Origin of the sequence: Microbacterium zouquanmingi (genome assembly GCF_052266695.1) — a bacterium.
In the GTDB taxonomy this organism is placed as follows: domain Bacteria; phylum Actinomycetota; class Actinomycetes; order Actinomycetales; family Microbacteriaceae; genus Microbacterium.
Genome location: NZ_JBQPQZ010000005.1, coordinates 228,132 through 284,487, shown reverse-complemented (window position 1 = coordinate 284,487; position 56,356 = coordinate 228,132). Strand labels below are relative to the sequence as shown.

Annotated in this window: 52 protein-coding genes (1 of these 52 running past the window's edge); 32 read left to right on the top strand and 20 right to left on the bottom strand. The window is 65.2% G+C overall.

Annotated features, from left to right (window positions below; genetic code table 11):
- The coding region (locus tag ACTU6U_RS12835; protein WP_443469495.1) for a hypothetical protein at positions 1–575 on the top strand (575 nt) is incomplete at its 5' end.
- Positions 576–816: 241 nt separating this feature from the next.
- Here ACTU6U_RS12835 and ACTU6U_RS12830 read toward each other — a convergent pair.
- Entirely contained in the window at positions 817–1,482 is a 666-nt protein-coding gene (locus tag ACTU6U_RS12830; RefSeq protein ID WP_443469494.1) for a TetR/AcrR family transcriptional regulator, read from the bottom strand.
- 187 nt (positions 1,483–1,669) lie between these two features.
- On the opposite strand from ACTU6U_RS12830, the gene ACTU6U_RS12825 reads away from it, so the two are divergent.
- Complete coding sequence (locus tag ACTU6U_RS12825) at positions 1,670–2,911, top strand: M23 family metallopeptidase (RefSeq protein WP_443469493.1); 1,242 nt, start codon at positions 1,670–1,672, stop codon at positions 2,909–2,911.
- Between the two features lie 20 nt (positions 2,912–2,931).
- On the opposite strand, the gene ACTU6U_RS12820 is transcribed toward ACTU6U_RS12825, so the two are convergent.
- The gene (locus tag ACTU6U_RS12820; protein ID WP_443469492.1) at positions 2,932–3,879 is read right to left on the bottom strand and encodes a hypothetical protein; all 948 of its coding nucleotides are present in this window, start codon (positions 3,877–3,879) and stop codon (positions 2,932–2,934) included.
- A gap of 142 nt (positions 3,880–4,021) precedes the next feature.
- Between ACTU6U_RS12820 and ACTU6U_RS12815 the strand changes: the two genes are divergently transcribed.
- Positions 4,022–5,701 carry a serine hydrolase gene (locus ACTU6U_RS12815; protein WP_443469491.1) on the top strand — a complete coding sequence of 560 codons (1,680 nt, stop codon included), beginning with the start codon at positions 4,022–4,024 and terminating at the stop codon, positions 5,699–5,701.
- Positions 5,702–5,991: 290 nt separating this feature from the next.
- Here the strand turns inward: ACTU6U_RS12815 and ACTU6U_RS12810 are convergent, their stop codons facing one another.
- Positions 5,992–6,690 carry an NADPH-dependent F420 reductase gene (locus tag ACTU6U_RS12810; protein ID WP_443469490.1) on the bottom strand — a complete coding sequence of 233 codons (699 nt, stop codon included), beginning with the start codon at positions 6,688–6,690 and terminating at the stop codon, positions 5,992–5,994.
- 192 nt (positions 6,691–6,882) lie between these two features.
- On the opposite strand from ACTU6U_RS12810, the gene ACTU6U_RS12805 reads away from it, so the two are divergent.
- Positions 6,883–7,965 (top strand): linear amide C-N hydrolase, encoded by a 1,083-nt coding sequence (locus ACTU6U_RS12805; RefSeq protein WP_443469489.1) that lies wholly within the window; start codon positions 6,883–6,885, stop codon positions 7,963–7,965.
- 151 nt (positions 7,966–8,116) lie between these two features.
- Here the strand turns inward: ACTU6U_RS12805 and ACTU6U_RS12800 are convergent, their stop codons facing one another.
- Together ACTU6U_RS12800 and ACTU6U_RS12795 are read right to left on the bottom strand one after the other, a co-directional pair.
- Positions 8,117–8,521: a VOC family protein gene (locus ACTU6U_RS12800; RefSeq protein ID WP_443469488.1), complete on the bottom strand. Its 405-nt coding sequence runs from the start codon at positions 8,519–8,521 to the stop codon at positions 8,117–8,119.
- 10 nt (positions 8,522–8,531) lie between these two features.
- On the bottom strand, positions 8,532–8,963 hold the full coding sequence (locus ACTU6U_RS12795) for a helix-turn-helix transcriptional regulator (RefSeq protein ID WP_443469487.1): 432 nt from the start codon (positions 8,961–8,963) through the stop codon (positions 8,532–8,534).
- A gap of 133 nt (positions 8,964–9,096) precedes the next feature.
- On the opposite strand from ACTU6U_RS12795, the gene ACTU6U_RS12790 reads away from it, so the two are divergent.
- Positions 9,097–9,543 (top strand): DUF1801 domain-containing protein, encoded by a 447-nt coding sequence (locus ACTU6U_RS12790; protein WP_443469486.1) that lies wholly within the window; start codon positions 9,097–9,099, stop codon positions 9,541–9,543.
- Positions 9,544–9,552: 9 nt separating this feature from the next.
- Here ACTU6U_RS12790 and ACTU6U_RS12785 read toward each other — a convergent pair whose 3' ends face one another.
- Positions 9,553–10,209 (bottom strand): DedA family protein, encoded by a 657-nt coding sequence (locus tag ACTU6U_RS12785; protein ID WP_443469485.1) that lies wholly within the window; start codon positions 10,207–10,209, stop codon positions 9,553–9,555.
- A 105-nt stretch (positions 10,210–10,314) separates the two neighbouring features.
- Between ACTU6U_RS12785 and ACTU6U_RS12780 the strand changes: the two genes are divergently transcribed.
- Complete coding sequence (locus ACTU6U_RS12780) at positions 10,315–10,692, top strand: hypothetical protein (protein WP_443469484.1); 378 nt, start codon at positions 10,315–10,317, stop codon at positions 10,690–10,692.
- Between the two features lie 24 nt (positions 10,693–10,716).
- Here the strand turns inward: ACTU6U_RS12780 and ACTU6U_RS12775 are convergent, their stop codons facing one another.
- Genes ACTU6U_RS12775 through imuA' form a run of 4 tightly spaced genes read right to left on the bottom strand, consistent with a single transcriptional unit; the run spans position 10,717 to position 17,207 of the window.
- Positions 10,717–11,508 carry an alpha/beta fold hydrolase gene (locus ACTU6U_RS12775; protein ID WP_443469483.1) on the bottom strand — a complete coding sequence of 264 codons (792 nt, stop codon included), beginning with the start codon at positions 11,506–11,508 and terminating at the stop codon, positions 10,717–10,719.
- A 34-nt stretch (positions 11,509–11,542) separates the two neighbouring features.
- Positions 11,543–14,947 (bottom strand): error-prone DNA polymerase, encoded by a 3,405-nt coding sequence (locus ACTU6U_RS12770; RefSeq protein WP_443469482.1) that lies wholly within the window; start codon positions 14,945–14,947, stop codon positions 11,543–11,545.
- Positions 14,947–16,473 carry a DNA polymerase Y family protein gene (locus tag ACTU6U_RS12765; RefSeq protein ID WP_443469481.1) on the bottom strand — a complete coding sequence of 509 codons (1,527 nt, stop codon included), beginning with the start codon at positions 16,471–16,473 and terminating at the stop codon, positions 14,947–14,949. Before ACTU6U_RS12765 ends, ACTU6U_RS12770 begins: the two co-directional genes overlap by 1 nt.
- Positions 16,470–17,207, bottom strand: coding sequence for a DnaE2-dependent mutagenesis accessory factor ImuA' (imuA', locus tag ACTU6U_RS12760; protein ID WP_443469480.1), 738 nt, complete (start codon positions 17,205–17,207; stop codon positions 16,470–16,472). The genes ACTU6U_RS12765 and imuA' overlap by 4 nt, the downstream gene beginning before the upstream one ends.
- A 125-nt stretch (positions 17,208–17,332) precedes the next feature.
- Between imuA' and ACTU6U_RS12755 the strand changes: the two genes are divergently transcribed.
- The 7 genes from ACTU6U_RS12755 (at position 17,333) to ACTU6U_RS12725 (ending at position 23,988) form a co-directional block, all read left to right on the top strand.
- On the top strand, positions 17,333–17,812 hold the full coding sequence (locus ACTU6U_RS12755; protein ID WP_443469479.1) for a prepilin peptidase: 480 nt from the start codon (positions 17,333–17,335) through the stop codon (positions 17,810–17,812).
- 16 nt (positions 17,813–17,828) lie between these two features.
- Complete coding sequence (locus ACTU6U_RS12750) at positions 17,829–18,041, top strand: response regulator (RefSeq protein WP_443469478.1); 213 nt, start codon at positions 17,829–17,831, stop codon at positions 18,039–18,041.
- Positions 18,031–18,669, top strand: coding sequence for a CYTH domain-containing protein (locus tag ACTU6U_RS12745; RefSeq protein ID WP_443469477.1), 639 nt, complete (start codon positions 18,031–18,033; stop codon positions 18,667–18,669). The genes ACTU6U_RS12750 and ACTU6U_RS12745 overlap by 11 nt, the downstream gene beginning before the upstream one ends.
- 62 nt (positions 18,670–18,731) lie before the next feature.
- Complete coding sequence (locus ACTU6U_RS12740) at positions 18,732–19,886, top strand: type III polyketide synthase (RefSeq protein WP_443469476.1); 1,155 nt, start codon at positions 18,732–18,734, stop codon at positions 19,884–19,886.
- Positions 19,886–20,599, top strand: a complete 714-nt coding sequence (locus ACTU6U_RS12735) for a methyltransferase domain-containing protein (protein ID WP_443469475.1) — start codon at positions 19,886–19,888, stop codon at positions 20,597–20,599. The genes ACTU6U_RS12740 and ACTU6U_RS12735 overlap by 1 nt, the downstream gene beginning before the upstream one ends.
- The gene (locus ACTU6U_RS12730; protein ID WP_443469474.1) at positions 20,586–21,695 is read left to right on the top strand and encodes an FAD-dependent oxidoreductase; all 1,110 of its coding nucleotides are present in this window, start codon (positions 20,586–20,588) and stop codon (positions 21,693–21,695) included. The genes ACTU6U_RS12735 and ACTU6U_RS12730 overlap by 14 nt, the downstream gene beginning before the upstream one ends.
- A 22-nt stretch (positions 21,696–21,717) precedes the next feature.
- Positions 21,718–23,988, top strand: a complete 2,271-nt coding sequence (locus ACTU6U_RS12725) for a TIM-barrel domain-containing protein (RefSeq protein ID WP_443469473.1) — start codon at positions 21,718–21,720, stop codon at positions 23,986–23,988.
- 13 nt (positions 23,989–24,001) lie between these two features.
- On the opposite strand, the gene ACTU6U_RS12720 is transcribed toward ACTU6U_RS12725, so the two are convergent.
- From ACTU6U_RS12720 to ACTU6U_RS12710, 3 genes are read right to left on the bottom strand one after another with little or no spacing between them, the layout of a single operon-like run.
- Positions 24,002–24,511, bottom strand: a complete 510-nt coding sequence (locus ACTU6U_RS12720) for a DUF6578 domain-containing protein (protein WP_443469472.1) — start codon at positions 24,509–24,511, stop codon at positions 24,002–24,004.
- Positions 24,512–24,559: 48 nt separating this feature from the next.
- Positions 24,560–25,459, bottom strand: a complete 900-nt coding sequence (locus tag ACTU6U_RS12715) for a diacylglycerol/lipid kinase family protein (RefSeq protein ID WP_443469471.1) — start codon at positions 25,457–25,459, stop codon at positions 24,560–24,562.
- A 1-nt stretch (position 25,460) separates the two neighbouring features.
- Complete coding sequence (locus ACTU6U_RS12710; RefSeq protein ID WP_443469470.1) at positions 25,461–27,080, bottom strand: FAD-binding oxidoreductase; 1,620 nt, start codon at positions 27,078–27,080, stop codon at positions 25,461–25,463.
- Positions 27,081–27,100: 20 nt separating this feature from the next.
- On the opposite strand from ACTU6U_RS12710, the gene ACTU6U_RS12705 reads away from it, so the two are divergent.
- Positions 27,101–27,712 (top strand): TetR/AcrR family transcriptional regulator, encoded by a 612-nt coding sequence (locus ACTU6U_RS12705; RefSeq protein WP_443469469.1) that lies wholly within the window; start codon positions 27,101–27,103, stop codon positions 27,710–27,712.
- Positions 27,709–29,283: a glycerol-3-phosphate dehydrogenase/oxidase gene (locus tag ACTU6U_RS12700; RefSeq protein WP_443469468.1), complete on the top strand. Its 1,575-nt coding sequence runs from the start codon at positions 27,709–27,711 to the stop codon at positions 29,281–29,283. Before ACTU6U_RS12705 ends, ACTU6U_RS12700 begins: the two co-directional genes overlap by 4 nt.
- A 71-nt stretch (positions 29,284–29,354) precedes the next feature.
- Here ACTU6U_RS12700 and lpdA read toward each other — a convergent pair whose 3' ends face one another.
- Both lpdA and ACTU6U_RS12690 read right to left on the bottom strand, forming a co-directional pair.
- The gene (gene lpdA / locus ACTU6U_RS12695) at positions 29,355–30,752 is read right to left on the bottom strand and encodes a dihydrolipoyl dehydrogenase (protein WP_443469467.1); all 1,398 of its coding nucleotides are present in this window, start codon (positions 30,750–30,752) and stop codon (positions 29,355–29,357) included.
- Positions 30,753–30,761: 9 nt separating this feature from the next.
- On the bottom strand, positions 30,762–31,406 hold the full coding sequence (locus ACTU6U_RS12690) for a copper resistance CopC family protein (protein WP_443469466.1): 645 nt from the start codon (positions 31,404–31,406) through the stop codon (positions 30,762–30,764).
- A 99-nt stretch (positions 31,407–31,505) separates the two neighbouring features.
- Between ACTU6U_RS12690 and ACTU6U_RS12685 the strand changes: the two genes are divergently transcribed.
- The 3 genes from ACTU6U_RS12685 to ACTU6U_RS12675 all read left to right on the top strand — a co-directional run bounded on the left by ACTU6U_RS12685 (position 31,506) and on the right by ACTU6U_RS12675 (position 33,326).
- On the top strand, positions 31,506–31,994 hold the full coding sequence (locus ACTU6U_RS12685) for an FHA domain-containing protein (RefSeq protein ID WP_443469465.1): 489 nt from the start codon (positions 31,506–31,508) through the stop codon (positions 31,992–31,994).
- A complete protein-coding gene (ftsR, locus tag ACTU6U_RS12680; RefSeq protein ID WP_443469464.1) occupies positions 31,994–32,683 on the top strand; it encodes a transcriptional regulator FtsR in 690 nt (229 codons plus the stop codon). The genes ACTU6U_RS12685 and ftsR overlap by 1 nt, the downstream gene beginning before the upstream one ends.
- A gap of 97 nt (positions 32,684–32,780) precedes the next feature.
- Positions 32,781–33,326: a MerR family transcriptional regulator gene (locus ACTU6U_RS12675; RefSeq protein WP_443469463.1), complete on the top strand. Its 546-nt coding sequence runs from the start codon at positions 32,781–32,783 to the stop codon at positions 33,324–33,326.
- A 69-nt stretch (positions 33,327–33,395) separates the two neighbouring features.
- Here ACTU6U_RS12675 and ACTU6U_RS12670 read toward each other — a convergent pair whose 3' ends face one another.
- Positions 33,396–34,208, bottom strand: a complete 813-nt coding sequence (locus ACTU6U_RS12670; protein WP_443469504.1) for a ParA family protein — start codon at positions 34,206–34,208, stop codon at positions 33,396–33,398.
- Positions 34,209–34,302: 94 nt separating this feature from the next.
- Here ACTU6U_RS12670 and ACTU6U_RS12665 point away from each other — a divergent pair, with 94 nt between their 5' ends.
- Genes ACTU6U_RS12665 through ACTU6U_RS12655 form a run of 3 tightly spaced genes read left to right on the top strand, consistent with a single transcriptional unit; the run spans position 34,303 to position 39,611 of the window.
- Positions 34,303–37,710 (top strand): pyruvate carboxylase, encoded by a 3,408-nt coding sequence (locus tag ACTU6U_RS12665; protein ID WP_443469462.1) that lies wholly within the window; start codon positions 34,303–34,305, stop codon positions 37,708–37,710.
- Positions 37,711–37,752: 42 nt separating this feature from the next.
- The gene (locus tag ACTU6U_RS12660) at positions 37,753–39,120 is read left to right on the top strand and encodes a MinD/ParA family ATP-binding protein (protein ID WP_443469461.1); all 1,368 of its coding nucleotides are present in this window, start codon (positions 37,753–37,755) and stop codon (positions 39,118–39,120) included.
- Complete coding sequence (locus ACTU6U_RS12655; protein WP_443469460.1) at positions 39,120–39,611, top strand: peptide deformylase; 492 nt, start codon at positions 39,120–39,122, stop codon at positions 39,609–39,611. Before ACTU6U_RS12660 ends, ACTU6U_RS12655 begins: the two co-directional genes overlap by 1 nt.
- Here the strand turns inward: ACTU6U_RS12655 and ACTU6U_RS12650 are convergent.
- Positions 39,608–41,437, bottom strand: a complete 1,830-nt coding sequence (locus ACTU6U_RS12650; protein ID WP_443469459.1) for an AMP-dependent synthetase/ligase — start codon at positions 41,435–41,437, stop codon at positions 39,608–39,610. The two genes, ACTU6U_RS12655 and ACTU6U_RS12650, sit on opposite strands and share 4 nt — an antisense overlap.
- A 180-nt stretch (positions 41,438–41,617) precedes the next feature.
- On the opposite strand from ACTU6U_RS12650, the gene ACTU6U_RS12645 reads away from it, so the two are divergent.
- Both ACTU6U_RS12645 and ACTU6U_RS12640 read left to right on the top strand, forming a co-directional pair.
- Positions 41,618–42,304, top strand: a complete 687-nt coding sequence (locus tag ACTU6U_RS12645; RefSeq protein ID WP_443469458.1) for a lysophospholipid acyltransferase family protein — start codon at positions 41,618–41,620, stop codon at positions 42,302–42,304.
- Positions 42,305–42,342: 38 nt separating this feature from the next.
- On the top strand, positions 42,343–43,683 hold the full coding sequence (locus tag ACTU6U_RS12640) for a class II 3-deoxy-7-phosphoheptulonate synthase (protein WP_443469457.1): 1,341 nt from the start codon (positions 42,343–42,345) through the stop codon (positions 43,681–43,683).
- 713 nt (positions 43,684–44,396) lie between these two features.
- Here the strand turns inward: ACTU6U_RS12640 and pknB are convergent.
- Positions 44,397–46,343 carry a Stk1 family PASTA domain-containing Ser/Thr kinase gene (pknB, locus tag ACTU6U_RS12635; RefSeq protein ID WP_443469456.1) on the bottom strand — a complete coding sequence of 649 codons (1,947 nt, stop codon included), beginning with the start codon at positions 46,341–46,343 and terminating at the stop codon, positions 44,397–44,399.
- Between the two features lie 71 nt (positions 46,344–46,414).
- Positions 46,415–47,389 carry a LysM peptidoglycan-binding domain-containing protein gene (locus ACTU6U_RS12630; protein ID WP_443469503.1) on the bottom strand — a complete coding sequence of 325 codons (975 nt, stop codon included), beginning with the start codon at positions 47,387–47,389 and terminating at the stop codon, positions 46,415–46,417.
- 153 nt (positions 47,390–47,542) lie between these two features.
- Between ACTU6U_RS12630 and ACTU6U_RS12625 the strand changes: the two genes are divergently transcribed.
- Complete coding sequence (locus ACTU6U_RS12625) at positions 47,543–47,893, top strand: Rv2175c family DNA-binding protein (RefSeq protein WP_443469455.1); 351 nt, start codon at positions 47,543–47,545, stop codon at positions 47,891–47,893.
- Positions 47,894–47,905: 12 nt separating this feature from the next.
- Here ACTU6U_RS12625 and ACTU6U_RS12620 read toward each other — a convergent pair whose 3' ends face one another.
- Entirely contained in the window at positions 47,906–48,994 is a 1,089-nt protein-coding gene (locus tag ACTU6U_RS12620; RefSeq protein ID WP_443469454.1) for a polyprenyl synthetase family protein, read from the bottom strand.
- A gap of 88 nt (positions 48,995–49,082) precedes the next feature.
- Here ACTU6U_RS12620 and ACTU6U_RS12615 point away from each other — a divergent pair, with 88 nt between their 5' ends.
- From ACTU6U_RS12615 to murD, 8 genes are all read left to right on the top strand, one after another.
- Positions 49,083–49,475 carry an SCO2097 family morphological protein gene (locus ACTU6U_RS12615; protein WP_443469453.1) on the top strand — a complete coding sequence of 131 codons (393 nt, stop codon included), beginning with the start codon at positions 49,083–49,085 and terminating at the stop codon, positions 49,473–49,475.
- A 222-nt stretch (positions 49,476–49,697) separates the two neighbouring features.
- Positions 49,698–50,129, top strand: coding sequence for a division/cell wall cluster transcriptional repressor MraZ (gene mraZ / locus ACTU6U_RS12610; RefSeq protein ID WP_230103047.1), 432 nt, complete (start codon positions 49,698–49,700; stop codon positions 50,127–50,129).
- Between the two features lie 99 nt (positions 50,130–50,228).
- On the top strand, positions 50,229–51,167 hold the full coding sequence (gene rsmH, locus ACTU6U_RS12605; RefSeq protein WP_443469452.1) for a 16S rRNA (cytosine(1402)-N(4))-methyltransferase RsmH: 939 nt from the start codon (positions 50,229–50,231) through the stop codon (positions 51,165–51,167).
- Positions 51,164–51,751, top strand: a complete 588-nt coding sequence (gene ftsL, locus ACTU6U_RS12600; protein ID WP_443469451.1) for a cell division protein FtsL — start codon at positions 51,164–51,166, stop codon at positions 51,749–51,751. Before rsmH ends, ftsL begins: the two co-directional genes overlap by 4 nt.
- Positions 51,752–51,772: 21 nt before the next feature.
- Positions 51,773–53,551 carry a peptidoglycan D,D-transpeptidase FtsI family protein gene (locus ACTU6U_RS12595; RefSeq protein WP_443469450.1) on the top strand — a complete coding sequence of 593 codons (1,779 nt, stop codon included), beginning with the start codon at positions 51,773–51,775 and terminating at the stop codon, positions 53,549–53,551.
- A 28-nt stretch (positions 53,552–53,579) separates the two neighbouring features.
- Positions 53,580–54,992 (top strand): UDP-N-acetylmuramoyl-tripeptide--D-alanyl-D-alanine ligase, encoded by a 1,413-nt coding sequence (locus ACTU6U_RS12590; protein ID WP_443469449.1) that lies wholly within the window; start codon positions 53,580–53,582, stop codon positions 54,990–54,992.
- Positions 54,989–56,098: a phospho-N-acetylmuramoyl-pentapeptide-transferase gene (gene mraY, locus ACTU6U_RS12585; protein ID WP_443469448.1), complete on the top strand. Its 1,110-nt coding sequence runs from the start codon at positions 54,989–54,991 to the stop codon at positions 56,096–56,098. The genes ACTU6U_RS12590 and mraY overlap by 4 nt, the downstream gene beginning before the upstream one ends.
- 13 nt (positions 56,099–56,111) lie before the next feature.
- Positions 56,112–56,356, top strand: the 5' end (the start) of a protein-coding gene (gene murD, locus ACTU6U_RS12580; RefSeq protein ID WP_443469447.1) for a UDP-N-acetylmuramoyl-L-alanine--D-glutamate ligase. Its footprint extends 1,288 nt past the window's final position; the window shows 245 of its 1,533 coding nt (coding positions 1–245); it begins with the start codon at positions 56,112–56,114; its stop codon lies off the right edge, out of view.

The following is a 56,356-nucleotide window of genomic DNA, read 5'->3' as shown; positions in this document are numbered from 1 at the left end:
CGAAATCCTCACAGCGTTGGAGTCAACTAAACCGTCAGCAGTCCCCAATTGACGCGAGCACCTTTGAGTCCGATGGAGTCCGCACGATCACATACACCGACCCCGAAAGTCAGCAGGTTCTGCGCACCGAGACACTTCGCTCCGACAAACAACTGCGCACCCTCGAATGGTCTTGCCTGATTCCTAACGAGAACACTGACCTGCGAGCCATTGCCCACGGCGGACGTATCTCGCTCTCCGGCACGCTCAATGGCAGAGCCGTGTCGCGAGGGTATGCAACTGGACGCACGCCTTGGATGCAAGGACTGATGCTTGACGCGTCAACATTCATCACATCTCAAATGGAGTCACTGGTGATCACCTCGATAGGTTCGTCCGGACGAGGCGCACTGATGGCAGCGGCATTCGAACTCACGAAAGATCGTCGCCAGACCCAACTGGGCAAGACCCAGGCGACCCTCGTGATTCCACAATGGCGCGCATTCTGGAATGCGAAAATGACCTACGGTGCAGAGACAGGATCACTTATCAGGTACAAGCCCATGGGCAAGGGCGAGATGCGCAAGGTGCCCTAACCCACAAGGCATCAGCATGACAGTGTTCCGCTGAGTGGTGGCGCTTGCTGTCTTCCTTACGAGTGCGCAACGAGAACAGCAGGTGCCAGTTCTCGCCCACCAAGTACTCAACGGGACCGGCCCGCAGACGCTGCAAGACCGGCGCAGGTTCAAATCCTGTCAGTCCGACCAAATCCCCGATCAGATCTCAAATCTGGTCGGGGCATCGTCGTCTCGGGGAGCGGTTGGCGCTCTCGGTCCCTTAGTGGTCGGCATCCGCCGCCGACGATCGGCCATGGATGGCGCTGTGGAACGCATCGGCTTCGACGGCCGCACTGTCGGTCAGGGGCGTTGCGGCCGGCGCGCGGAGACCATCGAGCAGGATGTGGTGAACGCGGTCGAGGAGCACGGTGCCGATCGGCTGTGGAAACGCGGCGAGGGATGCAACAGCGAGGGGCGCGAGAACAAGATCGAAACCCGTGACGTCGCTTCGGACAGAGCCTTCGGCCTGCGCTCGCGCGGTAAGTCGTTCGATGGGGGCGACCCAGCGTTCTCCGGGCCGGTAGCTCGGATCGATCGCGGCCATGCGCACCATGATGGGCACGAGTATCGGACTGTCTCGCACGATCGCGATCGTCCCGGCGATGGCGTCGCTTATTCCGGACCAACCGCTGTCGACGTCGTCCAGCGAGTCGAAGAGTTCGTCGAACCGTGCGGCGAATCGGTCGTAGAGCCCGCGGATGAGATCTGAACTGGTGGGGAAGCGGCGGTAGAACGTGGCGGCGCTGACCCCGGCGCGTCGGGCGAGTTCGTTGAGCGGTGCATCGATCGTGCGTTCGGCAAAGTACGTCTCGGCCGCGGCGAGTATCTTCTCCCGACTCTCTGCGACTTCTCGCCGCTCGGCGCGTCGGCGTGCGATCTCCGGCATGACTCCAGAGTAACCGTGACGATGATCAGCGCACTTGAACCGCATCACCGACCATGGACATAATTTCATTATCTGGAGTATATTGTCCGGATAGATAGGACCCTGCGCCGTGCTGGGCCTGAAGGCAGATGCCGCGTTCGATGTTCTCTTGCTGCGGCGAGGGACGAGCAAAGAGATTCAGAGACACATGGAATTCGCACGTCTACGCAAAAAGGCCTCAGCACCACTCGCGCTGCTGGTGGTGTTCGCTACACTCACTCTGGCCAGCGGCTGCTCGGTCGAAGAACCTTCGTCGACGGCGGTCCAGGCGGCGCCCGACAACGCCGCTTCCACTGAAGAGCTCTTCACACCCATCGTGGGTTCAGTGCTCGACGAGCCTCGCATCGTGCGAGGAACCGACGATCGAGATCACCTTGCATATGAGCTCTTTCTGACGAATACCATTGGTCAGTCTGTGACCGTCGACGCGCTCTCGGTGCGGGGCGACGGTGAGGAGATCATGCGGCTCAGCGGTGAGGACCTGTTGCCGTGGATGCGAGCGATGGGAGCGCCCGCCCCGGGCTACGAACTGGCTTCGGGGCAGAGCGCGACCGTCATCCTTGACGTGGCGCTGCCAGTCGGGGGGAAGGCCCCGCAGATGCTGAGTCACGTGATCGAGTTCTCGCCGGAGACGGCCATGCCGCCGATGGTGACCGAGCAGATGGAGCAGACGATTGCACGCGTGCCGGTTTCCCCGTCCACGCCGCTCGTCATCGGTTCACCGGTAAGTGGCGATGGCTGGCTGGACGGCAACGGCTGCTGTGGAGCTTCCGCACATCGAAGCGCAATCAATCCCGTCAACGGTGCCCTGTATGCCCCAGAACGATTCGCGATCGACTTCGTGCAGCTGGATGAAGAATCGCGCATCTTCGACGGCCCGATCGATGATCTCGCAAGCTATGCGTATTACGGTGCGGAGATCCTCGCGGTGGGCGATGGCCCCATCGTTTCTATGAAGTGGGATCTGCCCGAGGAGTCGCCGGGGTCGCATCCGGTCGGATTGGAGCTCAATGAGTACGGTGGCAATCACATCGTGCAGGACCTCGGCGATGGCCACTACGCGTTCTATGCGCACCTGCAGGGAGAGAATCCGGAGGGACTCACTGTCGGTCAGGAGATGTCGCGCGGCGACATATTGGGATACCTCGGTAACTCGGGTAACACCGACATGCCGCACCTGCATTTTCATGTGATGGACTCGCCGCTGCCGCTCGGCTCCAATGGGGTGCCGTTCGTGTTCGAGTCGTTCACACTCACCGGCACCGTGAACGATGCTGAACTAGAGGAGTGCATGTCGCGGTCGCAATCTTGCGGCGTCGTTGCGTCAGATAAGGCGGTGATGAAGAAGGTCATGCCGCTACAGCAAGACGTGATCAGCGTTCCCGACTGAGTCGACGGGCCCTCTGCGTGTCAGCGCATGGTCGGCTTTCCGTCCGCGCCCCAGGCCGCCCCTAGGGCGAACAATGTCGACACGCCGTATTGCTCCATCGCCGTCGCGATCCGTCTCCTTCCCGTTCGTGGGTTGATCCCGAGGCGGCGAGAGGCCGCGTCGAGAGTGACCCCCTGCGTCATCAGCGCAAGAAGCGGTGCCCACGACTGCTCTGCGCCGCCGATCGGCTCGCCGCGATGCCAGAGTTCGCGGAACAGGCTCCGGCCCAGCTCCGCGAGCGAGGCGCTGCGGACTCCGATCACGCTGGACGGCCACCCCTCGCCCCACTCGATCGGCAACGCGAGCACATCGCCGTCGATCCAGAACCAACTCGGAAGATCGTCGAGAATGCGAAACTCCACTCCGACGGCCGCGTAGCGCTCAGCGATCGCCACGAGCCGCGGATCCGCTGCCATCGAGCGGGGGAGAAGGGCCCGCACCGATTGCTTGCCGGCGAACATTTCGGCGAAACGGCTGGTTCGAGCCGGATCGGACTGCAAATAGCGTTCGAGATCGGGAAGCACTGACCAGGCGGTGTCGCTGTGCTCGCGCGCGACGTCGTACCAGAGGTCTTCCGCTGCGTGCGGCCCGTGCCGCACGAAGACCGGAACGACATCGCCTGAGGTCTCACCGACAGCCCAGTGGCGCAGCAGACCTGGGAGATCCGCCACGAGCGCTTCGATTCGTGCGGTCGCCTCATTCACCGTATTGCGCATCGCACGCGCTTCGCCTTCGACGACATCTGCCGTCCAGGTCACCGGAGTCGAGTACGCGATCTTGCCATCGTGCAGCGAGATCGTGCCACCCTGCTCGAGGCGTGCAACGGCATCTGCGGTCTCACCTTGGTTCGTATGCGCGGTGGTGGCGAGCTCGGCCACCGTCTCAGGCCGGCTGCGGTAGATGAGCTCGAGCAGTGCCTTGTCTTCCATATCGGCCTCCGGAGTGGGTGTGACACCATCATCGCCTATCTGACCGGTTTAGGACGCCCTCTAGCGGTCATGGCCTCAAGCGGAGGTTGCTGTGTCCTCTTCTGTCCATGCACACTGGAAGAAAGCCGACGGAGGCACCGACATGAACGGCAACAGCAGCACCAACAACAAGGGGATTGCACGCGGTGTCGCCGTCTCGGCGGTGGCCGCTCTGACGCTGGGAATCACGGCGTGCACCGCAGAGGCGACCGCGGAGTCCTCGCCTTCGAGCACTTTGTCCGTCGCGCTCGGACAAGACCCCAGTCAGGATGTTGTCGATCTTTACACGGATCGCGATACGGCAGTGGACGCAGCCCTCGATGCGCTTCCCGCGTTCATCGAGAAGGCGCTCACGCAGACCGGCGTCCCCGGCGCAGCGGTAGCGGTCGTCTCGAACGGTGAGGTCGTGTTCGAAGAGGGCTACGGTGTGCGGGACGTGACGACGGAGGAGCCCGTCGATGCCGACACCGTCTTCCAGATCGCGTCCCTGTCCAAGCCTCTTTCGTCGAGCATCGTGGCCAAAGCCATCACCGACGACGCGGATCTGTCCTGGGAAGATCCGGTTGTCGAGTACCTCCCCGACTTCGCGCTGAACGACCCGTACGTGACCGAGAATGCGAAGATCGCCGACTTCTTCTCGCACCGCACGGGGATTCCGACCGGTGGCGGGGACGATCTCGAAGACGTCGGCTTCGATGCGGACTACATCATGGCCCAGATGGACCAGATTCCTCTGGCATCGTTCCGCGACACCTACCAGTACTCCAACTTCGGGCTGACGGTCGGCGGCGAGGCCGTCGCGGCGTCGCGCGGGCAGACGTGGGTAGAGACCGCGCACGAACTGTTGTTCGAGCCGCTCGGCATGACATCTACGACCGTCGTTCACGACGAATACCTCGCCGCTGATGATCGCGCGGCGATGCATGCGCGCACCGGAGAAGGCGTCTATGAGCAGCTGTTCGACCGAGACGCCGACGCCGAAGCTCCCGCCGGCGGCGTCGCCTCCACCGCTGGCGACATCGCGAAGTGGATGAACATGGTGCTGGCGAACGGCGAGGTCGACGGTGCGGAATTCATCGACCCGCTCGTGCTCGCGAAGACTTACTCGGCCCATTCGATCACCGGCGGCGATGCCAAGAACCTGCTCTCGCGCACATCGCACTACGGCTTCGGCACGAACGTCGGCGCGACTGTGACGGGGCGGGTCAGCATCAGTCACTCCGGTGCATTCGGATGGGGGGCCGCCACCAACGCCACGATGATCCCTGACCTCAACCTCGGGATCGTCGTGCTCACCAACGGAGCGCCATCGGGGGTTCCAGAGGCGATCGTCTCAGAGTTCCTCGATCTCGTGCAGTTCGGTGAAGAGACGCGGCCATGGCTGGACATGTGGCCCGTCGTCTTCGAGCACTTCTCCGATCCGGCCGGTGACCTCGTCGGCGAAGAACCGCCCGCGGATGCCGCGGAAGCGGGGCCGGCGGGTGACTACGTGGGCACATACACGAGCCCCTACTTCGGTGACTTCGTCATCACGGAGGAGAACGGAATCCTCACCGGCGCGCTCGGACCTGACGGCGGCTATACCTTCGAGATCGACCCGTGGGACGGCGACACGCTTTCGTTCGTGCCGACCGGTGAAAACGCCCTGCCCGGCTCGCTCTCCTCGGCGGTATTCGTCCGCGAGGGCGAGCAGATCACCGGGGTTACGCTGACGTACTTCAACAAGTTCCCGGAGCCCGGTCAGGAACCGAACGGGCTCGGCGTCTTCACCAGGGCCGACTAAAGCCCACTCGTAGGTGCGCAACGGTAGCCCTCGTCCAGCGCTACTTCAACCCCCTCTGCGGGAGTGGTCCAGCCCGAGAAACTGTAGGCGAGGCAGCGCGATCGCCTCAGCCCGTGACCGCAGAGCTCGGAGAACAGGGCGGGGCGATCTCTCACCACAAGACGTCTGAGCATGCAGCATCCGAAGGTCTTCGGGCGGACGCAATTGGCAGCAGATCCGCGCTGAGGATGCAAGCGCGGCCACCGCTCGCGCGTAGTCGCATCATCGACCTGGTGCGGCATAGGGCCGGGTCATGCCGATGCATCATCCTCTCGTGCTCGCGCCACGATGATGCCGCGCTGCGAACCCCAGAACCCATCGAGCATCTCGCGCAGCTGCACGGCGTCGACATCGGCGCCGAATGCATCCGCCCCCGGTTCCAGCATGATGCCGTTCGCGAGGGGGCCGGCCAGCACCGGGTCGAATCCCAGGTCGTCGACGAGGGAGGCGACAGTCGCCACAGCATCCGAATCGTCACCGGCGATGGCGATCGCCTTGCGGCCGGGGGATGCCGTCGGGCGCGCTTCATCCGCAAGATCCTGATATCCCATGTGGCTCAACGCCTTCACGAGATGCGCGCCCGCGAGGTGGCGCTGCACGAGCTCGCTCGTGGAGGTGCGCGGATCGCTCAAATCATCACGGATGCCATCGGAGGCCCACCAATAGTTCATCGCGTCGATTACGAGCTTGCCTCGCAGCGCGTCGGCCGGGAGAGTCTCATACTCACCCAGAGGAAGCGCAAGAATCACCGCATCCGACTCCGTGATCGCTGTCGCGCTCGAGACGGCAACCGCTCCGAGTGCCTTCATCCGTGCGGCGATGAGCGCAGCATCCCCCGATCGTGCGACCAACACGCGCACGCCTGCTGAACTCGCGAGGCGGGCCAGTGCGGAGCCGTGGCGGCCAGCGCCGATGATCCCGAGCGTTCGTACTCTGTGCGCACTCTCCACTCCGCCATCGTAAGTCCGGGCATCAGCGACATGGGTGGTGAAGCCGGGTGATGTGACTGGTTAGGCGGCGGGTGAAGAATGGCGCGGAACGCGCCGCCGCGCTGATCCGGCTCCATAGGATGTGATCGTCTGGTCCAAGTCGCCTCGGGATGGCCGAGAAGTTGAAGAAGAGAACGGATGGGTTAGCGGATTATGTGCACACGAGTGGTATGGCCTGATGCAGGCGGTTCGGTCATCGTTGGTCGCAACATGGATTTCCACATGGATCTCCTCACGAACCTTTGGAAGTTCCCTCGGGGTGTCGAGCGCACGGACGGTGTGAACGGAGACCTCACCTGGAAGGCGAAGTACGGCAGCATCGTCGCCACCGCCTTCGACCTCATCGCCACCGATGGCATGAACGAAGAAGGATTCGCCGGTCACATCCTGTGGCTCGCTGAGTCCGACTACGGCAAGCCGAAGGACTCCGACACGCAGCTGAGCCAGGCGATCTGGCTTCAGTACTACCTCGACAACTTCGCAACGGTCGCCGAAGCGGTCGAGTGGACGAACTCCTCGCAGGTCAAGATCTCGCAGCTCTTCGACCCGACCGGACACCTGGTTCCGACTCTTCACCTGGCCATCAACGACGCCAGCGGCGACTCAGCGATCATCGAGTACACCGATGGCAACGCGAAGGTCTACCACGACCGCGCCTACCAGGTCATGACGAACTCCCCGACGTTCGACAAGCAGCTCGAACTCGTGAAGCAGATCGATGGTCTCGGCGGAGACAAGCCGCTTCCCGGCTCCACGCTCGCGAGCGACCGCTTCGCACGCGCGTCGTTCTACGTGGCCCACCAGGTGCAGCCCAAGACGCAGATCGATGCGATCGCCGCGATGTTCAGCATCATCCGCAACGCCGCTCAGCCGTTCCGCACGCCGGAGCCCGGCAAGCCCGACGCATCGCAGACGATCTGGCAGGTCGTGCTCGACCTCACCAACAAGCGCTACGTCTTCGGCTCGACCACACGCCCCAACCTGATCTGGGTCGACCTCGACGAGGTCAGCTTCGCCGAGGGCACCAAGACCCTGAAGCTCGAGCTCGTCAGCCGCGAAGCTCTCGAGACGGGCTTCGCCGGCAACGTGAGCCACCAGTTCCGCGATCCGGGCGAGCTCGCGTCCAGTGTCATCGACACGGGCATCAAGGCGCTGGAGTTCGTGGCGAAGAAGCAGGACGAGTTCGCGGCGATTTCGAAAGCCGTGCAGTCTCTGGTCGGCAAGAAGAAGCCGTAATCACGCAGACATAGAAGAGCCGCCCGCTGGAACCCACAAGAGAGTCCTCTTTTTTTCTCCCCCGGTTTCGCCCTGTTCTCCCGAAAAAANGCAGACATAGAAGAGCCGCCCGCTGGAATCAGCGGGCGGCTCTTCTGTGTGCGCACAGCGGTTACGCCTGGTTCACGCGGACGAGGTTTCCGGCCGGGTCGCGGAAGGCGCAGTCGCGAACGCCGTAGAACTGATCCGTCGGCTCCTGCACGATATCGGCGCCCGCCGCCTCCATTCGCTCGAAGAGAACCTCCAGATCATCGGTGGACAGAGTGACGGCACCGTAGACGCCCTTGGCTACGAGCGTCATGATCGTCTCGCGCTCTTCGTCCGAGATCCCCGGGTCAGCGGCCGGTGGATGCAGCACGATCGAGGTGGAATCAGCGACGGGGCCGACCGTGATCCAGCGCATGTTCTCGTAACCGACGTCGTTGCGCACCTCGAAGCCGAGCAGGTCGCGGTAGAAGCCGATGGCGGCATCCGCGTCAGTGTGGGGGAGGAACGCGTTGTGGATGGTGATGTTCATGCACGTAACGCTAGGCGGATGCTCCCGCGGATGCTTCTCGATTTCTGACCGGTCTGGTCACCTGACGAGCAAGACACGGCGGGATGCCGTCGACAGAACGCGATGGGTCGTCGCGGTAGGCACTGGGGGATACCCCAACGAGCTCAGAGAACCTCGTGCTGAATGTGCCAAGCGAAGAGAAGCCCACAGTGAAGCAGATCTCGGTGACGGTGAGGTCGCCGCGGCGCAGCAGCATCATCGCGCGCTCGATGCGGCGGGTCATCAGGTATGAGTAGGGCGGCTCACCATAGATGCGGTGGAATTCTCGGCTCAGATGCCCCGCAGACATGTGCACACCGCGAGCGAGATCCTCGACGTTCAGCGGCCGTGCGAACTCGCGGTCGATCCGGTCGCGCACGCGACGCATGACGATGATGTCCGCGTGATCGCTTGATCCGGCCATGCGACCATCCTGCCAGCCGACGCCGCACATGTGGATGTCGGTGAGCAGATTCGTCAGGAATCGAGAAGCGCCGTGCCGTTCGTCCTCGATAGCGTGGCAACCGAAGACACGCAGCGATCGAGGAGACGAGACGATGACGAAGAACGGCGCCGGAGGATTCTCCGCAGAAGAACGTGCGGCCATGAAACAGCGCGCCGCGGAGCTCAAGGCCGATGCGAAGCGCGCGAAAGGCGCGGAGAAGGCTGCGGCGGAAGAAACGGAGCAGTTGGCGAAGATCGCGAACATGCCTGATGGAGATCGTGAGATGGCCGAGCGTCTGCAGCAGATCGTCGCCGATGTCGCGCCCGACCTTGCACCGAAGCTGTATTACGGACAGCCTGGATACGCGCGGGACGGCAAGGTCGTGGTGTTCTTCCGCAGCGGCCAGATGGACAAGGAACGGTACTCGACGTTCGGTGTGAGTTCCCGGGCGGCGCTCGATGAGGCGAGTGGATTCTGGCCGACGTCGTACGCACTCATCGACCCGACGGAGAAGGCATGGGAGGAGTTGGGCGAGATCGTCCGGCGCGCCGCCGGGTGAGGCGGGGCGCTAGTCGATGGCGACTTTGCGGGCGGCTCTGGTGCGGCGCATCTGCCGGACGCGCAGGAATACCCAGACAACGACCGCGACGATGACGACGGCGATGACGACCTTCTGGAAGATTCCCGCGTAGTCCTCGACGATGTGCCAGTTCGCGCCGAGGAAGAAGCCGGCGAGAACGAAGATCGTGTTCCAGATGGCACTGCCCGCCAGCGTGAGGAGGGTGAAGCGCAGAAGCGGCATCCGCTCGATGCCGGCGGGGATCGAGATCAGGCTGCGGAAGATCGGAATCATCCTGCCGAAGAACACCGCTTTGGAGCCGTGCTTCTCGAACCAGGCTTCGGTGCGTTCGACATCTTCGACTTTGATCAGCGGCAGGCGCTCGGCGATCGCGTACATCCGGCGACGTCCGAGCCATGCGCCGATGCCGTACAGAATGAGTGCTCCCACGACAGAACCGACCGTCGTCCAGATCAGCACCTCAACGAGGCCCAGCGATCCCTTCGCGGCGGTGAAGCCCGCGAGCGGCAGGATGATCTCACTCGGCAGCGGCGGGAACAGATTTTCCAGCGCGATGGCGAGGCCGGCGCCGAACCCGCCGAGTGTCTCCATGAGCGAGACCGCCCAGGCAGCGATCGCGTTGAGGTTCTCGGCTCCAGCATCCATGGATTCCAGCGTAGGGAAGCGCACCTGTGGATTCGCGTAGAACGTTCGGCGTCAGCACATGCAAGTGGCCTACCTCCCGCGGTCCCGAGTTCGTAGGCTGTAGCCATGGACAGGACGATCGTCATCGCGGTTCCCGCCCCGATTCCGCACGGGCATCGCGTCGAGGTGATCGAACGCGTGGAGGAGAACGATCAGCGCACGGTCCTGATCGTGACCGACCTGGAGACTCGCATCCGCTATCAGCAGGGATCGGCGATCCTGGGAACGACGTCATGGGTGGGTCGGGTGCTGGAGTGCACGATCATGCCCGCGCGTGAGGGGGTCAGAACGTCGCTGCTCGTCGATCCGGTCGGCCCTGGTGCGGATGCCGCGGACGTCGCGTTGCGCGAGGCGGATGCTGCAGCATCCGCGGTGACGAGCGAAGCCCTGCGCTGGGGCGGAGCGGACCGCAGACCGGAGCCGGAGGCGCCGCGATTCTGGTGAGCAGGTGTCTGCTTGCTGAGTGCATCACTGCAGTGCGGCGAGGATCGCACGCGAGACGGCAGCCGGGGCATCGAGCGGCGCGATATGACCTGCGGCAGGGATGACGTGCTCGTCGATGCCCTCGTGCTCGGCCCACCGAGGCATCGCGCTTGCGATATTGCCCGTGCGGTCCTCCGCACCGCGGATGAGCGTCAGCGGCACCGGAGAGCGGTAATCGGGATCCGGGGCGACGAGTGCGACCGTCGCCCGCCAGACATCGAGGAACACGGGTTTCGGCATCCGCGCGAAGCACGCCCTGGCGTACTCGATCGCGTCAGGTGTGGTGGCGGATGCCGTTGCCATCAGTCTCGGCAGCCGCGAGCGAGGGATCACCGCGAGTAAGGGCGCAGCGAGGCGCAGCGCCAGCCGCTCCAGCCAGGTGAGCGGGCCCGCATTCCACGTCGAATCGACGACGACCAGACGTGCAGGAACATCCGGGTGCCGACGGGCGAACTCCTGCACGAGGTTGCCGCCCAGCGAGTGTCCGACGAGTGTCGGGCGGGTGAGTCCGAGATGGTCGATCAACGCGGCGAGATCGTGCAGGGCATCGTCGCCGCGGAAGCGCGTGCCGTCTTCAAGAGCGGAGGATCCATGTCCGCGCAGGTCCCAGCTGACCGCACGGTGGCCGGCGTCGACGGCGGCAGCGAACTGCGCATCGAACATCGCATGATCCACGCCGGCGCCGTGTGTGAACACGATGGGAGCGCCATCTTCGCCGGAATCGATGTAGTGCAGTAGCGCGCCAGGGCGGGTGAGCGTCTCAGACAGGTGCACCATGCTTCGAACCTAATCGCTGCGGAGGCCTCTGGGCTCAGCGGAAGTCGCGGGATCGGTGCTCGATTCCGGTGCGCAGATCCTCGAAGGCATCGGCGAGCACGTTGATGACGCCCTCGGGCGAACGCTCCAGAATCCCACGCACGATGAGGGCGGGGGATTCCCGGGCGATATGGCGATAGCGGGCCCACACCCCGGTCGAGCAGACCACGTTGACGAGGCCATGCTCGTCTTCGAGGTTGAGGAAGGTGACTCCTGCCGCGGTGGCAGGACGCTGCCGATGGGTGACAAGGCCCGCGACCTCAATGCGCCGACCGACCTCGTGGTCACGCAGCTGCGCGGCGGTGATCACGCCGCGTTCGTCCAGCGCTGTGCGGAAGTGCGTCATCGGGTGGTCGTCGATCGAGACACCGGTGGTGGACAGATCTGCCGTTAGACGCTCATAGCTGCTCTGATCGGTGAACAGGGGTGGCTGTACAGACACGGTCGTGCCTGGCAGATACCGGGCACGGTCCTCAGCGGCGGCTCCCGCCAGCCATACGCCCTCGCGGCGGCTCACCCCCAGACACTCGAAGGCCCCTGCGGCCGAGAGTGCCTCCAGCTGCGCTGCCGTGGCATCCGTTCGCCGGACAAGATCATGCAGATCCTGGTACGGACCGTTCAGATCGCGTTCGGCGGCGATACGCTCTGCCATCGGTTTGCCGATGCCGCGCACGCTCAGAAGCCCGAGCCGCACGGCAAAGCCCCCATCGCGGCGATGCGCTGCCGATTCATCGGGCACTTCCCTGTGGAACTCGCCCGGGGGCGGCTGCTCGTACACGGCACAGGAAGGGAAACCGGTGGGAGCAGGATCGATGGAAGCATCCAACGGTTCCAGCGTCGCTCCCGCTGCCGAAGCGTGCAGATCGGGCCGCCGCACCTGCACCCCGTGCCTCCGGGCATCGGCCGTGAGCGTGGCAGCAGAGTAGAAGCCCATCGGCTGTGCATCAAGGAGGCCAGCGAGGAACGCGGCCGGATAGTGCAGCTTGAGCCACGAACTGGCATAGACCAGCAGCGCGAACGACAGCGAGTGCGATTCGGCGAACCCGAAGTTCGAGAACGCCTGGATCTGCTCGTAGATGCGATCGGACTGCTCCGGTGAGAGACCGTGCCGCGTCATGCCGGCATACAGTTTGTCGCGGATGCTGTCGATCCGCTCCAGTCCGCGCTTGGAGCCCATCGCCCGGCGCAGCGTGTCGGCCTCGTCAGCGGTGCAGTCGCCGATCGTCGTCGCCATCTGGATGAGCTGCTCCTGGAAGACTGGTATCCCCATCGTGCGCTCCAGCACGGGCTTGAGCGCCGGATGCGGGTAGGTGACCTCGTCGATCCCCATCTTTCTGCGCACGAAGGGATGCACCGCACCACCCTGGATGGGGCCGGGGCGGATGAGCGCGATCTGGATGGCGAGATCGTAGAACCGCCGTGGCTGCAACCGGGGGAGCAGCCCGATCTGCGCGCGGGACTCGACCTGGAACACCCCGATCGAGTCGGCGCGACAGAGCATGTCATAGACGGCCGCCTCTTCTTTGGGGATGGTCTCGAGCTTCCAGTTCTCGCCGGTTGCCGTAGAGATGAGATCGAAGCAGTTCTGGAGGGCAGCGAGCATGCCGAGTCCCAGCAGATCGAACTTCACCAGCCCCATCCAGGCGGCGTCGTCCTTGTCCCACTGGATGACCGTGCGATTGTCCATCCGGGCGTGCTCGACCGGAACGACTTCACCGACGGGACGCGCGGTGAGCACCATCCCGCCGGAGTGGATGCCGAGATGCCGAGGTGCCTTCAGCACCTCACCGGCGTACTCCAGCACCGTCTCAGGAATATCATGACCGTCGATGGGGGAGAGATCCGCACCCCAGCCATCGACCTGACGTGACCAGGCGTCCTGCTGACCAGGAGAGTAGCCCAGCGCCCTGGCCATATCGCGCACGGCATTCTTCGGGCGGTACTGGATGACGTTCGCCACCTGCGCCGCGCGTTCGCGCCCGTACTGTTCGTAGACCCACTGGATGATCTCCTCACGTCTGCCCGAGTCGAAGTCGACATCGATGTCGGGTTCTTCTTCGCGAGTGCTCGCGAGGAAGCGCTCGAAGGGCAGCCCGTACAGGATCGGATCGACGGCGGTGATGCCCAGCAGATAGCAGACCGCGCTCGCCGCAGCCGACCCGCGTCCCTGACAGAGGATGCCGCGGCGCTTCGCCTCGGCGACGATGCCGTGCACGATGAGGAAGTAGCCGGGGAAGTCCTTCTCATCGATCACGTTCAGCTCGCGTTCGATGCGGGCCCGGCCTGCGTCATCGAGCCGTGGATAGCGGAGGGGAACGGCCTCCCACACCAGATGGCGCAGCCAGCTCATCGGAGTGTGTCCGTCCGCCACCTTCTGCTTCGGCAGGGCGGGGCGGGCACGACGCAGCTCGAACGCCGACTCCTCGGCGATCTGCAGCCCGTGCGAGATCGCACCGGGATAGCGGCGGAACCGCTCGGTCATCTCCGCCCCGCTGCGCAGATGCGCTGACCCGTGCGATGGCATCCAGCCGTCCAGATCGTCCATGCTGCGCACCGCGCGCACTGCGGCGACGGCTTCGGCGAGCTCGGCACGGTGCGGCGCCGCGTAGTGCACATTGTTCGTCGCCACCACCGGAAGACGGTGAGCTGCCGCGAGATCAGCGAGAGCATCGTTGCGGCGAGAATCTTGCGGATCACCGTGATCAAACAGCTCGACGACCACGTTGTCCTGCCCGAACAGATCGACAAGACGCCGCAGCGGAGTCTGCGCATCCCCGTGAGCGAGCCCTTGGCGCACGCCACCCTTGCGGCAGCCGGTGAGGATCGTCCACTGCCCGTCGGCGCTCGCCGCAAGGTCGTCGAGATCGTAGACCGGGCGCCCCTTCTCGCCTCCGCGCAGCTGGGCGCGGGTGATGGCGCCTGCGAGCCGGTGATATCCCTCCATACCGCGAGCGAGCACGAGCAGATGCTCGCCGACCGGGTCGGGAACGCCGCCCTGCGGGGCAGGGAGCCCCAGCGAGAGTTCAGCGCCGAAGATGGTCTGCAGCTGGATCTTCGGGTTGCGGGTCATCATGAGGTCAGCGGCCTCGGCGAACCTCGCTGCACCGTAGAAGCCATCGTGATCGGTGATCGAGAGTGCGGTGAGGCCGAGGCGCACGGCCTCGGCGAGCAGATCCTCTGGGGGAGAGGCGCCATCGAGGAATGAGTATGAGGTGTGCGCATGCAATTCGGCGTAGGGAACGGCGTTCTCTGGTGGCTCAGGCGGTGGCGGTGGCGCAGTTCTGCGTCGATGGCTGATCGGACCAGGATCGGTCCTGATCATCGGAGGTTCGGCGGAGCCCCGGCCGCTGAGCGTCTTCTCGAGTTCTTTCCATGACATCGCCGGGTTGTGGAAGCCCATCAGCGATACCTCCCCTCGATCCACCAGGAACCGCCCTCCCAGAGGACGAGCCAGGCTCGCTGAGAGTCATCGACGATCTGGAACCGCTGAGCGGAACGAGCGTGATCGGCATCCCAGGTCCTCTCCCGCAACGGCCATGGGCCGGCCCAGCTGAGCACGCCGGCATCTTCGATCTGAACCGGGGGTGCAGACAGTGCTCCTCGTTCGTTGACAGAGGGAGCTGTGCCGTCGGCTGCTGTCACGCTGGCAGGCAAAGGCGGAGCGAACACTTCAGAGGGGAGCGGGCTGGGGAGGCTCCCAGGCCAGGGCAGCGCAGCATCTCGCAGGTGCGGTGTCTTGTCTCCCCACGGTCGGAACAGCTGACGTTCAGCGAGTCGGCGTCCGCCCGTGACCTGCGGGGTGACAACGCCACGATGACCGAGCAGGGCCTGCACGCGCGATACGGCATGGTGCAGGCGCTGCTCGGGGCCCTGCCCGAACAGTCCTGGCTGGTGGTGCGTGCTGTCATCGACCCGCGTCGGGGTGATCCGCACCTCGAGGATGCCGGCGCCTGCCCGCTCGGTGTCGGCGAACGTGCTCGCTATCCCCTCGAGCTGCCAGCGCACTCGGTCGATCAGATCGCTGGCTTCGAAAGAAGTCGGATGCATCCATGCCCGGGAGGAGACGCCGCCATCGTCATCGGTCAGATCGATGCGCACCTCAGTGCACACCTGCGAGAGCTCGGCGAGGCCCGCGGTGACGGCATCCGCTGTCTGGCGCACCGCGAAGGCCACCTGCTCGGCCTGCGCGAGCGGACTGTCGAAAACGATCTCACGCGCGAGCTGCGGCTCAGGGGCCTGCGGTATCAGCGGCCTGGAATCTGCACCCGCTGCCAGATCGTGCAGCCGCACGCCGCGCTCGCCGAGTCGATCGCGCACATGACTGACTTCGAGGGTGGCGAAATCGGCGAGCGTGCGTACTCCGAGCTTCGTCAGCAGTGCGGTGATCTGCTCATCACCCAGTATCTGGACGGGAAGAGGAGCGAGAAAGGCACGTGATTCGCCCTGATCGACCACCCGCACGGGGTCGGCCAGGCGAGCGGCCTGTTCAGCGGTGAACAGACCGTCTGCGACCCCGGCACGCGATGCGGGGTGGGAATGCTCTGCAAGAGTCTCGATGAGATGCCGTGCGGCGTGCTCTTCGCCCCCGTAGTAGCGGGAGGCCCCTCGGGCCCGCAGCGCGATCAATCCAGGACGCAGCGGCTGGATCCCCGGCACGAGCTCTTCGAGCAGGCGGAGCACAGGCAGGAACATCCGCTGTTCCTGCAGGGGATCAGCGTGGAGAATCCGCAGACCGGGAGAGTTCGTCTGGGCAAGCCTGCGGCGCTGACCGCGCCGAACTCCCTGCGCTCTGGCAGATGCGGAGCAGGCGACGACGGTGTTCGCCTGCACGACGGCGACCGGCTCATCACCGGGTGGTGCACCGAGCGCTGCGCGCACCGGCCAATCCGGCAGCCACAGCACCAGATGGCGTGGAGGGGCACTCATCCGGCAGCCGCCCAGCGCTCGGAGGCGGGCAGCGGTGCCATCGGACGCAGGGGAGCGGGTGCGGCATCTACCCGACCGAGCGAGGTCGGCATCTGCACCCGCACCCGCCGCCCGGACTCGAACCGTCGGCCCGATGCGCGCAGAGTCACGGTGCGATCCGAGAGCAGCCCCCACCCGGAGCCGAGGCCGTGCCACTCGGTCGTTTCGACCGTGATCGTCGCCTCGCTCTGGGGCCAGGGCGCGGTGACCAGGAGGGTGCAGCTCCGATCGCGCAGGCGTGCGTTCAACCGAGCGATATCAGCATCTGCGACGCGACTGCGGGGATGGACGGCGATGATCGGGATCACCTCAGAAAGAGCAGTCGCGACCGTGAGCCAGCGCTGGCCGGGGTCGGGCACGAGCACGAGGCGCTCGAGATCAACGCCGAGATCGCTCATCGCCTCGACGCCGATTGTGGGCATGCCGATGATCGCGCACCAGGACCCCTTCTGTGACGGCGCAGCAAGCAGTGCGCCGAGCAAGCTTGGCGAGGGCGAGATCGAATACGAAGAACCGACCCGCAAGCCGCCATCGGGTAAGAGCCCCTCGAGCGCGGGGTCGAGCGGGAGGAGGGGCGCATCGCTGCGTCGCCGCTGCATGCGGGAGATCTCGCTGCGCAGGCGATGCACCTCTTGCGCGCGGAGAGCCGTGCTGGCAGGAGAGAGAGCCGTGGGGGCGGGAAGTGCGTTGCCCATGCATCCATCCTCGAAGATAACTACGAATAAATCAAGTGATGCATTGATAGTAATTCGTACATCGGACATCGAAGTTATCCACAGGGCAGATCCGCGGCATCCGCGCTTCTCGTAGCATTTCGGGCATGCCATCCCCGTCCCCGTACGACATCGCGGTCATCGCCGTGCACGTGGGGTTCGCCGGTATCGGCATATGGCTGCTTGTGATCGATGCGCACACGCACCGGTTGCCCAACCGCATCGTCCTGCCGACCCTCGCAGCGTCTCTCGCGCTGGTCGGCGTCGACGCGCTCGTGACCGCACGCACCGGTGCGCTGATCAGCGCGCTGGTGGGCATGCTGGTCCTCGGCGGCTTCTACGGTGTTCTCCGCGGCATGAGCAAGGGCGGGATCGGTGGGGGAGATGTGAAACTCGCAGCTCTCATCGGGCTGCTGCTGGGATGGCACGGCTGGCAATCGTTCATGATCGGCGCCGCATCAGCCTTCATTCTCGGAGCCGTCTACGCTCTCGTGCTCATGGCATTGCGCCGAGCGGATCGGTCAACACGCATCGCGTTCGGACCATGGATGATCATCGGCGCCGTGCTGGGCATCGGGATCGGGTGAGGACTATGGTGAGCACATGGCAATCGCACGACTTCACGGTGGCCCGCTCGACGGGCAGGTCGTCCCCATCGAGGACGCCGATGACAAGCTGATCGTTCCGTACAGCGAGACACAGGTGGTCTACAGCCGCCGAGGAGAGCCGCAGAACACCGGCTCCAGCGATGGCCCCACCGAGATCGATTACTGGTACGACGAGGCGCTTGAAGATCTCACGCTGAATGATGACTGAGGCCGGCTCCTCTTCAGCCGAGCCATCACGCACGTTCGAGATCGAGCGCAAGTACGACGTCGGCGTCGATACGCCTCTGCCGTTATGGGAGGGGATCCCCGGGGTGACGGCGGTCACTGACGGTGAGCTTCGAGTGCTGGACGCGCGCTACTTCGATACCGCGGATGTCACGCTCTCGAAAGCCGGTGTGGCATTGCGGCGCCGCACAGGCGGCCCCGACGCAGGCTGGCACATCAAGGGTCCGCGTGAAGGTGATGGGCGTCTCGAGATCGGCTGGCCGCTCGGCGACGATGAGAGCATTCCGGATGCTGTCGCAGACACGCTGGCACGGTGGAGCACAGCGCCGCTGAGTCCGCTTGCTCGCATCGAGAACGATCGCACCGCGTACTTGCTCACCGGAGACTCCGGCGTCATCGCGGAGTTCGTCGACGACCGCGTTCGTGCCACTGATCTGCGACAGAACGTCGAGAGGGAATGGCGCGAGTGGGAGGTCGAGCTGGGGCCCGCAGCTCCTGCTGATGCTGCCGGGCGCGACGCACTGTTCACCGCGATCGAGGTCGTCGTCTTCGCCGCAGGGGGTCGCACCGCGGCGTCCGATTCCAAACTCGCCCGCGCACTGGGTCACTGACGGCATCGGGCGTCTGACGCAACCCCCTTCTGCGCGGCGGCTCGGCATGCTTGAGTGGCCCCATGAGCCACTCTGCCATCCTGCGTTCGCTCCAGACGATCGTTCCGAGCACGACGCTGCGGCAGGAGGAGGTTCGCGACGTCTTCGCCGCCCAACCTGATCTCGGCAGGCTGGCGAAGCGCATCGTGACCGCGTCGTTCAACGGCTCAGACATCGATACCCGGTACACGGTGCTCGATGAGCTCTCATTCTCCTCGACAGCGGAGAGCTCGCAGTTCTTCGACCGTGAGCACGGGGTGCTGCTGTCACCGAGCACGAAAGTGCGCAATGAGATCTACGTGCGCGAAGCGTGGAAGCTCTACGTCGATGTGGCCCGTCGAACCCTCGAGGCCGACCCGGATATCACCGCGGCCGACATCACACATGTGATCACTGTGTCGTGCACCGGTTTCTACGCGCCCGGGCCCGACTACGAGATCGTGCGGGCGCTCGGGCTGGCAGACAGCGTGGAGCGCTATCACTTCGGATTTATGGGATGCTACGCATCGATGCCCGCACTGCGAGCGGCCGCCCAATTCTGCGCGGCGAATCCCGAAGCTGTCGTCCTCGTGGTCAGCGTCGAGCTGTGCACACTGCATCTTCGGTCATCCGAGGATCCTGACATGATCGTGGCGACGTCGCTGTTCGCGGATGGGGCCGCCGCAGGTCTCGTCACTGCACGTGCCTTCGATTCTGCTGTGCCCGGTTTCGCGCTCGATCGCTTCCACACCGGGATCATTCCAGACGGGAAGAAGGACATGGCGTGGATGATCGGCGACGAGGGGTTCGAGATGGTCCTCTCTACCGCGGTGCCGCAGCTGATCGGTGACAACATCTTCGATGCTCTTCGACCCCTCTATGCTGCCGATGCCGCGCTCGTCGGCGCCTTCGATGAGGACGGGATCGGCGAAGCGGTGGCGCACTGGGCGATCCACCCGGGAGGGCGAAGCATCCTCGACAAGGTCGAAGAGCACCTGAAGCTGTCCGAGCGGCAGCTTCACCCCGCGAGAGAGGTGCTGCGTCAGTACGGCAACATGTCGAGTGCGACCGTGCTGTTCGTACTGCGGCGCATCCTCGAGGAAGAGGGGGCGCGTGATGGTGAACGGGTGACGGCGATGGCGTTCGGTCCCGGGCTGACAGCGGAATCAGCACTGCTGACGGTCATCGCGCCGCTCTGATGGTCGATCTCTCGTCGCGCGCGGTTGAGGAGCGCGAGCTGATGGACGATCCGGACGCCGATGTCCGGATGCTGGAGCGGACGTACGAGCGATTTCCTCTCGTGAATGCCGTGGTGTCGCGATGGAAGACCGTGTACCGACATGACATCCGGCCCTTCGCGCGGCGCAGGCCGATCCGATTGCTCGATGTGGGCGCCGGCGGTGGAGACGTGTCACGCGCGCTCGCCGGATGGGCGCGTCGTGACGGTCTGCAGATGTCGGTGACGGCTCTGGATGCCGATGCCAGGGCGATCCGATGGGCGAGTGCGCGCGGGGGCGACGTCGAGTACCGCTGTGCGCACACGAGTGAGCTGGTCGCGAACGCAGAGCGCTTCGATGTCGTGGTCTCCAACCATCTGCTGCATCATCTGACCGGTGGCGAACTGCCCGACCTGCTGAGCGACTCCGTCGCGCTCGTGGCTGATGACGGACTCGTTCTGCACCGAGACATCGCGCGCAGCGGCTTCGCGTACCGGTCTTTCCGAGCAGGGACCTGGCCGTTCGCGAAGAACGTGTTCGCCGACTCGTTCATCCGTGAGGACGGGCTCACCAGCATCCGTCGCTCGTACACGGCACACGAGATCACCGCCAACGTTGCGGACGGCTGGCAGGTGCGACAGCGGTTCCCCGCCAGACTCGAGCTGCGCTGGGAGGCGTGGGATGCCCGACCATGACGTCGCGATCGTGGGCGCGGGACCGATCGGCCTGCTGCTCGCCTGTCTGCTCGCCCAGCAGGGGATCGATGCGGCCGTGTTCGAGGCGCGCGACGGAGCCGATCACCGTTCTCGGGCGATCGGCATCCACCCACCAGGCATCGCGGCCCTTGACGCGTCGGGAATCGGGGCGGCGGCGCGCGAGGAAGCGCTGACGCTCAGAGGCGGCGAGGTGATCAGCGAAGGGAGGGTGCTCGCATCGCTGGAGTTCACGGCGAGACAGCGGGTGCTGATCCTGCCGCAACATCGCACGGATGCACTGCTCAGGCAGCGCCTGTGCGAGCTGAACGGCAACGCGTTGCGCGTCGGACACACTGTCTCCGGCGTGCATCCCGAAGGCGACAGGGTGCGGCTGAGGGTCGACGCCGCACGAGACAGTACGGCATCGTTCGTCATCGCCGCCGACGGCGTGCGCAGCGGCATCCGACGCCTCCTCGGCATCGACTGGCGCCCTCAGCGTGGCCGGGGCTGGTACGCCATGGCCGACATTCCCGATACCGAAAGCAGTCCGCGTGCACAGCTGCACTGCGAGCTCGGAGGGCTCGTGGAGTCCTTTCCTCTCCCCGGTGACAGGCGACGCTGGGTCGCCTGGGATCCGCACCGCGAACTCGGCGACGCTTCTGCGTTCACGAACGCGGTTCGGCAGCGCACCGGCATCCCTCTCTCGCTTCCTGACCGCGTCCAGCCGACCGCATTCCATGCCCGGCAGCATCGCGCGTCACGTCTCGCCGAGGGGCGGATCGTCCTCGTCGGGGACGCCGCGCACGAGACCAGTCCGATCGGCGGGCAGGGGATGAACCTCGGCTGGGCGGCGGCGAGACGCCTCGCCCTCTCCATCGAGCGCTCCCTGCGCGAACAGCATCCTGAGTTCGGCGACTATGAACGATCCGCCTTGCGCTTAGCCGCTCGCGCGCAACGTCGCGCCTTCTTCTACATGACGATGGGAAAACCGGTCCCTGGCCCGGTCGGTCTCGGGCGGAACGTGCTGATCCGGATGCTCGGCACGGCCCCGCTGCGCGGGCGCACAGCCGACATGATCACGATGCAACGGCGATGAGCCGCATACCTATACTGAGCGTGTGACCGTCACCGAAGCCGCGCCGCGCCGTCGTGGGCGCATCGGACGCCGGATCGGTCTCGGCATCGTCGCGCTCCTCGCCGCCGCTGCGATCTTCGGTACCGTATTCATCATCGTGAAGCTCCCCGCGCCGGCGACGGCTCTCACAGATCCGCCGCGGGGTGACCTGATCGTGGATACTGCAGAGGGCGAGTGGCAGCTCGGAGAGTTCACCGTGCGCCTCGACGACGCGCTGCATGTGACGCATCCGGATGCTGCGGCGCCCGTGTGGGAGACCGTGCCGGGCGATTCTTTCCTCACCGCAGCCGACTCAGAGGCGCGGTTCCTCGATGATCTCGGTCTGGTGCGCGTGAGCGATCACCGCGACCGTGCGTGGGGTGAGCAGCATGTGGCCTCCGCCCAGATCGGTGCGGATGGCGCGCTCATCCTGAGCGGCACTCTCGAAGACGTCGACGCCATCGCCTGGGAGATGCGTCTCAGCGAGGGGGCATCCGGACGGCTGGATGCCGCCATCTCTGTGGACCCCGCGGCGAACAGGCTGTACGTCTCTGCGGCGCTGGAGTCTGACGAGGGCGTGCACGGTCTCGGTGCGCAGTCGGCGGGGTGGGACCTGCGCGGCAACCGAGTCCCACTCATTCCGCGCGAGCAGGGCATCGGTAGAGGAGGGCAGCCGCTCTCGTTCCTCGTCGACCTCGCAGCCTCTGCGGCTGGTGGGCAGGATACGACCTATCTGCCGAGTGCCGTGAACGTCACCGATCTCTCTCGCAGCCTGGTCTACCGAGGTGAGGCGATCTCCTCCGTGGATCTGCGGCCCGACGACCGCATGATCTGGGAGGTCTGGAGCAGCACTGCAGATTTCGCGGTAGCCGCAGCCGGTACGCCAGCACAGTCGGTAGCGACCCAGTCCGGGTGGACGGGCGCCGCCGCGCCGCCTCCCGCATGGGCGTCGACCGGAATGATCGCCGGTCTGCAGGGCGGCACCGACGAAGTGCGCGCGAAGGTGACGACGCTGCAGGAATCGGGCGTTCCACTCGCCGCGGTCTGGCTGCAGGACTGGGTGGGGCGGCGCACCACGGATTTCGGTGAGCGGCTGCAGTGGAACTGGAGTCTCGACCACGAGCAGTATCCGGGCTGGGAGACGCTGGTGGCCGATCTCGACGCACAGGACATCCGGGTGCTCACCTACGTCAACTCCTTTCTGTCGGCCGACAGCGGTGCGGCATCCGCGGCGCGCGGCGGACGTGATCTGTACGCTGAGGCCGCTGCTGCCGGCTACCTCGCGCTGGATGCGGACGGCGCGGTGCTCGACGCCGACCAGCACGGGTTCACCGCGGCGACGGTCGATCTGTCGAATCCTGATGCTCGGGAGTGGTTCGCGCAGGCTATCGCCGACGAAGTCGCCGGAGTCGGAGCATCGGGATGGATGGCGGACTTCGCGGAGGGACCGCCCCCGGAAGCTGTTCTCGCTGGAGGGATCGGTGCGGACTGGCGCGTGCAGTGGCCGACGCTGTGGCAGCAGGTCAATCAGCGTGCGCTGGCGCTCGCAGGTCTGAGTGAAGAAGGGTTCGTGTGGCATCGCAGCGGCGGCACTCTGTCTGCGGGGCAGGCCGACGCGTTGTGGCTGGGGGATCAGGCCCAGGACTGGTCGCGCACGGACGGCCTCGCATCCACGGTCACACTGACGCAGTCGCTCTCAGCGAGCGGGATGGCACAGGTGCACGGCGATATCGGCGGGTATACGAGCGTCGATCTGCCGGTCATCGCGGATGTCGTCCGTGACGATGAGCTCGTCGTGCGGTGGGCGGAGGCGTCGCTGTTGCAGCCGGTGTTCCGCACGCACGAGGGCAACCGGCCCGCTTTCTCCGCGCAGCCTGCGGAGGACGCCGAGCTCGCTGCCGTGCTCGGCGACCTCAGCCGGGTGTTCGTCGCACTCGCCCCGGAACGCGGGCGTCTCACCGCACAGGGGCCGCTTGCGGGAGCAGCTCAGCATCCCTGGATGCTGGCGCCCTCGGCCGAGCTCAACGGCACAGCGGACGACGAGCTCCAGATGGGGCCCGATGTGCTTCTGGCGCCGGTGCTCGCCGCCGGGGCGACGACGGTCGAGGTGGTCTTCCCACCCGGCCGCTGGCAGAACATCTGGACCGGAGAGGTGTTCGGCGAACCGACCGCCGTCGTCAACGAGATGGTCGACGCGCCTCTCGGGCAACCCGCGCTGTTCGTCCGTGAAGGAACCACCGTGGCGAGCGAGCTCGCCGAATTCGCCGCACAGTGAGCATCGATCGGGGCTAACTCTCGTCGACGTCGACGAACCACCCAGCCAATGCGTGCCCGGGCTGCAGTGCAGGCAGAGGCTCAGGCGCCACCCCGACACCGCCCACGCTCTCAAGGGCGGCGCTGTGCGGCACCGGCACGGACTCTGTGACGTAGCGTGATGGCTGCGACCCCGCGAACGCTCCGTTGCCGAGTTCGAGTCGGTTCATCGGCCATTCCTCACCGTCCGCAGGCATCACGGCATCCGAGGGAGCGCCGTGCCCAGGGCGACGCAGCGTCCTGCGCTCCGTGATCTCGTGAGTGATCGCGTGTACGGCGACCACGCGTCCGCGTACCCGGTCGGTGAATTCCGATTCGTGGTGAGACTCGATCGCGTCGACGGTGCTGATGAGCTCAGGGGCGAGCATGTCGGCCATAGCCGGATGGGGCGTTCGAGACCGAATGCCGAAGTCCACCTCGTCGCCGACGGCGAACGGATCACCGCAACAAGCCCATTCCCATCGTTCCAACCACACTCGCGTCATGCGGCCACCCTACCGACTGGCCGCCGATTCAACTCCACGTGGCTGAGGTCACCCCGGCAGCAGAATGCTGAGCGCCCCGGGGATCACGCGGATCCGGACGCTTTCGGTGCCGATGCGCTCGCCGTCGGCGTACATGAGGAGCCCGGGAGCTGATACTTCGATCTCGCGTCCTCGCATTGTCGTAACCTGGGGCAGACTCACGTGCGTGCCGCGCAGCAGATGCGGGAAGAACCTGATCAGCTGGAACCTGCCGACCGGGGCGATGTGGATGACATCGAACAGGCCGTCATGCGGGTCGGCGTCCGGGCAGATCGGCATCCCGCCGCCATAGGTGGGCGTGTTTCCGATCGCGATGAGGATGCCCTCCGCGACGGGGGCCTCAGCGCCATCAACGCGCAGCGTGGAGTGCATCGGTGCCAGCCGGATCAGCTCGATCAGCAGGGCGAGGTAGTAGCGCGCGCCGCCGCGCGGCCAGCGCAGGCGGTTCGTGCGTTCGCTCACTTTCGCGTCGAAACCGAGTGCGGCGATCGTGAGAAAATGTGCCGTTGTATCCGGTGAGATCGCCTCGCCGATATCGAGCGAACGCCGGATGCCGTCGAGGGCAGCATCAGCGGCATCGGCCGTCGCATCATCGGATCCGAACGCAATCCCCAGCGCGCGGGCGAGATCGTTGCCGGTTCCGGCGGGAACGAGAACGAGGGGGATGTCGGAACCCGCCAGCACATCGACCACGCTCGCGAGCGTTCCGTCACCGCCGACGATGACCAGGGCATCGGGGTGGGCGGCGACGGCCTTCTCCGCGAGCCGTCGAGAATCCGATGGTGAAGTGCCGGTGTGCACCACCGGGTCGATGCCGCGCGCTCGCAGCCGGGCGATCGCCGCTTCGCCGCGCGATGCACCCGCGCCGCGCCCGGCGGCGGGGTTCACGAGAACATGGATGTTGCGCATGTCAGTCGGCCGAAGCGGTCGAGATCAACGCGCCGGGGTTCATGATGCCGGTGGGATCCAACTCGGTCTTCAGCGCACGAAGAATCCGGATGCCGCCGTCGCCGACCTCCTGCGCGAACCACCGTGCGTGATCGCGACCGACGCCGTGGTGGTGACTGATCGTGCCGCCGGCGCTGAGGATCGCATCATTCACGCGTGATTTGATCGCATCCCACTCGGACAGCACGTCGCCTCGCAGATTCGCGATGACGGTGAAGTACAGTGCGGCACCGGTCGGGTAGATGTGCGAGATGTGGCACATCACGAGCGACTTGGTGTCGTGATCGGTGAAGCCCTCGCGGAGCGCTTCGGTCACGGCAGACTTCAACCGCGCCACATCCGCCCATACAGCGGCAGTCTCCAGCGTCTCGCAGAACACCCCGTGATCGAGCAGAGCGTCACGCAGATACGGCGCTCCGAATCGTCCTTTCGCCCATTCTTCGGCTGGGGCGGTGCCAGTCGAACGACCGCCTGCGGCGATGAGGACGCGCTTGGTCATGGCGTGCCGTGCGGCAGCGATCTCCGCATCGCCCTCGAACACGGTGACGGCGCTGCATCCCTTCGACAGCGCTTTGCCGATCTTGCCGTGCTGAGCGAGGCCGATTCCCGTCTCCGCCTCATCAGACAGGCGGATCACGGTGGGGCCAGTGCCCAGTTGAGCAACGCGGCGCAGAGCATCGACGCCCGATGCGAAGTCCGGGAACGACCAACCCTCGTGGATGCGGGTCTGCGGCATTCGGTGCACGCGCAGGCTCAGTTCGGTGATGACACCGAGAATTCCTTCGGCTCCGAGGAAAACCCGCATCAGATCGGGGCCGGCCGCGGAGCCTGGTGAGCCCCCGAGCGCGACCTCTCCGGTCGGCGTCGCTACCCGCAGGGCGGTGACCATGGCGTCAAAGCGACCATTACCGGCTGAGTTCTGACCGGAGGAGCGCGCAGAGGCGAAGCCGCCGAGCGTGGCGTAGAGGAAGCTCTGCGGGTAGTGCCCGAGCTCGAAGCCGTGCTCAGTGAGCAGACGCTCGGCTTCAGGGCCGGTGGTTCCCGCGAGGAACCGTGCTTCGCCGCTCTCCTCGTCCAGATGCAACAGGCCGCTCAAGCGCCTCAGATCGAGGGCGATCACAGCATCGTGGTCGCCGCGCTCGGGGGTCAGCGCTCCGACGACGCTTGTTCCGCCGCTGAAGGGCACAACGGCGAGTGAGTGGTCGGCAGCCAGCCTCAGAATGGCCAGGACTTCGTCATGACCGCTCGGGGAGACGACGGCGTCCGGAGTATCCTGAACGGATTCTCTCCGATGAATGAGGTCGATCGTCGACTTGCCACCGGAATGCTGGATACGGGCGTCGTCCTCTGTCGTGACGAAGGAATCGCCGACGATCGCCGCGAGAGCGGAGCGAGCCTCGAAGGAAAGTGCTGACGGAGTCAGGCGAACCTCTGCGAGGGCGACGGCTGGGGCTGGGCGCTGAATCCGCCCGATCATGGTCGGCAACAGGGCGCGCACGGCGAGAGGAAGATCCTTGGCGAGTGCAGGGTCGCCCCATCCGTTCCAGCGCATCGCCGCGGCCGGACTCGTTTCGGTCGTCATGCGTTACAGTGTGACACATTATGGAAGATCGTCAAGCAGTTCTGGACTCGTCGATCGAGTCAGAGATCCCGACCTGGGATGAGTCCGATGCGCACATCCTGGATAAGGCGGCAGCCCTCATCGCCACCCGCGGAATAGCCCGGCTCACGATCGCCGAACTCGCGCGCGAAGCACGAGTGAGCAGACCGACGATCTACCGGCGCTGGGCGAGCGGCGACGAAGTGGTGCGTGCGACGCTGCTCCGCCAGACCTTCTTGATCATCCACCGCCTCTCGTCGGAGGTCGATACCCGGCAAGATCTCGTCGATCAGACGCTACTGTTCACGGATCTGTTCAGCGCCGATCCGGTGTTCGGTCACCTCCTCGCATCCGAGCCCGAGGCATTCACGCAGTACAGCCTCGAGCGGATCGGATCCAGCCAGCGCGTCATGCTGCGGTGGCTCGGGGAGGCCATCGACCGATGTCAGGCCGGCGGAACGGTGCGCGCTGGCAACGCAGATGAGATGTCCGTGATGCTCCTTCTCATCGTGCAGTCCGCCGTGCTCTCCCACAACGCCGTGTCGTCTCTCATCGGGGCATCCTCGTGGCGCTCGGAGCTCTCGCGAGCCGTGGACGGGTACCTCAAGCCATGAGCGCCGAGCGGGGAGTGCGAGCCTCAGCGATGCTGAACGCTGCGCGACGTTCGCGGGAACTCGACATGCTCGCGAACACGGGGCGTGTGGATGTGCTGGTCATCGGCGGAGGCGTTACAGGAGCGGGAGTCGCCCTGGATGCCGCGAGCCGAGGACTCTCCGTCGTGCTCGCAGAAGCCCACGATCTCGCTTTCGGAACGAGCAGATGGAGCTCGAAGCTCGTCCACGGCGGGCTACGCTATCTCGCCTCCGGTGACCTCGCTGTCGCTCACGAGAGTGCTGTGGAACGTCACCTTCTGATGACGAGGGTCGCGCCGCATCTGGTCCGAACGCTCCCGCAGCTCCTACCGTTCGTCGACGGCATCTCGATGAAGCAGCGCGTCCTCGGCAGTGTGGGCTTCCTCCTCGGCGACGGGATGCGGCGAGCCGCACGCACCCCGAGCGCCCTGCTGCCGCAGCCGATGAGAGCATCCGTCGCTGAGGCCGTGGCGATGTTCCCTGCGGTGAGCAGGCGTGGCATCCGCGGCGGAATGGTCGGCATGGATGGGCAGCTCATCGATGATGCGCGACTGGTCACTGCGATCTCGCGGACGGCTGCCGCGCACGGGGCGAAGATCCTCACCCGCGTGCGCGCAGCGGGAGTCACAGGCACAGGAGCGACGCTTCACGACGCGCTCAGCGGCGAATCCGTTCAGGTCGATGCGCGGGTCGTCATCAATGCGGCCGGAGTGTGGGCAGAAGAGCTCGACCCCGACGTGCGCCTTCGGCCGAGCAGAGGCACCCACCTCGTCCTGGATGCTGCGACGCTCGGAAATCCGACCGCAGCCCTCACTGTCCCGCACCCCGGATCGATCAGTCGCTTCGTCTTCGCCCTCCCTGTTCAGTTGGGGCGCGTCATCGTCGGACTCACCGACGTCGATGCGCCAGGGCGCATCCCCGATGTGCCGATGCCCACCGATGACGAGATCGATTTTCTGCTGGCCACGCTGTCGCGCGCGCTCGAGCGCCCGCTGAGCCGCGGTGACATCCGCGGCTCGTTCGCGGGCCTCCGCCCGCTCGTCGAAGCTCGGGTAGGGGAATCGACCGCTGATATCTCTCGCCGTCACCGCGTCGAGGTCTCGTCGAACGGCTCCGTCGGCATCCTCGGCGGCAAACTCACGACCTATCGCGCGATGGCGAAGGATGCTGTCGATCTCGCGTGCCGACACGCGGGGCTGTCCGATCCCGGATGCCGCACCGACCGCCTCCCGCTCGTGGGCGCGCCGGGGTCACCTGTTCCCGTCACCGGTACGGATACTCTCCGTCCGTCTTCGGCCACTCTGCGCGCTCGTTTCGGTTCGGAAGCGGCATCCGTTCTGACATCCGGAGGGTCCGGCGGCGCGCAGCGCGTCGCGGACGGGATCGATGTCATCCGCGCCGAAGTGGCGTTCGCCGTGCGCGCGGAGGGCGCACTCGACGCTGATGACGTCCTGGATCGGCGCACCCGCATCGGTCTCGTGCCCGACGATCGGGAAGCCGCGGTCGACGTCGTCGCGCGGGTGGTCATCGAAACGCTCGCAGCGCTTCCGTGAGAAGAGGGATGCAAGAAGAAAAACCCGGCCGAGTCGAACTCGATGGCCGGGTTTTCCTTCTGCGCTGACTGCTAGAAGTTGATCATGTGGCCGGCAAGGCCGTGGAAGCCCTCCTGCAGCGCCTCAGACAGCGTCGGGTGCGTGTGCACGTTGCGAGCCAGCTCGAGCGCGGTGAGGTCCCACTTCTGCGCAAGCGTCAGCTCGGGCAGGAGCTCGGACACGTCAGGCCCGATCATGTGGGCGCCGAGCAGCTCGAGGTGCTCGGCATCTGCGATCATCTTGACGAAGCCGACGGGCTCGCCGAGTCCGTGTGCCTTGCCGTTCGCCATGAACGGGAACGTTACGACCTTGATCTCGTGGCCCTCGTCCTTGGCCTGCTGCTCGGTGAGGCCGAACGAGGCGACCTGAGGCGAGCAGAACGTCGCACGTGGCATCATCCGATAGTCGCCCAGCGTCTGCGTCTCGGCGCCGCCGATCGTCTCGGCAGCGACAACACCCTGTGCCTCGGCAACGTGTGCGAGCTGCAGCTTCATGGTGACGTCGCCGATGGCGTAGATGCCCTCGACGTTCGTGCGCATGTGGTCGTCGATGTCGATCGCACCGCGTTCGGTGAGCTTGACGCCGGTCTTGTCGAGACCGTAGCCCTCGACGTTCGGCGCGAAGCCGACCGACATGAGCACCTTGCCGGCGTCGATGGAGGCCTGGTTGCCGTCCTTGCCGGTGTAGGTGACGGTGACGGACGAGCCGTTGTCGACGACCTTCTCAACCTTGGTCGAGGTGAGGATGTCAACGCCGTAGTTCTTGTACTGCTTGGCGATCTCCTTGGACACGTCAGCATCTTCATTCGGAAGAGCGCGGTCGAGGAACTCGATGATCGTGACCTTCACGCCGTAGTTCGTGAGGACGTAGGCGAACTCCATGCCGATCGCACCGGCGCCGACGATGACGATCGACTCGGGCAGGTCACGGGTCATGATCTGCTCTTCGAAGGTGACGACGTTCTCGCTGAGTTCGACGCCTGGGAGCAGCCGAACCTTTGAGCCGGTCGCGATGATCACGTTGTCGAACGTGACCTCTTCGGTCGTGCCATCGGCCTTTGCGACCGAGATCGCCTTCGGGCCGGTGAATGTTCCGCGACCGTTGTACTCGGTCACCTTGTTCTTCTTCATCAGGAAGTGGATGCCCTTGACCCGGCCATCGGCGACTTCGCGCGAACGGTCGAACGCCTTGCCGAAGTCAAGAGTGAAGTCACCCGAGATGCCGAAGAACTCTGCCTTGTGGTTCAGAGTGTGGGCGAGCTCCGCGTTCTTCAGCAGAGCCTTCGAGGGAATGCAGCCGACATTGAGGCACACACCGCCCCAGTACTTCTCTTCGATGATTGCGGTGGAGAGTCCGAGCTGTGCACTGCGGACTGCGGCGACGTACCCGCCGGGGCCCGCGCCGAGGATGACGACGTCGTAGTGTGGCATGCCTTAAGCCTATCGCTCTGCGGGGCTGTCAGTTTCGGATTGTGCGGGCTTGCGGCGACGCAGCAGAAGCACGAGCACGAACACGACGACCAGCAGCACGACACCGCCGGCGATGAGCCAGCCGGGGGAAAAGGAGCTCATGGATTCCATGTTCGGGTCTTCTGCCGGTGCAGCGCTCTGGGTGACCTCTGGCGCAGGAGCGACCGTCTCCTCTGCCGTGGGCGCGGCGGACGGTTCAGGGGAGGGCAGAGTGCTGTTCTCAACGGTGAACTGGAATTCTCCCGAGGTCGGATGCCCGTCGCTTGAGACGACCTTCCACAGCACGTGGTACGCACCGGCATCAGCCTGCGACACGAGAGCCTGCGTCACCATCGCGCCGTCCACCGTGGCAGGGCCGTCGGTGACAGGCTGCCCGGCGGCATCGGTCACCGCGATCTCGGTAGAGCCGTCGCCATCGATCAGCGCCGCGCTGAACGTCAGAGTGAGTGCGTCAGGCAGCGTCTCGACCGTCGAATCGGCGGCAGGGCTGGACTCGACGAGGGCGTCGTGGGCAGCTGCTGGCTGAGGCCAGGCGAACAGAAACGCGAACGCGACCAGGAGAGCGGCAGCGAGAACGACCGGACTGACGGAGTGTCGAGAAGTGAGAGTGCGCACACCCCCACCATATGAAACAACGTTGTGCGCGGTCTGAGTCATACAGAGCCTCGCTCCGGGGTCGATGGATCAGTTAGTCTGGGGCGGAGGAGGGCTACCGTGACAGATTTCGAAAGCCAATCGGCCCGCAGCGCCGCCATTCACCGGGACGGCGAGCAGCGGCACGACGCCACGCAGACGTTCGGACACGATTCCGACCTATCTTTCGTTCCCTTCGGTGCCGAGCTCACCGAGGTCGAACAGGCTGCAATCGCGGCGCTTCCTTCGGGATCTGCGCTGCTGCTGGTGCGCTCCGGCGCCATGGCTGGAGCCCGGTATCTGCTCGACACCGCCGTCACGACGATCGGCCGTCATCCCGAAGCAGACATCTTCTTCGACGATGTCACGGTCTCGCGCCGACACGCTGAGATCACTCGGTCAGACAAGAAGTCTTTCGAGATCATCGACCAGCGCTCGCTCAACGGCACCTATGTCAATGGTGAGCGTGTGGACCGCGGCGGCCTGGCCAACGGCTACGAGCTCCGCGTCGGCAAATTCCGCCTGAACTTCTTCGTCTCGCCTGCAGATATCAACGCGGCGACTGAGTAATGGCGCCACTCCACGCCCGCGATCGCTCTGCGTCTGCGGGGCTTCTGAGTATCGGACAGGTGCTCGCCCGGCTCACGCCTGAGTTCCCAGATCTCACCTCGAGCAAGCTGCGATTCCTCGAGGTGCAGGGTATTGTCAGCCCCTCACGGACCGAGTCGGGCTATCGCAAGTTCTCGCAGTCCGACATCGATCGACTGCGTCTCGGGCTCACTCTGCAGCGTGACCACTACCTTCCGCTGAGCGTCATCCGCGAGCAGTTGGACCAGGCGCAGGCCGGAAACGATGGCGGCCTGAGCCTCGCACCGCCTCCCTCGATCGCACCTGCTCCCAGGCGCTACCGTCGCGAAGAGCTACTCTCAGCCGCAGGCGCCGGTCCCCAGATCCTCAACGACGCGATCAGCACCGGCATCATCAATGCCGCAGAGACCTACCCGGAATCGATCGTCACGCTTCTGCGTGGGCTGGTTGCACTGGATCGGCACGGCATCGAACCGCGACATCTGCGTACGCTTCGCCAGAGTGCCGAGCGTGAGGTCTCGCTCATCGAGTCGGCGATGTCGGCGCTGCTGCGCAGAACTGATGCCACTTCGAGAGGGAAAGCGCGCGAGATGGCGCCCGAACTCGCAGCCAAGATCGACGACGTGCGCGCCGCTTTCGTCAAAGAAGCACTCGCGCGAGTTCTTTCGTAACGAACAGGTTGCGACACACCTTCGTGTCGGCGTGGATGTCATTGCCCGGCATGGGGCACTGCTCTAGCGTGGAGGTAGGCCAAAGAGAGGAATTCAAATGAGTGCGGATGAGCGTGCAGGCGACCCGCGGTTCGTTACCGAACTCCTCTTCACGGACGGTCTTCCCGCCATGGATGACGAGGTCGGCTACCGCGGTGCGGTCGCTGCTCGTGCTGCGGGGATCACGTACCGTCAGCTCGACTATTGGGCGCGCACTGAACTGGTCGTTCCGACCGTTCGCGGGGCGAGCGGTTCTGGTTCGCAGCGCATGTACGGCTTCCGCGACATCCTCGTCCTCAAGCTGGTCAAGCGACTCCTCGACACCGGGATCTCCCTGCAGCAGATTCGTGTCGCCGTCGATCAGCTGCGTGCCGCTGGCATTCGTGACCTCGCCGGAACCACGCTCATGAGCGATGGTGCATCGGTCTACCTCTGCACTTCGAATGACGAGGTCATCGACCTGGTCAGCCGCGGGCAGGGCGTCTTCGGCATTGCCGTCGGCAAGGTGTTGCGTGAAGTCGAATCGACGCTCGTCGAGTTCGACCCGACTGCGCCCGACCCGGTGGACGAGCTCGGCGCGCGTCGCGCCAAGCGCACCGCGTAGAGCCGAGCGCCACGCGCCGCTGGCATCGTGCACCGCTGAGCGCCTTATGCAGCGCAGCTGGCGCTGACGTCAGGCCTGCGAGCCGGTCTCAGGGACAGGTACGCGCCCGGTGCGGACGATACGGTCCAGCAAGAGATCGAAGTCGGCGGCAAGTTCCTGAGCGGAATCTCCCGGCCAGATGTGCAACGGCTTCGCGGCGCCCTGCGCCTGCTGCAGCGACGTGCGCTCCGGCAGCTGCGGCGAGAGCACGAGCGGACCGAACATGTCTCGGAGTTCCTTGATGCGGAACTGGTGCTCGATGGACTGTGGACGCACGCGGTTCACGACGATCCCGAGTGGCTGAAGCCGTGGGGACAGCCCGCGGCGGATCTCTTCGATCGCGCGCAGCGCACGGTCGGCCGCGGCGACGGAGAACAGTCCCGGCTCAGTGACCACCATCACGCGATCGCTGGCAGCCCACGCGGTGCGGGTCAGCGCATTCAGCGAGGGAGCGCAGTCGATGAGCACGAGGTCGTAGTCGCTCTCGACAGAGGCAAGGGCCTCTTCGAGCTTCCACACATCGCGAACGCTCGGGTGAGGGCCATCGAAGTTGATGGCGGATGGGCTGCCGATGAGCACATCGATGGTGCCGGGGTGGACCTTTGCCCAGCCGCTGGAGGTGATCGCCTGACGGACAACCTTCTCTTTGGGGTTCGCGAGAACATCGGCGATGTTGAGACGTCCAGCGATCTGGATGTCCATTCCGGTGGACACATCGGATTGTGGATCGAGGTCGACGACGAGGGTACGAACACCCCGGGCGAAGGCCGCTGAGGCCAAGCCGAGGGTTACGGTCGTCTTGCCGACGCCGCCTTTGAGGGAGCTGACGCTGAGTACGTGCACGAACACCACGTTACCTTCCCCTAGGCTTGGAAAACACTCAGCCCCCGCCCCGTGTGCGTCAAGAGCGTCGCATAACGAGCTAACAGAGGTGTGCATGTTTCAGAAGATCCTTGTGGCCAATCGTGGTGAAATCGCGATCAGAGCATTCCGAGCAGCAGTCGAGGTGGGTGCGCGCACGGTCGCGGTGTTCCCCTATGAGGACCGCGGTTCGCAGCATCGCCTGAAAGCCGACGAGGCCTATGTGATCGGTGAGCGCGGGCATCCTGTGCGCGCATACCTGGATGTGGACGAGATCATCCGCGTCGCTCTGGAATCGGGCGCCGATGCCATCTACCCCGGGTACGGATTCCTCTCGGAGAACCCAGAACTGGCCGAGAAGGCTGCCGCGAACGGCATCGTCTTCGTCGGCCCGCCCTCGAACGTGCTCGAGATGGCAGGAAACAAGGTCGAGGCGAAGCGCCACGCGATCGAAGCAGGCGTGCCGGTGCTTCGATCGACCGCAGCATCCGCTGACGTCGACGAACTGGTCGCGCAGGCCGACGATATCGGATTCCCGATCTTCGCCAAGGCCGTCGCCGGCGGCGGCGGCCGAGGAATGCGACGGGTGGAGACGAAGGCCGAACTGGCCCCCGCACTGGCTGAAGCCATGCACGAGGCGGAGAGCGCGTTCGGCGATCCGCGCATGTTCCTCGAGCAGGCCGTCGTGCGCCCCCGCCACATCGAAGTGCAGATCCTCGCCGACAAGACCGGCGAGACGGTTCACCTGTTCGAGCGAGACTGCTCTGTGCAGCGTCGTCACCAGAAGGTCGTCGAGATCGCACCGGCGCCGAACCTGGACGACAACATCCGCACGGCTCTTCATGACTACGCCATCGCCTTCGCGCGTTCGATCGGCTATGAGAACGCCGGAACCGTCGAGTTCCTCCTGGAGACGGCTGGTGAGCGCACCGGTGAAGTCGTCTTCATCGAGATGAACCCGCGCATCCAGGTCGAGCACACCGTGACAGAAGAAGTCACAGATGTCGATCTCGTGCAGGCGCAGCTGCGGATCGCCGCGGGCGAGACGCTCGCCGACCTCGGTTTGCAGCAGCGCGACATCCGCCTGCGCGGTGCGGCACTGCAGTGCCGCATCACCACCGAGGACCCCACACAGGGGTTCCGGCCCGACACCGGAAAGATCACCACGTACCGTTCGCCCGGCGGCGCAGGCATCCGTCTCGACGGCGGTACCGTGCACCAGGGCGCGCAGATCAGCCCGCACTTCGACTCGATGCTCTCGAAGCTCACCTGCCGCGGACGCGACTTCACGACGGCGGTCGCCCGTGCTCGTCGGGCGCTGGCTGAATTCCGCATCCGCGGTGTATCCACCAACATCCCCTTCCTGCAGGCGCTGCTTGACGATGAATCCTTCGTCGCCGGTGACATCAGCACGTCGTTCATCGATGAGCGACCCGACCTCCTGCAGGGGCGCGTGTCCAAGGACCGCGGCACGAAGCTGCTGAACTGGCTCGTCGACGTCACCGTGAACAAGCCCAATGGCGCTCACCCCGGTACAGCCGAGGCCGTGACGAAGCTGCCCGACATCGATCTGAGCGTCGAGCCTGCTCCGGGCTCCCGGCAGCGGCTGCTCGAGCTCGGGCCCGAGGGGTTCGCGAAGAGCCTCCGCGCTCAGACGGCGCTGGCGATCACGGACACGACCTTCCGCGACGCGCATCAGTCACTGCTGGCGACTCGTGTCCGCACCCGCGACCTCGTCGCGGCGGCCCCGTACCTCGCCAGGCTCACCCCAGGGCTGCTCTCAGTCGAAGCGTGGGGCGGGGCAACGTACGACGTGGCGCTGCGCTTCCTCGGCGAGGACCCCTGGGAGCGGCTCGACAAGCTCCGTGCGGCGCTGCCGAACATCAACATCCAGATGCTGCTGCGCGGGCGCAACACGGTCGGCTACACGCCGTACCCGACCGCAGTGACCGAGGCCTTCGTGGCTGAGGCTGCGGCGAGCGGCATCGATATCTTCCGCATTTTCGACGCTCTCAACGATGTCGAGCAGATGCGTCCTGCCATCGACGCAGTGCGTGCCACTGGCACATCTGTCGCAGAGGTCGCCCTCTGCTATACCGGGGACCTGCTGAACCCGGCCGAGGACCTTTACACGCTGGACTACTACCTGCGCCTGGCAGAGCAGATCGTCGATGCCGGTGCGCACATCCTCGCGATCAAGGACATGGCGGGCCTCCTGCGCCCGGCTGCTGCTGCGAAGCTTGTGACGGCACTGCGCGAGCAGTTCGACCTGCCAGTGCACCTGCACACTCACGACACTCCTGGCGGCCAGCTGGCGACTCTGCTCGCGGCCAGTGCCGCGGGCGCAGACGCAGTGGATGCGGCATCCGCCCCGCTGTCCGGCACGACGAGCCAGCCCTCGCTGTCGTCGCTCGTCGCCGCCCTCGCGCACACTGATCGCGACAGCGGCATCGATCTGGACAGTGTCTCGGATCTCGAGCCCTACTGGGAAGCGGTCCGCAACAAGTACTCGCCGTTCGAGTCCGGCCTCCCCGGCCCCACAGGGCGCGTGTACCACCACGAGATCCCCGGCGGTCAGCTCTCCAACCTGCGCCAGCAGGCGAAGGCGCTGGGGCTCGCCGATGACTTCGAGCTCATCGAAGACATGTACGCCGCAGCGGATCGGATCCTCGGCCGTGTGCCGAAGGTGACGCCGTCGTCGAAGGTCGTGGGGGACCTCGCGCTGCATCTTGCCGCGGTCAAGGCGGATCCCGCCGACTTCGAAGCGAATCCGGAGAAGTACGACGTTCCCGATTCTGTGGTGGGTTTCATGGCTGGCGAACTGGGGGAGCTCCCCGGCGGATGGCCAGAGCCCTTCCGCAGCAAGGTGCTTGCCGGGCGCGAGGTGCGGTCCGGGTTCACCGAGATCTCGTCTGACGACGAGAAGGCACTCGCGGGAACAAGCGAGGAGAGACGGGCACGCCTGAACGCTCTGCTGTTCCCCGCACCGACCCGTGAGTTCGCGCAGCAGCGGGAGCTGTTCGGTGATCTGTCTGTGCTCGACACCGGCGACTACCTCTACGGCTTGGTCCAGGGTCAGGAGCACCTCGTCGAGATCGATCGTGGAGTGCAGCTCTACGTCGGACTCGAGGCGATCGGCGAGGCAGACGATCGCGGTATGCGGACGGTCATGACCACGCTGAACGGACAGCTGCGTCCGGTTTTCGTCCGTGACCGTTCGATCGCTGTGGATGCGCATGAAGTCGAGAAGGCAGACACCTCCAAGCCGGGACAGGTGGCTGCGCCGTTCTCCGGAGTCGTCACGCTGAAGGTCGAGGTCGGCGCAGAGGTGAAGGCCGGTGAACCGGTCGCATCCATCGAGGCGATGAAGATGGAAGCGGCCATCACCGCTCCCGTCAGCGGCGTCATCGAACGTCTCGCGATCGGTCCCACACAGCAGGTGGATGCGGGTGACCTTTTGGTCGTGATCACTCCAGCCAAGTAACCTTGTGCGGGCGACACGATCGCACGAGCTTGGAGTGACACTGTGACATCGAAGAATAATTCCGACGCGCACGAGGACGATTCCCTCGGCGTGCTCGACGAGGCTGCCTCGTTGGACACCACGGCGCTCGGCGTCCTCGGACAGACGGCACAGGTCAGCGTCTCTCTGCCGAACAGCGCAGAAGACGATGATCTTGTCGACGATTCCGTCGTCGACGGAGAGATCGCATCGGACGAAGAGATCGTGATCGGCGTCATCGAAGTTCCACTCGTTGAAACAGACGCCCCGCAGGTGAAAGCGTCGGTGGAGCAGGATGCTGCGCCTGCGGCATCCGAAGTCGATGACTCAGATGACAGGGTCGGCGACGACACCGTCGTCGCCGATTTGGTGGTCGCACCCGTCGTTCGTGAGAAGCCTGCTGAGGCCCTCACCGCGAAGCGGTTCGGTGAGCAGCAGGGGCAGTCTTCTCGTGAGACGGCAGATCTGCTCACGTCCGATCGCCTCCTCAACCCGAGCCAGCTGACCAAGCCGGAACCCGAGGGTGCATGGAGCCACCTGCTCTACACGATCTCGGGTCGGCGCATCAACCTCGGCGACGGCAAGCGCGCCCGTGAACGCAAGGCGCTCACGGCGCGGATCTCGAGCCCGTTCGCCGGGGGGGCGCGCTTCGTCCCTGTGCTGTCACGTAAGGGCGGTGTCGGCAAGACCACGATCACGGCTCTGCTCGGGATGGCGCTGGCGGATGCTCGTGACGACCGTGTGATCGCCGTCGACGCGAACCCCGATCGCGGCACGCTGGCCGATCGCATTCTGCGCACGAACGACAAATCTGTGCGCGACCTCGTCCGCATCCAGGCCGAGGTGAAGGGCTTCCACGACATCTCGGCGATCGTCGCTCGCGATACCACCAGACTCGATGTGCTCGCATCGGATTCGGATCCGCGTGTGGCCGAGGCGTTCAGCGATGACGACTACCGTGACGTCGCCCGCGTCGCTGCGCACTACTACTCGATGGTCCTCACCGACACCGGAACAGGCATCGTCCACTCGGTGATGGGGGCAACCCTCGACCTCGCCGACCAGATCGTCATCGTGTCGGGCCTGAGCGTGGATGAAGCCCGGTTGGCTTCGGAGACGCTCACCTGGCTGGAGAGCAACGGATACGAGGCGCAGGCGCGGAACGCGATCATCGTGCTGAACCAGTCGACGCCGGGGAGTCCTCTCGTGCGGTTGAACGAGCTCGAGGCGCACTTCCGCACCCGCGCGAAGAACGTCGTGCGCATGCCGTACGACACTCACATCGCTGGCGGAGGCGCAATCGTCTTCACGAGCCTGCAGCCAGAGACCCGTCAGGCTGCGCGTGAGCTCGCGGCACTCCTCGTCGAGGGCCTGCGGGCGAAGGCCGCCTGATGGCTGTTCGTGAGATCAGGGTCTTCGGCGACCCCGTGCTGCGCACAGTGTGCGCTCCAGTGGATGAGATCGATGACGGCGTGCGGTCACTCGTTGCGGACCTCATCGATAGCGTCGAGGTCCCAGGGCGTGCCGGTGTGGCGGCGCCGCAGATCGGCATCGCAGTCCGGGCGTTCAGCTACAACATCGACGGCGACATCGGCTACGTGCTCAACCCGGTACTGGCAGAGGTGCGCGGCGAACCAGTGCCGATGGGTGAGGGATGTCTTTCGGTGCCGGGTCTGTGGCACAGCGCACTGCGCCACCCGTGGGCTCGTGTCGAAGGAATCGACCTCGACGGCAATGCTGTCGTACTCGAGGGTGAGGGCTTGCTCGCACAAGCCCTCCAGCACGAGACCGATCACTTGGACGGGATGCTGTATCTCTCGCGCCTCACGCCGGCAGACCGTAAGATCGCCATGCGTGAGGTGCGAGAGAGCGACTGGTTCTAGCCTCCGATAGAGACGTTGGTCGTGCTGACCGGCTCATCGTAGATCGCTGAGACCTCGTTCTCGAAGTCCTTCAGGATCACGTGGCGCTTGATGGACATCTTCGGCGTCAGGTGTCCGCTCGCCTCGGTCCACTCCGTCTCCAGAATGCGGAACTTGCGGATGGACTCGGCACGCGAGACGCTCTTGTTCGCGATGTCGACGGCGCGCTGGACCTCGGCGATGACCGCGGGGTTCTTCGATGCCTCAGCGACCGACATATCGGCTGCGAGGCCGTTGTTGCCGAGCCAAGTAGGCAGCATCTCGGAGTCGAGCGTGATGAGTGCCGAGATGAACGGCTTCTGGTCGCCGACGACGACGACCTGACTGATGATCGGATTCGCGCGGATCGGATCCTCGAGTGCGGCGGGGGCGACGTTCTTGCCTCCTGCTGTGACGATGATCTCCTTCTTGCGGCCGGTGACCGTCAGGAAGCCTTCGGAATCGAAACTGCCGATGTCGCCTGTGCGGAACCAGCCGTCGTGGAACGACTCAGCGGTTGCCTCTGGATTGTTCCAGTACTCCTTGAAGACGTTGATGCCCTTGACCTCGATCTCGCCGTCTTCAGCGAGTCGCACGCCAACGCCGGGGATAGCCGGTCCGACGGTGCCGATCTTGGACTTGTCGGCGAGGTTCACCGTTGCCGGTGCGGTCGTCTCGGTGAGGCCGTATCCCTCGAGGATCACCACGCCGAGGCTGTGGAAGAAGTGGCCCAGTCGCGGGCCGAGGGGGGCAGAGCCGGAAACCGCGTACGCGATGTTGCCGCCCATGGCCTCGCGCAGCTTGCTGTAGACCAGCTTGTCGAACAGCGCGAACTTGATCTTCAGGCCGAACGGAATTTTCTTGCCGTCTTCGAGGAGTTTGGAGTGCTCGATCGCAGCCGCGGCGGCAGCGCGGAAGATCTTGCCCTTTCCACCGCCTTCCGCCTTCTGCTCGGCGGAGTTGTACACCTTCTCGAACACGCGCGGCACAGCCAGAAGGAACGTGGGCTTGAAGGAACCGAGTGCGGGCAGCAGCTGCTTGGTGTCGGGCTGGTGCCCGGTGCGCACTCCTGCGTGAACGTTCAGCAGCGAGATGAATCGTGCGAACACGTGCGCGGTGGTGATGAAGAGCACGGTCGACGCGCCGGGCATCTGCACGACCTTGTCGAGCGATTTCGCCGAGTTGCGAGTCAACTCGACGAAGTTGCTGTGCGTGAGCACGCATCCCTTCGGTCGACCGGTGGAGCCGGAAGTGTAGATGAGCGTGGCGATGTCGGAGCCGACGGCGAGATTCCGGCGGCGCTCGATCTCAGCATCCTCGATCTCGGCTCCTGCGGAAGTGAGCGTTTCGATGGCGCCGAGGTGCAGCTGCCATACCTCACGCACCAGGGGCAGGTCGCCGCGCACCTCGTCAGCCTTTGCGAAGTGGTCTGCAGACTCGACGATGAGCGCGATGGCGCCGGAGTCTTCCATGATCCACTGGATCTGCGCGGGGGAGCTGGTGTCGTAGATCGGGACCATCACCGCGCCGGCGTAGAAGAGCGCGAAGTCGATCAGCGTCCACTCATAGGTGGTGCGGGCGAGGAATCCGACCTTCTCGCCCGGCTGGATGCCGGCAGCGACGAAGCCCTTTGCGAGGGCGATGACGGCCGTCTGGAAGTCAGCGGCGGAGATATCGCGCCATCCCTCTCCATTCGGCACGGAGAACAATGCACGGTTCGGTGTGGCCTCGACGCGCTTGACCAACAGGTCAGTGATGTTCGCTTCGGGATCAGCAGGGACGATCGCAGGGACTTCGAATTGGACCACGGCAACTCCTTCGGTACCGGTCGGGCACGGCTTTCCCTGAGTCTAGGGCACATCGACGCGCAAGCTCGGTGAATTTTGACATTCAGTAGCGTATCAAGTGAGACTCGGTCGCAACACTTTTCGAGCGCTGCTCTCGATGCGACCGATCAAGGCGACGGTGCGGGGATAGACTTCCTCACGATGTTCTACTGGCTGATGAAATACGTGGTGGTCGGCCCCATCGTCAAGGCTGTGTTCCGGCCCTGGATCGTGGGGCGCGACAATGTGCCGCGCACCGGCGCGGCGATTCTCGCCAGCAACCACCTCTCGGTCTCGGACTCGGTGTTCCTTCCACTGCTGATCGATCGGCCGATGTCGTTCCTCGCGAAGAGCGACTACTTCACCGGACGCGGTCTCAAGGGCTGGGCCACGAAGAACTTCATGAAGGCGACCGGGCAGATCCCCATCGATCGCTCGGGAGGAAAAGCCTCGGAGGCCTCGCTGAACACCGGTCTGCAGGTGCTCAGTCGCGGCGATGTGCTCGGCATTTACCCTGAGGGCACTCGCAGCCCCGATGGCAAGCTCTACCGCGGCCGTACGGGTCTCGCGCGCATGGCCCTCGAGGCGAAAGTCCCGGTGATCCCAGTCATCATGGTCGACACCGATACCGCGATGCCGATCGGCCGGACGGTCCCTCGCCTCGTGCGGGTGGGCATCGTGATCGGCGAACCGCTCGACTTCTCCCGCTACGCAGGTATGGAGAATGACCGATACATCCTGCGATCGGTGACCGACGAGATCATGGTTGCTCTGCAGCGACTGGGTCAGCAGCAGTACGACGACGTGTACGCATCCTCTGTGAAGGAGCGGGCACCTCGTCAGTCATGACGGCGCGAGTGACGCTGTTGCGCCAGTAAGCTGGGAAAATGTCTCAGCAGCACGATGCCGGACTCGACACCTGGCGCGACCTTCCTATCAAACAGCAGCCGACCTGGTCCGACCTCGACCACGTCGCCGATGTCTCGAAGCAGATCGCAGCGCTTCCTCCTCTCGTCTTCGCGGGCGAGGTAGACAACCTGCGTGACCGTCTCGCGCGAGCGGCCTCTGGGGGAGCCTTTCTCCTGCAGGGCGGCGATTGCGCTGAGACCTTCGCGGGTGCGACCGCTGAGCAGATCCGCAATCGCATCAAGACCGTGCTGCAGATGGCCGTGGTGCTCACTTACGGCGCATCGATGCCGATCGTCAAGATGGGCCGGATGGCTGGGCAGTTCGCCAAGCCCCGCTCCAGTGACACCGAGACGCGCGGTGAGGTCACTCTGCCCGCGTACCGCGGCGACATCGTCAACGGCTACGACTTCACCGAGGGCTCTCGGAAGGCAGACCCTGGTCGACTGCTGCAGGGGTATCACACGGCAGCTTCGACGCTGAACCTGATCCGTGCGTTCACGCAGGGTGGCTTCGCCGACCTCCGCGAAGTGCACTCCTGGAACAAGGGGTTCGCGTCGAACCCCGCCAACCAGCGTTACGAGCGCATGGCCGCTGAGATCGACCGCGCCATCAAGTTCATGGAAGCTGCGGGAGCCGACTTCGACGAACTCAAGCGCGTCGAGTTCTTCACCGGCCATGAGGGCCTGCTGATGGACTACGAGAGCCCGATGACGCGTATCGACTCGCGCACCGACACTCCATACAACACCTCGGCGCACTTCCTCTGGATCGGTGAGCGCACGCGTGACCTCGACGGTGCGCACGTGGACTACTTCTCCAAGATCCGCAACCCGATCGGTGTGAAGCTCGGCCCCACGACGACACCGGAGACGGCACTGGAGCTCATCGACAAGCTCGACCCGAACCGCGAGCCGGGCCGCCTCACCTTCATCACCCGCATGGGTGCGGGCAAGATCCGTGACGCACTTCCGCCGCTGCTGGAGGCCGTGCGCGACTCGGGTGCGCAGCCGCTGTGGGTCACCGACCCCATGCACGGCAACGGCATCACGACGCCGACCGGGTACAAGACTCGTCGCTTTGACGACGTCGTCGACGAGGTGCGCGGGTTCTTCGAAGCGCACCGCGCGGTGGGCACGTTCCCCGGCGGCATCCACGTCGAGCTCACCGGTGACGATGTCACCGAGTGCCTCGGCGGCTCGGAGCAGATCGACGAGCAGGGCCTCGCCACGCGCTACGAGAGCCTGTGCGACCCGCGTCTGAACCACATGCAGAGCCTCGAGCTCGCGTTCCTCGTCGCCGAGGAGCTCGAGAAGCGCTGAGTCTTTCGCGCACCTCCATCGGCGGCGGGATGTGGATAACTTCAGTGGGCGGGTCTTCGGGAGCGCAGGATTTGAGGATGCAGCCCCGCACACGCTTGCCAGGTTTCCCTACGCGGACAGACTTTTCACGTGCAGACGCGCGCTGCGCGTGGCGTCACCGAGAAGCGGATGCGCGGACGTGATCTGGAGCGTCCATTCCACGGAGTGCGATCGGATGCTCCGCTGGAGACGCTCCGCGACCGCTGCGCCGCTTTGAGTCAAGCCCTGAGCCCGCACCACTTCTTCAGTCACCAGACAGCCGCGCGTCTGTGGGGGATGCCTCTGCCTGCGGTATCGCAGCACCTGCACGTGACGTGTGTCGGGTCTCGAGGTGCGCCGTCCGGGAGTGACCGGCTGGGAGCGTCCCGATGAAACCCTGGCGGCCTTCACTCTGCAGGGGGTTCGCGTGCTCTCGCCTGCGGATGTCTGGTGTCAGCTCTCCACACAGCTCTGCCCTGAGTGGCTGGTTGCGGTGGGGCTGAAGGATCTCACCCAGAACACAGTTGATGGAAGATGCCGGATATCGCGTCATCCAAGTCGGCGCCAATGACCTCCTCAACGGCGCGCGGGCGCTGATCGCGCGCATCCAACGCCTTCTGTGACCTCGAGAACGCGAGAACCGCCCCTCCGGATGCTTCGGAAGGGCGGTTCGTGCGTTCTCGACGTGCGAACCGCTAGAGACTGCTGCGGATCAGCAACGTCACTTCGGTGCCGGCCCGGCGCATCTTCCCGGCGGCCGGGTCGGTTCCAGTGACTTCGGTCAGGCCGTTGGGGAACGGCGTCCACAGTGGGTTCCATGTCGGTTCGAACCCCGCGTCACGCAGCGCCTGCGCCGCCTGATCGCGGTTCATTCCCGTGACGTCGGGCACGGCGAACAGCTGCGGTCCGAGTGAGACCACCAGGGTCATCGTGTCGCCGGGGCGCCAGTTGCCACCGCCCTCACGATCGGCAGTGTTGATCACTCGACCCTCTTCGATGCTGTCGCTGTATTCCTCAGTCGTCGTCGTCTGGATATCCTTCTCGGCCAATGCCGCAGATGCTTCTGACGTCGTCATTCCGACCACGTCGGGCAGGCCTCCGAGCGAAACGACCAACTGGGCCGTGTCGGCTTCGTGCACGTCGCATCCTTCGCCGCACTCGACAGCGTCGCCGCCATCACGCGGAGTGACACTCGCGTTGATCACGATGCCGTCGTCTGCGCGCGAGTACAGCAGCAGGTCGTCGTCCGACACCGTCAGTCCGAGCTCGGCGAGATAGACACGGGCTGCGTCTGTGGTCATGCCGTTGAGGGCATTGACGCTTCGAGGAGCGGGCCCTGTCGAGATGAAGACGCTGACTTCGCTGCCGCCGTCCAGTCGCTCACCCTCGGCCGGATCCGTGCGGATCGACAAGCCCGGCTCGATATCGACGGAGCTCTCTTCTGCGGCGGTGGGGACGAAGCCCTCTTCGGTGAGAACAGCGGCGGCATCCTCGTAACTCATTCCCGCCACCGAAGGAACGGCGATGAGCGAACCAGGTCCAGAGCCGAACCACCAGCCGACTCCACCGGCGAGAACGGCAAGCAGGAGGACGAGGGTGAGGAGGAAGGCGCCGCGTGCGCGGCGATTTGCTGTTCTGCGGCGCAGCACAGTGGCATTGTCGATCGGCTGTGCGACAGCCACAGGCCCTGTGGAATCGTCGATGATCATCGTCGCGGGCATGACTTTGGTCAGATCAGCCGAGTCGTGGTGCGAGCGTGTCGGCATTGCCGCCGTGGCGGTCGGCGTGGGGGAGACCCCGAGCTGCCGTTCGATATCGCGCAGCCGATCGAGCATCTCCTGCGCATCGTCAGGCCGCTCGTCCGGTGACTTCTCCGTCGACCACAGCACGAGCTCGTCGAGCTGCTCAGGGACACCGGGATTGCGAACACTCGGGCGGGGGACCGACTCCGTCGCGTGCTGGAACGCGATCTGCATCGGCTGCTCGCCCTTGTAGGGCTGTTCGCCCACGAGCATCTCGTACAGCATGATGCCGAGCGCGTAGATGTCGCTCCGGGCGTCCGCAGTTCCGCGGGTAACGAGTTCGGGAGCGAGGTAGGCGATCGTGCCGAGCAGCTGCGCACCGGTTGCGGTGTTCGCCGTCGTCGCGCGAGCGAGCCCGAAGTCGCCGATCTTGATGCGGCCGTCCTCGGCGAGCAGCACGTTCTCGGGCTTCACATCACGGTGGACGATGCCGGCTTTGTGCGCTGCGGCAAGGCCGGAGAGAATCGCGTCCATGATCGTGACGGTCTGTGTGATCGTCAGTCGCTTCTGCTCACGCATCAACTCGCGCAGGGTGATGCCGGGCAGGTACTCCATGACCAGGTACGCCAGCTCGCCGTCCTGACCCTGGTCGAAGACGTTGACGACGTGCGGGTCGGCGAGTCGGGCTGCCGCGCGCGCCTCTTGGATGAAGCGGCTCTGGAACACCGAGTCGTCGCTCAGGTGCCCGTGCATGACCTTGAGGGCGATCCTGCGCTCGAGTCTCAGGTCGGTGGCGACGTAGACCGTGGCCATCCCGCCGCGGGCGATGCGAGCGCGAACGCGGTACCGGCCGTCGACAAGCCGCCCGATGAGGGGGTCGGCCTGCTGATTGGTCGTCACGTACAGATTCTATGAAGAAGTGGCTGAAAGCCCGGGGAGCGCCTCACCTTTCGGCGGGGTGGCATCCGGAATTACCCGTACTGCGCCAGCCATTCGTATGCCGCGGTCTCCCACTCGGCGTACCGCTGCGGATACGCAGAGATCTGGACGGACTGCGCTGCGTTGGCAAAGGACATACCCTCCCAGCCCGGAATATCGAGCAGTCCGCGGGTGATCGTGCCGTCCGGGTTGGATGCTCCGGTGAAGAACGCGCGAATGCTGTAGTCGCGGTTCATGATCTGGTCGGCCGTGCCCCACCCGGTGCTCGGACGCTGCTGGAACAGCCCCAGCGAATCGCGGTCGCCCCAGTCGAGATTGCGCAGCCACGACTCGACCATCGAGGTGCCCAGTGCGATCGCGATGCCGTGGTCGGAGACGCCGAGCTCGCGCCCGATCCGGATGATGAGCGCGACGTTCTCCGCCTGCGGCGGGTTGAGCGCGACCGAAGCGGTCGGGGATGCTGCTGGCGCCTCGGAGACCTGTTCCGGTGCTGCGACAGCGACCGAGAGGCTCTGCCCCGGGTAGATGATGGCGCCCTGGCCGAGGCCGTTCGCGGTGAGGATCGCCTCAACCGTCGTCCCATAGCGCTGAGCGATTGCAAAGACGGTGTCGCCGGCGACGACGGTGTGCGTCGATGCGGCAGCGGCGGGCGCGGCTACTTGCGCCGAGGCGGGTGCGGCGGGTGCGGCGAGAGCGAGTGTCTGTCCGGGGTAGATGACCGATCGCCAGCCGAGCCCGTTCCACGTGAGCACGTCTACGGGCGTCAGCGAGAAGCGCTCGGCGATGGCAGAGACCGTATCGCCGGACTGCACCGTATACGTGGCCGGAGCAGGGGTGGCCTGAGCCACGCGGGCGGTGTCCGGGGCGAGCGATGCGGCACCGGAATGAGCCGGAACCGATGTGGGCTCAGTCGGGGATGCCGCGTGAGCAGGAACTGCTGCCAGAGTGCTCGCCAGCACGCCGAGAGCGGCAGCCGGCGCGCCGATGTGAACGTACTTGTCTCGCATTGCAGTCGCGGTGAGCTTCAAGGTTCCCCCCTTGTTCTGAACCCTTGAAACGCTGACACGACATGAGAAACATGTCAACCAAAGTGAACAAAGTGACCGAAGTTGCTCAACCTCAGTTGTGTGATGCCGCGTGGGAAGTGAGATAGTCGGAACGTGTCTGATGAAACAGCTGGCAAGCTCGCCGCCGAATGGTTGACCACCCCCGATCTCGTCGAGGTTCTCGGCGAACCGCTCGGCCGTGTCCGTCGACTCATCGCGGAGCAGTACCTGATCGGCTCGACGCGGAACGGTCCATTCGCCGTTCCATCGATCTTCATCGTCGACGGCCGTCCGCTGGCATCGCTGCGCGGCACGATCATGGCCCTCGCGGATGCCGGACTCAGCGATGACGAGGCCATCGACTGGCTGTTCACCGAAGAAGCCGAACTCGGTCGCACGCCGATCGCTGCACTCCTCGACGGACACAAGAGCTCCGTTCGTCGCATCGCACGCACACTCGCGTAAGCCGCCTGCTTTTCAGGCGGTGCGGACAGTCGCGGCACGTGCGAGATCGCGCAGATCTCCGACGGCCGCATTGTCGAGCCGAGCACCGGTGAGTGCTCGGTCGGCCTCAGAGGCAAAGGCGCGGATCATCTCCTCGACCTGATCCAGGGCTCCCGAGGCGGAGATCGTCGCCTGCAGCGCCGCCACCTGGGCATGCTCGAGATCGGGATCGCCGAGGAGGTCATCGACCACTCGACGAGCAGATGCATCGAGATTCTCGCGCGTGAGCGCGATGAGCACGGTGCGCTTCCCCTCGCGGAGGTCATCACCGGTCGGCTTGCCGGTGACTGATTGGTCACCGAAGACCCCGAGGACGTCATCGCGCAGCTGGAACGCCATCCCGAGCGGGTGGCCGAAGGCGCGCAGGGCGGCCAGTTGATCGGCATCCGCTCCAGCGAGTGCGGCACCGAGAGCGAGTGGCTGTTCGACGCTGTAGCGCGCCGACTTCAGTGAGGCGACACGCAGCGCGCGCTCCGCGTGCTCGGCGTCGGGGCTGACCCGCCACGCGGATTCCTCGGCGATGTCGAGGAATTGTCCGGTCGTCACGTCGCGCCGCATGCGCGCGTATACGCGCCGCACGGATGCCGCATGCGGATGCTCCGCCAGAGCCTGCTCGAAGAGATCATCGCTCCACGAGATGAGCAGGTCGCCCAGGAGGATCGCGGCCGAACGTCCGAACGCATCCGCGTTGCCAGCCCAGCGCTGCTCGCCGTGCTGCTGTTCGAGTGCGCGATGTGCGGCCGGGCGGCCGCGACGCGTGTCGGAGTTGTCGATCAGGTCGTCGTGCACGAGGGCCGCAGACTGGAAGATCTCAAGGGCCGCGCAGAGGTCCCACACGGGATCCGTCGCCTTGGCCCGGCTGTCGGCGAAACGCGCCACCGCAGTCCATCCGGAGTGGCAGAATCGCGCCCTCAGTCGCTTGCCGCCGTGCAGCGTCTGAACCGCCGCATCGAGGAGGAGCGCGGCATCCGGACCGTAAGGTGCGGCCTCGGAACGCATTGCAGAGATGAAGCGCTCCAGGCGGTCGGCGACGGCCTGCTGGACTTGGCTGGAGAGGGGCACGATAATCAGCTTAGGTTCTCAGCCGAAACCTAGCCTCCGTGGTCTGGTTGCGCGTAGACTGGGACATATCGAACCCGAGGGGGGCGTCATGCCACTGTCTGAACAGGAGCAGCGTCTGCTCGATGAGATGGAACGCCATCTCCTGCACAACGACGCTGACATTGTGAGTGCGCCGTCCGGAGATCGCACACTCAGCTATCGCAATCTCGTCTACGGCGCAGTTCTGCTGCTCGTCGGCATCGGCGCGCTCGTCGCCGGAGTTGCCCTTGGCAGCCAGCTCGGCGCAGTCGTCAGCATCATCATCGGAGTCGTCGGCTTCGCGGCAATGCTCGTCGGCGTCATCCTCGCGGTGACCCCCGTCCGCCGCGTTGGCGGATCAGTGCGTACTCAGGCGAGCGCTTCGCCGAAGACTCCACAGAACTCCTCCTCGTTCATGGATCGCATGAACGATCGATGGGATCGTCGCCAAGACGGTCACTGACACCGCTCCACTTCTGACCCGGATGCCTCGTGCATCCGGGTCTTTTTGCGTTTCTGGGTGACTCTCTCCTCCACTTCGCTGAGCCCTGCAATCACGGGGGAGTGGGGGCTGTTCCTCGCGCCATATGGCATTCTTTTCCTGCGTGGTCATATGAATGTGGAGGAAAGTGGAGTAAAGTGGGGTCAACCTCGAATTGGCCGGTTGCAGAGGGGGTGATGGCCGATGTTGCTGGGAACGCATTCACCGAAGCTCGACGACAAAGGTCGAGTCATCCTGCCGGCGAAGTTCCGTGAGGATCTCGGCGGAGGCATCGTGGTCACCCGTGGCCAGGAGCGCTGTCTCTACGTGTTCAGCACTGCCGAGTTCGAGGCGATGCACGAGCGGATCCGGCAAGCACCGCTCAGCAACAAGCAGGCCCGTGACTTCCTGCGGATGTTCCTCTCCGGAGCAAGCGCAGAAATGCCCGACAGCCAGAACCGCATCACCATCCCCGGTCATCTCCGTCAGTACGCGGGGCTCGAGAAGGAGCTCATCGTCACCGGTGTCGGCGCGCACGCCGAGATCTGGGATGCCGCGGCCTGGAACGACTATCTCGCTGCTGGCGAGGACAACTACTCAGAATTGGAGCAGGAGGTGATTCCCGGACTCTTCTGACCTCGGCTGTGATGCCCCGCCGCTCCCGCCCCGACACACTTCCCCGGTGCCGGGTCGAGAAGCGGAGGGGGATCAGGGCCCAGGTCGCCGGACAAGATCATGAACCTTCGCGATATCCACACTCCCGTACTCCTCGATCGCTGCATCGAGCTGATGGCCCCGGCCATCCAGCACGATGGCGCGATCGTGGTCGACGCGACCCTCGGCATGGGCGGCCATTCCGAGGCGCTCCTCGAGCGGTTCGACAACATCCGACTCATCGGTCTCGACCGCGACACCGATGCGCTGCGCATCGCAGGAGAGCGACTGGCGCGATTCGCCGACCGGCTCACGCTCGTGCACACGGTGTACGACGAGATTGGTCTGCACGCACAGGGTGCATCCGCCATCCTGATGGACCTCGGCGTCTCCTCACTGCAGCTCGATGAGGCAGAGCGCGGCTTCGCCTACTCGAAGGACGCTCCGCTGGATATGCGGATGGACCAGACCAAGGGCGTGACCGCGGCTGAAGTCCTCGCCACATACAGCGAGGGAAACCTGCGGCGCATCTTTGAGCGATACGGCGAAGAGAAGCTGGCTGCCCGCTATGCGCGTTTCATCGTGCAGTCACGCGACGCGCAGCCCCTCGTCCGTTCGCAGGATCTCGTCGACCTGCTGCAGGCAGCGACTCCAGCGGCCGTGCAGCGGGCAGGGCATCCGGCCAAGCGCGTTTTCCAGGCCCTGCGCATCGAAGTCAACTCCGAGCTCAGTGTTCTCGCCGACGCGATCCCCGCCGCGATGGACGCGCTGACCATCGGGGGCCGGATCGTCGTGATGAGCTATCAGTCGCTCGAGGATCGCCTCATCAAGCAGGCGTTCGCCGCGGCATCCGCATCGACTGCCCCTGCGGGCCTCCCCGTCGAGCTCCCCGAGCACGCACCCCGCTTCCGCACGCTGACAAAGGGCGCCGAGTTCGCCAGCGACGAGGAGAAGGCGCGCAATCCGCGTGCGATTCCGGTGCGCCTGCGCGCAGCCGAGCGAGTAAGGGCAGCGGTATGAGCCGGGCCACCGCCGCAGCCGTGCTGCCGACGACCGCACCGGCCGCACCGTCGAGGCCGGCGAGCACCGGTCGTCGGCTGCGCACGGTCGTCGCTCCCGTTCCTCGCCGTCGGCCGAAGCTCGTCTACGCACTGGTGGCTCTCGGTGGGGCAGCGCTCATCGGCGCCGGTCAGATCGGGCTGTCGCTCGCCATCACCAACGACTCCTTCGTGCTCGCCGACCTCACATCCCAGCAGCGCGAGTTGAATCTGCAGGCCAGTGCCCTCCAGGACGACCTCGCCGGCATCGAATCGCCCCAGCTGCTGGCGACGAAAGCATCCGAGCTCGGCATGGTCGTGGCCGGATCCGCCTCCTACCTGCGGTTGAGTGACTCTGCCGTGATCGGTGCCAATACCGGTGCCGACTGGCGATCCACGGTCGATCCGAAGGGCAGCGGTGCGGTACACAACGCCCTGCTCGATCACGCCGCGCTCGAGGCTGCGGCCGCAGAGAACGCGGCATCGGAGCAGACAGTGGGCGACGTGCCCGATCCGAACCTCCCCCCACCGATCACCGATGGCCTCCCCAGCCCGACCACCCGCTGACACGGACACGGAGCAAGCAGAATGACGACTCGAGCAACGCGCGGCCCGCGCCGCCGGACCGTCGTCGCCCTCGCGGTGATCCTCGCCGTGCTCTCGGCGTTCGTGGTCCGCCTGGTCGATATCCAGGTCGTGAGCGCGAATGACCACGTCGCAGATTCGCTCAACGTCGGCCAACTCGGAAGCACCGCAACGCTGCATGGCGATCGGGGAACGATCCTCGACCAGAACGGCATCACGCTCGCCTCGAGCATGAAGGTCTACGACGCGCAGCTGAGCCCGAGTCTGATCATGCAGCTCGAGAACGACACCGAGAAGCCGCCGAAGGTGCCGTGGAGCGAAGCATCCGAGAAGATCGCTGCGATCACGGGTCAAGACGTCGAAGAGCTGCGGTCCGGCGTCGCGCAGAACCTCGAGAACGATCCCAGCTCGCAGTACTACGAGCTCGCCAACGGTCTGAGCACCGAGCAATACCTCGAACTGCGCGATCTCGGGCTGGTCTACCTGCACGCCGATCCGCGTGAGACGCGGGTCTACCCCAACGGCGCGGTCGCCGGAAACGTCGTCGGGTACGTCGACAACGCCGGGCAGGGACAGGCGGGCATCGAGCAGATGGAAGGCACGTGCCTCGCTCCCAGCAACGGTGAGCGCACATACCTTCGCGGCAAAGACGGCAACATCATTCCCGGCAGCGAACGGGTCAAGGAAGCGGTCAACGGCGGCTCCGTGCAGCTGACCATCAACAGCGACCTGCAGTGGTACCTGCAGCAGCTGATCTCTGAGGAAGCACAGCGGATGGGTGCCAAATCCGGCACCGTGACGGTCGTCGAGGTCAACACCGGCAAGATCCGTGCGGCAGCCGAATGGCCCTCGCTCGACCCCAACGACCTCAACGCGTCCTCTCCCGATGACTGGGGCACGAGGGTCTTCGGCGCGACGTTCGAGCCAGGGTCGACGTTCAAGGCGATCACTGCGGCCGCTGTGCTCGATGCCGGTGCCGCGGACCTGAACACCACGGTCACGGTGGACGACCGCGAGGTCTTCCCGAACGGAGCGGTGATCAATGACCCGTTCCGTCACGACACGTACCAGTACCGGCTCGCCGGAGCCCTGATCGATTCGTCGAACGTCGCGCTGTCGAAGTTCGGCACGATGATCGACGCGAAGACACGATACGACTACATCCAGAAGTTCGGAGTCGGGCAGAAGACGGTCGACTTCCCGCGCGAGGAGGCGGGGGTCCTGCACCCGTACGAGAACTGGGACAGCCAGACGCTCTACACGACCACCTTCGGCCAGGCGCTCACTGTCACCGCTCCGCAGATGGCCGGTGCCTACCAGGCGATCGCCAACGGCGGTGAGAAGATCGACCTGTCGCTGATCGAGTCGTGCACCCAGGGCGATGGCACGATCCTCAAGCCCGAAGCACCCAAGCACGAGCAGATCATCTCGAACGAGACAGCCACTGAGGTGACCCGAATTCTCGAGAACGTCACGGTGCAGGGCGGCCTCAGCAAGCAGGTCGAAGTGCCCGGCTACCGAGTGGCGACCAAGACCGGCACGGCGCAGAAGGCCGACGGCGGCGGATACCTCGCCGGTCGCTACTCCACCAGCATGATCGGCTTCGCTCCGGTCGATGATCCGCAGTACGTCGTTCTGGTCACTCTCGATGAGCCGACTAAGGTTGTATCGTCCGCCGCGACCGCGTCCGCCTTTCAGAAGGCGATGACGCAGGTGCTGAAGACGTACCGAGTCTCGCCGTCCACCGTGCCGATGGACGAGCTGCTCCCCAAGTTCAACTAGCCGGCATCGCGCCGCGCATGGAGATGTCATGATCGCTCTGTCGCTCGCTGAGATCGCTGCCATCACCGGAGGCGATCTGCGTGTCGTCGGTGACGACACGGCCGAGACCGCCGTGGGCGGTGTGGTCGACACGGATTCTCGGAAGATGACTCCCGGCGGGATCTTCGTCGCCAAGCCGGGTGCGCAGACGGATGGCCACCGCTTCGTCGGTGCCGCCGTCGAGAACGGTGCAGCACTTGCGCTCGTCGAGCACGTCGTCGATGTCGCTGTTTCGCAGATCATCGTGGCAGATGCTGTCGGAGCTCTGGCTGCACTCGCGCGTGCGGTCGTCGCGAGAGTTCGTGCGAAGGGCGATCTGAAGATCGTCGGCATCACCGGATCCAACGGCAAGACGACGACAAAGAATCTGCTCGCCCGCATTCTGCAGGACGAGGGCGAGACGGTCGCACCGATCGATTCGTACAACAACGAGGTCGGCGCTCCGATCACAATGCTCCGGGTCACCGACGACACACGCTTCCTCGTCTGCGAGTTCGGAGCAGCGGCGCCTGGAGCGATTGCGCATCTGGCCGGGCTCGTCGAACCTGACGTCGCGGTGATCCTGATGGTCGGGCTGGCTCACGCGGGCGGCTTCGGCGGCATCGAGACCACGGCGAAGGCGAAGGCCGAGCTGATCGACGCATCCCGCCCTGGCGGCATCGCCGTACTCAACAGTGATGATCCTCGCGTCTGGGCCATGCGTGAGGCCGCCGAAGCGCACAGCATGACGGTCGTCGGCTTCGGCCAGGGCGAGTCCGCCGAGGTCCGGGCTTCCGACGTGCTCGTCGCAGCTGACGGCACGCGCGCCCGCATCACTGTCGACGGCGAGACCCACCCCTTGCATCTCAAGGTGCTCGGCGCGCACCACATCTCCAACGCCCTCGCTGCGATTGCCGCATCCCGAGCGTTGGGGGTGAGTATCGAGCATGCGATCGCACGGATCGAGACCATCGAGGTTGCTGAGCGCTGGCGAATGCAGCCGATGGGGAACGACAGCGTGCGCATCATCAACGACGCCTACAACGCCAGTCCCGACTCCATGGCCGCAGCCCTGCGCACGCTCGCTCAGATCACCGGGCCAGACGAGCGCACTGTCGCGGTGCTCGGCGCGATGAGTGAACTCGGCGAGAGCGCGGGGGAGGAGCACGACCGCATCGGCCTGCTCGCCGTGCGTCTGAACATCCGACGCATCGTCGTTGTCGGGCCAGAGGCTCGCAGGCTCTACCTCTCCGCTGTCGGCGAGGGCTCATGGGACAGCGAGGCGGTGCACCTGCCCGATCAGGATGCCGCGTTCGAGTATCTGCGAACTGAGCTGCGCGACGGCGATCGCGTGCTCGTGAAATCATCCAATTCCGTGGGGCTCCGGCATCTCGGCGATCGTCTGGGAGAATTGTTCTCGTGAGATCACTCCTCATGGCAGCGGCGATATCGCTGGCCTTCACACTGTTCCTGACTCCCGTCTTCCTCCGGCTGTTCCGCCGCTGGGGCTGGGGTCAGGTCATTCGCACCCCTGAAGACATCGCGAACCCCAGCCACGAAGCCAAACGCGGCACCCCCACGATGGGCGGCGTGATCTTCATCATGGGCACCATCGTCGGCTACTTCACCGGCGTCTACGCCGGAGGCAGCACCCCCGCACTATCGGCGATCCTCGTGCTGTGGCTCATGGTCGGATTCGGTGCCGTCGGGTTCATCGACGACTACATGAAAGTCCGATCGCAGCGCAGCCTCGGCCTCTCCGGCTGGCGCAAGGTCATCGGTCAGCTCATCGTGATGATCCCGTTCGGAATCGTCGCCCTGAACTTCCCGAACCAGTTCGGGCAGACACCGGCCAGCGGCTCGATCTCGCTGTTCCGCGACATCTCGTGGTTGAATCTCTTCGCCTTCGGCGTGGTGATCGGCTGGGTCGTCTACCTGATCTGGATCGCCGTGATCGGCATCGCGACCTCCAACAGCGTGAACCTCACCGACGGTCTTGACGGCCTCGCGGCTGGCGCAGGGGTCTTTGTCGTCAGCGCCTACAGCCTCATCGCCTTCTGGCAGTTCAAGCAGTCCTGCGCAGGCACGGGCGTTGATCCTGCGGCGCTGGATGCCTGCTACGAGGTGCGTGATCCCTTCAACCTCGCCATCGTCGCGGCATCCTTCGCGGCAGGCCTCATCGGATTCCTGTGGTGGAACGCTCCCAAGGCCAAGGTCTTCATGGGTGATGTCGGTTCCATGTCGATCGGCGGCGTGATCACCGCGATGGCGATCCTCACCCGCACCGAGCTCCTCCTGTTCGTGATCGCCGGCGTCTTCGTGCTGTCGTCCGGATCGGTGATTCTGCAGCGGCTGTACTTCAAGATCACTCGCGGCAAGCGACTGTTCCTGATGAGCCCGTTCCACCACCACCTCGAGATGCGCGGCTGGCCAGAGGTGACGATCGTCGTCCGTCTGTGGATCATCGCCGGTCTTCTCGCGATCGGGGCGATCGGGCTGTTCTATGTGGAATGGCTCACCCTGATATGAGCTGGCGCGTGAAATGACACTACGATTAGAAGCCCTCACCAGCTGGCACGCTGACTGGAAGGGGTTGCGCGTTGCCGTGCTCGGTCTGTCCGTGACCGGTTTCGCCGCTGCAGACACGCTCACCGAGCTCGGCGCAGACGTGCTCGTCCTCTCCGAGTCGGCATCCGAGGACTACGAGCGCCTCGTTCCCGTGATCGGTGCGCGCCTCGTGCTCGGGCCACTCGACCAGGCCCCGACAGAACTTGTGGAGTTCGCGCC

Bases quoted from the DNA above. Each gene is read 5' to 3' on its own strand.
- ACTU6U_RS12655 (WP_443469460.1), top strand. From the start codon at position 39,120: ATGGCTGTTCGTGAGATCAGGGTCTTCGGCGACCCCGTGCTGCGCACA.
- rsmH (WP_443469452.1), top strand. From the start codon at position 50,229: ATGAACCTTCGCGATATCCACACTCCCGTACTCCTCGATCGCTGCATC.
- ACTU6U_RS12640 (WP_443469457.1), top strand. From the start codon at position 42,343: ATGTCTCAGCAGCACGATGCCGGACTCGACACCTGGCGCGACCTTCCT.
- ACTU6U_RS12820 (WP_443469492.1), bottom strand. From the start codon at position 3,879: ATGGAAGACAAGGCACTGCTCGAGCTCATCTACCGCAGCCGGCCTGAG.
- ACTU6U_RS12745 (WP_443469477.1), top strand. From the start codon at position 18,031: ATGATGACTGAGGCCGGCTCCTCTTCAGCCGAGCCATCACGCACGTTC.
- lpdA (WP_443469467.1), bottom strand. From the start codon at position 30,752: ATGCCACACTACGACGTCGTCATCCTCGGCGCGGGCCCCGGCGGGTAC.
- ACTU6U_RS12720 (WP_443469472.1), bottom strand. From the start codon at position 24,511: ATGACGCGAGTGTGGTTGGAACGATGGGAATGGGCTTGTTGCGGTGAT.
- ACTU6U_RS12815 (WP_443469491.1), top strand. From the start codon at position 4,022: ATGAACGGCAACAGCAGCACCAACAACAAGGGGATTGCACGCGGTGTC.
- ACTU6U_RS12740 (WP_443469476.1), top strand. From the start codon at position 18,732: ATGAGCCACTCTGCCATCCTGCGTTCGCTCCAGACGATCGTTCCGAGC.
- ACTU6U_RS12825 (WP_443469493.1), top strand. From the start codon at position 1,670: ATGGAATTCGCACGTCTACGCAAAAAGGCCTCAGCACCACTCGCGCTG.
- ACTU6U_RS12700 (WP_443469468.1), top strand. From the start codon at position 27,709: ATGAGCGCCGAGCGGGGAGTGCGAGCCTCAGCGATGCTGAACGCTGCG.
- ACTU6U_RS12765 (WP_443469481.1), bottom strand. From the start codon at position 16,473: ATGAGTGCCCCTCCACGCCATCTGGTGCTGTGGCTGCCGGATTGGCCG.
- ACTU6U_RS12710 (WP_443469470.1), bottom strand. From the start codon at position 27,080: ATGACGACCGAAACGAGTCCGGCCGCGGCGATGCGCTGGAACGGATGG.
- ftsL (WP_443469451.1), top strand. From the start codon at position 51,164: ATGAGCCGGGCCACCGCCGCAGCCGTGCTGCCGACGACCGCACCGGCC.
- ACTU6U_RS12770 (WP_443469482.1), bottom strand. From the start codon at position 14,947: ATGGGCTTCCACAACCCGGCGATGTCATGGAAAGAACTCGAGAAGACG.
- ACTU6U_RS12805 (WP_443469489.1), top strand. From the start codon at position 6,883: ATGTGCACACGAGTGGTATGGCCTGATGCAGGCGGTTCGGTCATCGTT.
- ACTU6U_RS12590 (WP_443469449.1), top strand. From the start codon at position 53,580: ATGATCGCTCTGTCGCTCGCTGAGATCGCTGCCATCACCGGAGGCGAT.
- ACTU6U_RS12595 (WP_443469450.1), top strand. From the start codon at position 51,773: ATGACGACTCGAGCAACGCGCGGCCCGCGCCGCCGGACCGTCGTCGCC.
- ACTU6U_RS12750 (WP_443469478.1), top strand. From the start codon at position 17,829: ATGGCAATCGCACGACTTCACGGTGGCCCGCTCGACGGGCAGGTCGTC.
- ACTU6U_RS12705 (WP_443469469.1), top strand. From the start codon at position 27,101: ATGGAAGATCGTCAAGCAGTTCTGGACTCGTCGATCGAGTCAGAGATC.
- ACTU6U_RS12830 (WP_443469494.1), bottom strand. From the start codon at position 1,482: ATGCCGGAGATCGCACGCCGACGCGCCGAGCGGCGAGAAGTCGCAGAG.
- ACTU6U_RS12785 (WP_443469485.1), bottom strand. From the start codon at position 10,209: ATGGATGCTGGAGCCGAGAACCTCAACGCGATCGCTGCCTGGGCGGTC.
- ACTU6U_RS12800 (WP_443469488.1), bottom strand. From the start codon at position 8,521: ATGAACATCACCATCCACAACGCGTTCCTCCCCCACACTGACGCGGAT.
- ACTU6U_RS12715 (WP_443469471.1), bottom strand. From the start codon at position 25,459: ATGCGCAACATCCATGTTCTCGTGAACCCCGCCGCCGGGCGCGGCGCG.
- ftsR (WP_443469464.1), top strand. From the start codon at position 31,994: ATGGCGCCACTCCACGCCCGCGATCGCTCTGCGTCTGCGGGGCTTCTG.
- imuA' (WP_443469480.1), bottom strand. From the start codon at position 17,207: ATGGGCAACGCACTTCCCGCCCCCACGGCTCTCTCTCCTGCCAGCACG.
- ACTU6U_RS12790 (WP_443469486.1), top strand. From the start codon at position 9,097: ATGACGAAGAACGGCGCCGGAGGATTCTCCGCAGAAGAACGTGCGGCC.
- ACTU6U_RS12630 (WP_443469503.1), bottom strand. From the start codon at position 47,389: ATGCGAGACAAGTACGTTCACATCGGCGCGCCGGCTGCCGCTCTCGGC.
- ACTU6U_RS12665 (WP_443469462.1), top strand. From the start codon at position 34,303: ATGTTTCAGAAGATCCTTGTGGCCAATCGTGGTGAAATCGCGATCAGA.
- ACTU6U_RS12645 (WP_443469458.1), top strand. From the start codon at position 41,618: ATGTTCTACTGGCTGATGAAATACGTGGTGGTCGGCCCCATCGTCAAG.
- ACTU6U_RS12730 (WP_443469474.1), top strand. From the start codon at position 20,586: ATGCCCGACCATGACGTCGCGATCGTGGGCGCGGGACCGATCGGCCTG.
- ACTU6U_RS12615 (WP_443469453.1), top strand. From the start codon at position 49,083: ATGCCACTGTCTGAACAGGAGCAGCGTCTGCTCGATGAGATGGAACGC.
- ACTU6U_RS12795 (WP_443469487.1), bottom strand. From the start codon at position 8,963: ATGGCCGGATCAAGCGATCACGCGGACATCATCGTCATGCGTCGCGTG.
- ACTU6U_RS12755 (WP_443469479.1), top strand. From the start codon at position 17,333: ATGCCATCCCCGTCCCCGTACGACATCGCGGTCATCGCCGTGCACGTG.
- mraZ (WP_230103047.1), top strand. From the start codon at position 49,698: ATGTTGCTGGGAACGCATTCACCGAAGCTCGACGACAAAGGTCGAGTC.
- ACTU6U_RS12775 (WP_443469483.1), bottom strand. From the start codon at position 11,508: ATGGTGCACCTGTCTGAGACGCTCACCCGCCCTGGCGCGCTACTGCAC.
- ACTU6U_RS12735 (WP_443469475.1), top strand. From the start codon at position 19,886: ATGGTCGATCTCTCGTCGCGCGCGGTTGAGGAGCGCGAGCTGATGGAC.
- ACTU6U_RS12780 (WP_443469484.1), top strand. From the start codon at position 10,315: ATGGACAGGACGATCGTCATCGCGGTTCCCGCCCCGATTCCGCACGGG.
- ACTU6U_RS12675 (WP_443469463.1), top strand. From the start codon at position 32,781: ATGAGTGCGGATGAGCGTGCAGGCGACCCGCGGTTCGTTACCGAACTC.